This is a genomic window from Pedobacter africanus, assembly GCF_040548825.1.
GTDB lineage: Bacteria > Bacteroidota > Bacteroidia > Sphingobacteriales > Sphingobacteriaceae > Pedobacter > Pedobacter africanus_A.
In genome coordinates this window covers 1,729,900-1,787,570 of record NZ_JBEPSL010000001.1, presented here as the reverse complement: position 1 = coordinate 1,787,570, position 57,671 = coordinate 1,729,900, and the positions used below count along the sequence as shown (strand labels likewise).

The window sequence follows — 57,671 nt, the reverse complement described above, 5'->3', positions numbered from 1 at the left end:
ACGACGGGTCAATCTGTTGTTTTAATTATTGTAAACCGTAAAACATTAAAGAGTAATATGCAAATCACTTGTACACAAGTATGGAATAACTGTCTCCAAATTATTAAGGATAATATCCCGGCCCAGAGCTTCAAAACCTGGTTCGAACCGATATCAGCCCTTAAACTGGAAGAAAGGGTTTTAACTGTGCAGGTGCCAAGTTTATTCTTTTATGAGTGGCTGGAAGAGCATTACGTAGGCCTGCTGCGTAAAACAGTAAAGCAACAGTTAGGCGATGAAGGCAGATTGGAATACAATATAGTGGTAGACAAGTCGACAAATGGTGCCTTGCCTTATACGACGAATATGCCATCTAACGGAAACGGGTCGACCGGCAAGAAACAATCCATGCCGGTCCCGGTAAACATCAACAGGGACATCAAAAACCCTTTTGTAATCCCTGGTTTAAAAAAGATGAATGTGGACCCCCAGCTGAATCCGAGCTATACGTTTGAGGCCTATGTTGAGGGCGACTGCAATCGTTTGGCACGATCGGCCGGACACGCTGTAGCGGCAAAGCCAGGCGCTACCTCTTTTAATCCTCTGATGATTTATGGCGCTTCGGGTTTAGGTAAGACACATCTTGCGCAGGCTATAGGCAACGAGATCAGAAGAAATTTACCGGATAAGCTGGTGATTTACGTATCCTGCGAGAAGTTTTGTCAGCAGTTTGTGGAGTCACTAAAGAACAATACCATTAACGATTTTGTGAACTTTTACCAGGCCATGGACGTGATCATTATGGACGATGTGCACAATTTTGCAGGTAAAGAGAAGACACAGGACATCTTCTTTCATATTTTTAATCACCTGCACCAGTCGGGCAAGCAGATCATCATTACTTCTGATAAGGCGCCGAAAGACCTTTCGGGCTTAGAGGAAAGGTTACTGAGCCGTTTTAAATGGGGCTTATCTGCAGACCTACAGGTGCCGGAACTGGAGACCCGGATTGCTATTCTGAGAAAGAAAATGTATGCCGATGGAATTGACCTGCCAGATGAGGTGGTAGAGTATGTGGCGCACAATATAGACAACAATGTAAGGGAGCTGGAAGGGGCAATGGTTTCTTTGCTGGCACAGAGCACCATGAACAGAAAGGAGATAGATTTACAACTGGCTAAGTCTATGCTGAAGAACTTCATTAAAAACACAACTAAGGAGGTTTCTATCGACTACATTCAGAAGCTGGTCTGCGATTATTTTGAAGTGCCGGTGCATTTATTGAAAGCGCCTACCCGCAAACGTGAAGTGGTACAGGCCCGCCAGATTTCTATGTACCTGGCCAAGGGGATGACCAAGAGCTCGCTTAAAACTATCGGGGCATTTTTTGGTGGGAGAGACCATTCCACTGTAATCTATGCTTGCCAGACCGTTGAGGATTTGATCCAGACGGACAAAAAGTTCAGGGCTTATGTGAACGATATTGAGAAAAAATTAAAAATGAGCTAACCGCCACTGTTGGCGTAAATGCAACAGGATCAGGGAGATTCAAATGGTGTCCGTTTTACTTGAAAAAATCTTTCAAAAAAAGTTTGGACGATTAAAAATGAATATTACCTTTGCAGCGCAAAAAAGCCAATAATGGCCCGTTCGTCTAGGGGTTAGGACGCCAGATTTTCATTCTGGAAACAGGGGTTCGATTCCCCTACGGGCTACTGAAAACCCCACTTTGGTTAAATACCAGAGTGGGGTTTGTTTTTTATAATGGAGTGGAATTTAAAAGGAATCAGCTTCCACCTTTAACCCGGTTCTGGATATCTTCACTACCGGTTTTGCGTTCTTTTTTATTGATGTTCTGATTGCCGAAGCGCCAGGTAAACGACAGCATAGCCCTGCGGCTGTCGGGCCTTTTATCGGTATCCATATCTATGTTCTGAAAAAAAGTATGCTCCCGGTATCGGTTACTTTGAAAAATATCGTTTACCATCAGTTTGATACTGGCCTTATCATTCCATATTGTTTTTTGGATTCCCGTCGAAACCGCCCAGTTGGCTTTATAGCTGGAAATGCCATAAACGGAACCTGAGTAATAATATCCGCTGAGCTCAATACTGTAAGCTTTACCAGCTTTAAATGAGTTTTGCGAGTTAAAGCTATAACTGGTAATATTGTTGTTAAAGTCGCCGTTCTGGGTATTCCCACTATATTCATTTCTGAATAAATTGGCAAAATGGGTTCCGGACCACCAGTCGAAAAATGCAGTCGAGGCAGTAAAACTGATGCCATAGTTGATCAGCCGGCTCAGGTTTTGCGGCATTTCATAGGTGGTATTTATGTCGTCTATTTGTCCGCTAATCCAGGTAATCACATCGGCAGTCTGGTTGTAGCTTAACGCTGTGGTGTATTTACTTTTAAAGGTATGGCTTAGCTGAAAGGCATTGATCAGTTCCGGTTTCAGGAATGGGTTTCCCTGGTAGTACAAGAGGGGATCCCTGAAAACCCTGAAGGGATTCAGGTCACCATAATCGGGCCTTTCAATCCGCCTGCTGTAAGCTGCCTGCAGCTGGTGGTTTTCGCCAAATGGCTTATTGATGAACATGCTTGGAAAGAGCTGAAAATAATTGCGTTTGAGGAGTGAATCTGTGGTGATCTGATGCCCTTCGGTACGTGTATATTCACCTCTTAGCCCTGCCTGAATGCTAAACCCCTTAAAGTTTTTATTGAAATTAAGATAACCGGCATGAATCTGCTCATTGTACTTGAAATGATTACTGCCGTTTACATCGTACTCCCAGGTATTGTTTTTCAGGATGTCGTACCTCAGATTGTTGTCAGAACGGATAAGACTGCTTTTCAACCCCGTTTCAAGCTTTAGACTCTCGCTGATCGGGTCTGTATAATCTACCTTGGCCAGGTAAATGTCGGTTACGGCAGGTACATAGCCTTTTCTGCTGGTGGTGGTACCGGATTGTGCAGCATCTGAGGCCAGGGAGGTGGTATTCAGGTTTAATTTTGAAGTGAAACTGTTGCTCGCGAAATCGGCATCTGCACTAAGTTCACGACCTTCTTTTTTAAATTTATGCAGGTAGTTGAGGTTGTAGGTTAAGTTTTTCCAGTTTTGAAGGTCATAGTTCGTGGTAGTCATGCGGCTAAGCAGGGCGCCCGACTGATCAATAAGCCTGTTGCTGGTTTTACTGTCGTGCGTATACTTGCCGATGTTGCCATTAACCAGAAGTCCTAAGCTGTTGTGGCTGTTCAGTTCATAATCAATACCCGCTCTGAAATTATTGGTGTACAGGGGCTCATCTGTTTCTGTATGCTGAAAGGAACTGCGGTTTGGCTTGCCGGTAGCCACGCCGCTATCGTAAAAGCGTCTTATGAAATCCAGGTATTCGGTTTCGCCCCTGTAAGCGTAGTCATAGCTGCCATATATGTTTAAATGTTCGGTACGGTAGTTTAAATTAATACCGCTGCCGTAACGGGCATTTCTGCTTGCCCCGCCGTTTAAGGAAACTGTTCCATTGAAACCGGTAGCCATATTCTTTTTCATTTGTATGTTGATGATGCCGCCGTTTCCTGCTGCATCGTATTTTGCAGATGGATTGCTCATGATCTCGATTTTTGAAACTGAAGCCGAGTTTGTTCCTTTCAGCAGGGTGCTCAGTTCTTTGGGCGAGAGGTAAGTTGATTTTCCGTTGATCATAACCAATACCCCGGGCCGTCCTTTTAAGGAGATCTGTCCATCTTCAGACACTTTAATACCCGGCGCCTTTTCAAGCAGCTCCAGAGCGGTATTGCCCTCAGCGAGGATACTGTTCTCTATATTTAATACGGTACGGTCTATGCCTTGCTCAATCAAACGTTTTTGCGCCTTAATGGTAACGGAGTTTAAGAGTTTTGCATCTTCATACAAGGTAAGGATACCCAACTGGATACCCTGGTTTTGTTCAGATAAGGTAAAGGTTTCAGACTGATGTGCATTAAAACCCATGGTAGTGATTTTTACCTGGTATTTACCCGTAGCAACTGCAGTGAACTGAAAAACGCCCATAGTGTCACTCAAGGTGCCTTTTAAGGTTCTACCCTCCTGATCAAGCAGGGCAATAGAAGCAAAAGGGAGCGGCTGACCATCGGCTGAACTTACTTTTCCGGAAACCTTGCCTTTAGTTTGCTGTGAGAACAGAGGGTTGGCATCAAAAACTGAAAAGAGAAATAAAATAATAAAGTGCAAAAAAGGACCGGCAACTGGCTGTTGAACCGTTGGTTTTGTTTGTGTTTCCATAAAGTAATTGGTTAAGAAATAATCAGTTGTTTTACTTTTGGTTTAGTTTTTTTAGCTGATTTTCTCTTTTTGCCCCACCAGATATAAAATCCGGTAATGGGCAGACTGGCACAGATGAGACTGACAATAAAATAAGGAATCTTGGTATACATTCCTGCAAAATCACCCACATGCAAACCATAGTTTGAACGGTTGATCCACTCTGCAAGCTGCTCATCGCGTAAGCGTTTATTAGAGCCCGGAAGCACTTCCATCGTATATTGATCAAGATAAACATCGCGCCAGGTTCCTTTGTACATGTCTGTGCAGACATAAATGGGGTCAGAAGGTTTTTCCGGGAAATGTAATATGATTTCCTGATGGTTGTGTTCTGCCAGTTCGTAGACACCCTTATGCCATGCTTTGTCGAGTGTGGTAAGCAGATTCATTTTAACCAGTTTGGTGGTATCTGATAACGCCTTTATCCGCGGCTTTTTGGTATCTGCGCCTGCAAGCCAGTTTACCCCATTGTTAAACCAAGCAAAACTCATCATCAAAGCAGTTGCAGCGATCAGCAAGGCAAGCAACAGGGAATAAAAGCCGAGTACATTGTGAAGATCGTAATTGATGCGTTTGAATTTTGCCTTCCATCTGACGGTAAAGCTTTGCGCTCTCGTTTTTTTAGTCCATTTCTTTGGCCACCATAAGATCAAACCGCTGATGGTAATGAGAAAGAAAACAAGCGTGGTCCATCCTGTTATTGCGTGTCCGATCTCGCGCGGAAACCAGAAATAATAATGGCCATCTTTAATGAACTGGAAGATATCACTTTGAGGTACCGCTGCTACTACCTGAGCAGTATAAGGATTTACATAAACTGTGGAATCCATTTCGTGAATACTGAAATGCGCCGTCCTGTTTTCCCCTTTGTACCATACCGATTCGATCTCTCTTCCGGGAAAGGCCTTTTCTACAGATCTATACAATACAGAAGGTGGAAGAATCCTGCTACTGGTGTTGTTTTCTGCATGAAGCCATGGTGAACTTAAACTATTGATTTCCTGCTCAAATACCAGGATACAGCCGGTAATACCCAGAATAACAACTCCTATTCCGGAAACAATTCCGAGCCATAAATGGAACCAGGCGTTTATCTTTTTGAAAGTCATCGGATCTCAGTATGCTGCTTACTTTAATTTTTCTATCCTAAGGATGTAATCGATACCACCTACAAATTCGACACCTTTAGTTAGTTTATCGGTTGCAGGATCATATTGCCAGATATAGTCGCGATCTGCTGCATTTACTGCTATAAATGCCTTTCCGTCCTCCACAATCACACCGTTTACCATTCTTTCACCTTTATCTACGGGGAGATCCAGTTTTTTGATAAATGATCCGTTTCTGGCATCTACCACACAGAAATAATGATCAGCATCGATCGACTGGCCGGTTATACGTGACCGTATAATGGCTTTTCCATTACCGATGTACCACATTGCCGGGGCCATCTCATTATGGCTTGCCGCGGAAAAATTGAAATAGTAGGTGGGATCAATTGCGGTAGATCCGTTCTTTATCCTGTACATAACCGCAGGCGATTTGTAATCATATATATTTACAGGGTCGCTGATGAAATACAAATCGTTATTTTCATCAACAAAAGATGAAGGTGCATATACATTCGGTCCACCAAGACCAGTTGAACGTGTCTCTTCCAAAGATTTCTCTACGCTCATGGTTGTATAGTCGATCACTGCTACAAAAGACTTTGGATAAACCGGCATATTCGGATATTGTGTCCAGTCGGTCGAAGTGAATGTGTATCCAAGGAATAATTTACTGGCCCTGTATTCAGCAAAGCCGATATTGTAGGAGTCAAAACCATTTGCTATACTATTCAGGTTTAATTTTCCGCCCCTGACGGTCATTTTATCTACTTTGATGATGGCATATCTTGCTTCACCTTTGCCGTCACCGAAAATGACCAGTGTGTTGTTGTCCACCCAGGCATAAGAACTCCAGTTCAGGTAGGAGAAAGGGATCTCTTTATCAATGAGCAGTACCCCATTTTCTACATGGTATTTTCCAAGCCTGCCACTTCCTGAGTTCAGGTGATAATAAAACCCATCTCTCTGGATTACATCCTGAGCATATACTTTTCCTGTCATTTCTGCACCATTACCTTTAAGGCTGATTGTGCCACTGGTAAGGGAGGGGATACTGGAAATATAGTACGCCGTGTTTGGCCAGCTGCCAACACATAATATAGCTGAATATCGAGTTCCTTCTTCGATATTGCCAACGTTTCTTTTTTCACATCCGCTAATGGAAAACAGCAGTATTGTAATTGTCAATATTCTGGCAGCTAAGTTATATGGTCGTTTCATTGGTATATTATTTTGCATGTAATCTTGTTAATTATTGGATGAAGTATCTGAATTTAATTGAAAAGGACCTTCCCGGTTTTTGCAGTTTAAAATTGTCGTAGGACATGCGGTCTGTAAGGTTCCTGCATTCTGCAGAAATATTGTATTTACCTTTATTAAGGGAATAGCTTAAAGCTGCGTTATGAATAAATTGAGTTGGGATGTCAGATTTTCCATTGGGATTTCCTTTGCTTTCCCAGGTAAGGTAAAACCAGTTGATATACTGGGTAAACCAGTTGAACTGCAAACGGGTATCCTTTCCGAGCAGGTTGTCTTTTCCAATGGTAAAGTCTGCATTTCCAAATAACCAGGGCTGGTTTGGTATTTTATTTTTATAGCTGCCTTCTACATAATAAGATTCAGTTTGTCCGGTCTTTGTTGTGTTAATGGCATTCTGATAGGTCAGGTTGAATGTCACTGAAAGCAGTTGATCATAATTGTACCTTAATTCAGATTCGAAACCTGTGATGCGCACGCTGGATTGATTCTCATTTTTCAGTAAATTAGAGCGTACATCCGGTACAGGAAAAATAAAGTCTTTTGCATTGCGGTAAAAACCAGAGGCTTCTATAAAGAACGAATTTTTACTGACCTGGAAGCTATAAAATGCACCAAGGTTGATATTGTCACTGCTTTCAGGTTTTAAATCCGGGTTTCCCTGTAGGTTTAATCCATCCCCAAATACTTCTTCAGCTTCCTGCAGGCGATAGGCATGCTCGTAGGAGGCTTTGATACCTAATCCATTACTTAGCTTATACCTGGATGCAATTCCATAACCCATGTTATTTGCTAGAGTATCCTGCGCGGTTAATATCCTATTAACGTACTTGGTACGATTTAATCCCAGATTATAGTATTTGGCAAAAAAAGTATTGACCAGTTTACCTCCCATTAAATCCTGTTGGTAGGCGAGGCCTACAATCTGCTTATTGATCTTTCCTGGTAAGCTGTCGCGCTGCTCAGAATAGGCGTTGTAGTTTTCATTTTTAAGATGATCCAGTGTATAGTTCAGGCTAATTGAATGCCGGGGATTAATTACATAACCCATATTGGCCATTGCATAGGTTCTTGGTCTCCTGATGACACCTACGGTTGCAATGCTCCTTCCCATTTCCGTGTATCCGCTATCGTACCAGCTGCCATCCCATATATATTTTGCGAAAACGGTATCGGTGGTTCGGTAAGTATCTGCAGACCGTGCCGCAAAGGCGCTGAGGCTAAGTCCTTCCGTAAAAAGATTGTCTTTTTTATATCGTATGGTCGCACTTTTTGCATAGCTTGTTCTTTTTACCTTACCGTAAACAGTTTTCTGATCGAAACCTGTTTGCAGGTCCTGGCGGGTCTCATTATAACCGCCCCCTATAAACAGGACGTCTGCCCATTTTTTATTAGTGATACCAGCTTCCGCCTGGCCAAGAACAGAGAAATAGTTGTCATGAAATCGCTTTACATCTCCTGATGCGTATTCTTTCCCGAACAATTCTTCTTCCGGAATATAATTGCCGGGTTGTGGGCCACTGGCAAGTACATCCACACCTTTCATTTTATAATTATTTTTGGAAGAATTACGAAAGCCGCTTGCTTTTACTATGATGCCTGTTTTTTGATCTGTATATTGACCGGTTAAGGCAGATCTGTTCGTGTTGAAAGAACCATAGCTATGGCTTACATCCAGGTAATTATTTACTTTCTGACTGGTAACAACGTTTACCGCACCACCCATTGCATCTGCACCAAGTGTTACCGGAACAACTCCTTTATACACCTCCAACCGATCAGCAAGATTTACCGGGATGTTGTTCAGCGACATGGCGCTACCCATAACCTCCATGGGGATGCCGTCAATAAAAAACTTGACCTGTTTTCCCGATAAACCATTGATGGAGAATTTAAAATCAGAGCCCAGTCCACCTTGCTCACGAATTCTGACACCCGTACTCCGGTTCAGGATCTGGTTCAGGTCGGCGGTGGTATTGGCAAACTTTTTAACATCTATGGCGTTTACGGCAAAGCCTGATTCCCTTACTTCCTGGGTTTTAGTTTTACCGCTGATATCGACATTTTTGAGTTGCTGAGGATCTCTTTTTAACAGGAAATCCAGATTAACATGTTGATCAGCTGCTAGAGTCAGGGATCTGGACTCCCTGACATAGCCCAGATAAGACACCATGATACTGTAACTACCCGGTTTTATATTCTTTAGTTCGAAATATCCCCTGGCATCTGATGTAGCACCAATTTTGCTCCCCTTTAACAATACTGAAGCTCCGGCGATAGGTTCGTTCCCATCCTTTATGTAGCCTGATATATCTGATGTGGTTTGAGCGGTTGCGACTGATGAAACTGCGCAGAAGAAAAGAATGAGTAGAATTTTTCCGTAGGACATTTGTTTAATATTGTGCATTTATACCAGAGGTAGCACAACTGCCTGTTTACCGAAGGTGGAAAACAAAAAATATTAAACTATTGCTGTTTTAAGCCTGAAGATGATCGATCCGCATAATGAAATCTGTATTTCCGGATAGCTTTAGGCCTTTTTTCAGGGTTCCGGTCTTGATGTTGTAAATCCAGATGAAATTTCCCTCTGCAGATGAATTGACTGCAATATAAGCGATATCATTGTTAACGATAACACATTCCCGCCTGGTACCTTTGTCGAGGGGCAGATCCAGTTTTTTAGCTGTGCCATTTGTCAGGTTAACCAGGTAAAATTCAAAGTGGGCAGTGCTATAGTGGTCGCCCAAACCTTTATAGAGATCCTTTCTTTCGGCCCGGACAATAACCTGATCGTTGCCCAGGTACCACATGCCATAGGCGTGGTTATGTATGGATTGGGAAAGGTTCAGAAAGTAAGCCGGATCGGGCTGATCATCACCGGCATTTATGCGCATAATACCCGTCGGTAGTTCCGGACGGTTGCCCAGGGCAATTCCCGGACAGGTCATGAAATAATAATTTCCCTGCTTATCATTAAAAGAATAGGACTGTACAGTATTTATGCCACCCGGATAGGTTGAACGTATATCCTTGTCTGTTTTTACCCCAGTCATTAAAGGGAAATTCAGTTCGGTGACATATGTGGTATCGCTTGTTGTATAGTTGGTTGCGCTAAGCTGCTGATGATAGGTGTATCCTACAAATAGTCTATTTCTGCGGAGTTCAACAAAACCAACGGAGGTGTTATTGAAACGTCCGGAGGGGCGGGCGATGTCCATGTCGCCAACAGCTGTCTGCTGCATCTTATCCGTATTCAGCAGGGCATACTTTATTTTTGAAAAGTCAGGCACACTTAAGCCTGTTAGCAATAAGGTATCCCTGGTTTTCCAATAAAAATTTTCAATGGAAAAATCCTTTAATGGCAAGCTGCCCGTTTCATGTAACTGCCTGTTTTGTATTTGATATTTAACCAAGCGGGCATTTTTTCTGTCGAGGTGATAATAACAGCCATCTTTAACGATTGCCTCGCGGCTCATGCTGGCTGAGCTGACGTCGGCGCCATTTGTTTCAGGTTGCAATTCACCTTTTTCCAGGGTATTGGTTTCCAGGATATATTCTTTACCGTCCTTTGCCAGGATGTAAATACTGAATTTGTTGGTATCTGGATTCTGGGTTTGGATCGGTCCCCTGGTACAGGCCGTTAAAAAAAGCAAGAAAAGATATGGAGTATACTTAAATTTTAAACTCATTGCTGATCTGCTTTTGAAGTAATGGAGGGAGATCCATAATGTTCTTTTCATTTACGATAATGACCTTGTCATTTCCATCGGCACCTTTCAATATGATGTAGGTCTGACCGGCTTTAAAGTGTATTTCCTCATGAGTACCTTCAAATTTGAGGGTTATGTCTTCTTTTGGTTGAATAAGCAGGCTGCCTGATAGTTCTATGATGCCACCTACATTATCGATTCTTGCAGAAGTTCTGGGACCAACCGAAATGTGGTAAGCCCTGGCCTCTACTTGTCGCAGCTGCATTGAAGCGCTGTTATTGATACTGAGCAAAGGCGTATCTTTTTGATTTCCTGAAAAATAATATCCGGTGATGCCCATTAATGCAAGCACGATGGAGGCTGCAATGGCTCCCCACCAGAACGCGCCTTTTGTTGAGCGTGGGCTGCTGATGGCAGGAGGCAATTTATCTTCAGGAAGTATGTTTTCTATGCCTTTCCAGATCTGAGCTTTATGTGCTGCCTTATCTTCATTTAAAGGCAGCTGCAGTGTATCTTCACTTTCGGCAGAGAACAGCCAGGCTTCTACAGCATCCCTTTCTTCCTGGCTGCATGCATTGAGGTGATATTTCTCTATGAGTTCCTTGCTGATTTTCATTTTAGCACTTTAGGCGCTGCGTTAATCTGAATACAAACTTAGCTAAAATATAAGTAGCATAACAGGGAATCTACCGTAAGTAAGCCTGAAAAATTAATCGGAATAATTGGAGAGCTTGAGGCGCAGTACACTTAATGCCCTGGTAATGTGGTATTCGACAGCTCTTTCTGTAATGAGCAGGGCTGAGGCGATCTCTTTATTGCTCAATCCTTGTTCCCGGCTCATTTTATAAACGCGCCTGCACTGACAGGGAAGGGTGTCTACCAGTATATTGACCTTTTCTTTCAGGTTATTGAAGAGTACCCGTTCTTCGGTGCAATTGGATGAATGGCTGCAATCCTGATATTTTATACAGATGTGTTTTTGCTGATTTGTTTTGTTACGGATGTATTCAAAAGTTTTGAACTTGGCAGAACGGATCAGGTAGTTGTTTACATTTTCCAGTTCAAGTTGAAGCCTGCGTTCCCAAAGGGACTTAAAAATATCCTGAACCATTTCCCGGGCGGGTTCTATCTCGCGGATATTGTTATAGCATACTGCATAAACTTTCTCCCAATACAAATTATATATCGTTTCGAAAGTCTTTCTATCGATCAGTGTAGATTTGTTGGTAGTGCTTTTTCCTTCAGCCAAGATTTTAACCCTTAGTTTCCGGCAAATATAGTTTATTTAAAATAATTCTAAATAAAATGACTGCTTTTTTATTTTAATTTTAGCTTATGATATTTCAGAAGATCCATCCGCCCGCATATCTTAAAGCCTACATCAGGTATTACTGGGTATTGGAAAGTGATGTTTTGGAAACCCTGCCCAAAAATTTTGCTGCGATTGCAGATGGCAGCCCGGGGATTATTTTTCATCAGGCAGAAGGTGGAGCGTTTTACCAGCAAGGCAAAGTGCTTCCTGCTGTCTTTTTATATGGACAAACTACAAAATATACCGAGTTAAGTTCTACAGGTCGTTTCAGGAATATCGGGGTTTATTTTTACCCGCATGCCATTAAATCTGTATTTGGATTTAATGCGGCCGAGTTAACAGATTCCTGCATAGATGTTAACCTGATATCTTCTAAAGAATACAAAAGCCTTTCGGAACGTTTGTTTAATGCCTCGGGACTAAATGATCAGATTGATGTGTTGTCTGCTTATCTGTTTGCACAGGTGCAGCAAAATAATGCATCGGACGACAGGCTGATAAGTTATGCTATAACTAAAATGTTTGAGGCAAAAGGCAATGTTAACCTGAAACTGTTACAGGAGGATTTAAGGTTATCTGAAAGAAGTCTTGAACGCAGGTTTAAATATGATATTGGTATTTCACCCAAATTGTTGTCGAGGATATTTCGTTTCCAGTCGGCAATGAACCTGGTGAGAGACAAAAGTTTTTATAAACTTTCTGACATTGCCTATGAACATAACTATGCCGATCAGTCCCATTTTATCAGGTCATTTAAAGAATTTGCTGGGGTATCACCCAATCAGTTTCAAAAGCAGTCTAACGAACTCATAGAGAATTTTCCGGAAATAAGACCCTGATTGTCGGTTTTGTTCTATTTTAAAAATTGTAATCCCCGTAATCTTGTTTAAAATAAATAAGAAAAGATTATGATTGCAATAACAGGAGCAAATGGACATTTGGGCAAGGCCACGATAAAATGTCTGCTGAAAAAGACCGGTGGTGAAAATATCATCGCTATTGTAAGAGAGCCCTCAAAATTAAGTGAATTTGAGGATACGGGAATCACAATGAGAAAAGCTGATTACGAAGACATGGATTCTTTAAATGAAGCTTTAAAAGGCGTAGATACCTTACTGCAGATTTCTACCACAAGTATGGGCGAACGCGGGATTGGCCAGGAATTGAATGTAGTTGAGGCGGCAAAGCGCCAGGGCGTGGGTTATATTGTGTATACAAGTGGCTTAAAACCAGATAATGAAGCACATTTCCTGGCAGTACAGCAATGTTTAAGAACAGAGGAAGCCATCTTAAATTCGGGGATGAGCCATACTTTTTTAAGGAACAGCCTGTACATGGAAACGATTCCATTGTTTATGGGCAACGCAATAGAGGAGGGCGGTTTTTATCTTTCGGCAGGAAAAGGCAAAGTCAGTTTTGTGTCCCGTGAGGATATTGCCGAGGCACTTTGCACGGTACTTACCGGGGATGGGCATCGAAATAAGATTTATGAAATTACCGGATCGGATAGTTTTAGTTTTGATGATATCGCAGCGTTGCTCAGTGAGAACCAAGGTAAAAGAATTGCTTATGTGGATGTTCCTGGGGAAGTTCTGAAAGAAGAACTGCTAAAATCTGGGATGCCTGAAGAAGAGTCCGGTTGGTTTTTGAGCCTTACCGAAAGCATAAAACACAACGAGTTTGCGCATGTAGAGGATACACTTGAACGCTTAATTCAGCGGAAACCGCAGACTTTACAGGAGTACCTGAAGCGATAACCACCCGGTTATCGCTTTGCCCTTTCCAGAAAGCTTTTTGCTTTCAATTGTGCCTCTACTTCGGTAATGGCTTTCATGAGGTTATTGCTGGTATCGGTTAACTCAGTAAGGGCTTCAATCATGATTTGCCATACAGGCTGCATACGGAAGAGCAGTTTTTTTCCTTTTTCTGTCAACAGGATCAGGCGTTTGCGTTCATCCTGCTTGTCTTTTTTAGAGCGGATCAACTTCTCTTTTTCCAGTTCTTTCAATAAACTGATGGTCGAAGGGTGGGTATAGCCGATCTCGGCTGCAAGTTCTACCACGCTGAGCACCGGTTTAAAATGAAGCGTATAAATTACAGGGAACCATTTAGGCTCAAAATCAATATCATGGGCCTTGTAGAGTTCAAAGCCATCTTTTCTGAGCTGCTCGCTAAGTCGCTGTAGCCGTGTTGACAAGGCAAGAATGCCCGATTCGTCTATTACATTCATAAGTGAAGGTGGTAAAATATGTTATCGGCCATCATCCTTGGAAAATAGTGTGGCAGTGCATTCATCTCCATCCTGGTAAAACCATTTTTTTCATAAAAACGATGTGCAGCTTTTAGCAGGTCCACTGTGCCAAGATAGATATCGGTGATTCCGTTATCCTTACAAAATTGAATATAGGTATCCAGTAAACGCTGTGCAATGCCATACTCTTTTCCACGATATTCCTTTTTTACAAACATCTTCCGAAGGGCACTGGCCTGATGCCCGGTGTTGATCATGGCTATAGTGCCCACCAGTTCATTGTCATGTAATGCAGCCCAGAAATTTCCGCCGCCCTGATGATAATTTGTTTCAATATCCAGAAGGTCCGGCTGATCTTCCAGGGTTACAGGTACGTTAAACTCAATTTGCTGAATGGGTAGGATGAGGTTTACGATCTGCTTGCAATAATCGTTCTTAACCGGTTGAATAGTTATAGGTATACTCATGTTCGTTGTAATTTATGTACAAGTATACGTAGTTAACTACATTAATTGAATATGGAGATGTAATATTTATGTAATTATATATTCTCTTTTATAAAGGAAAGGGGATTATAGAAACGCAGGTTCAATTGTTTTTTATTCATGGTAAGCCAGCTGGCGCAACCGTAATCGTCAAAACTTTTACGGATTTCGAGGTGGAGGTGATGGTAATCACCCCCGTATTTTTTTGATTCGGCAGGCGTAAAAAGGCGTGCAATCTTTGTGTTTTGATCTACCTGCTGTCCATTGCTGACATACACCTCTTTTAAATGCTTGTAAGAAGTAAATATGGTTTTTCCATTTTTCAGCTTATGCCTGATCACTACGGTTCGTTGATTTTCACCAAGATGTACGGAACATACAATTCCTTTGGCCATTGGATAAATGCCCACATGTTTGCTTTTAGGTTTGGCGGGATTGATGTCGATAGCGGTATGGATATGGCCTTTTAAATAACTGTCGCGGTGGTCGCCAAAAATGCTGACCACTTTCATTTGCCGGATATCTTTACGGTTTGTCAGATCGAAGGGGAGGAGCCAGCTGTCGGCTATGGAAACCGGCAGTTCATCTGTATAATAAGGCTTCCATCTTTCCCGGTCGCGCTCAATGGTAATGGGCTCTGTCGGAATGAACCAAAGTAACAAAAGACCAAACAGCATTAATTTCATATCATAAATGTACTAAGTACATCAGCAAGCTAGCAAAATTTCCAGGGATATGAAAGCATGTATGAGCCAAAAAACACAATTTCATACAAATCATTGTCATGTAATAAAATGATTTATCTGTGTGTATATTTTTAAAATATGACAATAAAAAGAGTTAAATTGATAAAAACACATAATATATTCTAAGATTACGTGCAAAATTTAATTTTGTGTTGTACTTTTGCGGAAAATTTCAAAATAAATGACCCGAAAAAACAGTAATCCAGACAAAAATGTAGATGTTGTGTTAATTGGAGCAGGTATTATGAGTGCTACTTTAGGTATGCTGCTCAAAGAGCTTCAGCCAGATATCAGCATCGAAATTTTTGAAAGGCTTGACGTGGCAGCTGCTGAAAGTTCTGATGCATGGAATAATGCAGGAACCGGACATTCTGCCTTTTGTGAGTTAAATTACACGCCTCAGTTAGCCGATGGATCTGTTGATACAAAAAAAGCCATATCTATTGCTGAATCTTTCGAGGTATCGAAGCAGTTCTGGTCTTTCCTGGTAAAAAGCAAATTGGTGGATGCACCCGAAACCTTTATCAAGGCAATCCCGCACATGAGCTTTGTTTGGGGGAAAGATAATGTGGAATTTTTAAAAGAGAGGTATTCCAGATTACAGGAAAGTGACCTGTTTAAAGGGATGGTATATTCTGAAGATGCCGGACAGCTGGCTGATTGGATGCCTTTGGTGATGAAAGACCGAAACCCGGCTGATAAAGTAGCGGCTACCAGGATGGAACTGGGAACGGATGTCAATTTTGGTGCTTTAACCAGAATGATGTTCAATAAACTTCAATCAAGACCGGATGTAAAACTTCATTTTCATCATGATGTGAAAAAGCTGAAACAAAAGAACGGCTTATGGGAAGTAAAGGTTAAAGACGAAAGCACAGGACAGAAGAGAATAATAAAGGCTAAGTTTGTATTTATTGGTGCAGGTGGTGGTTCTTTACCACTATTGGAAAAAGCGGATATTCCTGAAGGAAGAGGTTTTGGTGGTTTCCCCGTAAGCGGGCAATGGTTGAAATGCGTAAATCCGGAAGTTATTGAGCAGCACAATGCAAAAGTCTACGGTAAAGCCTCCGTAGGCGCACCGCCAATGTCAGTGCCGCATTTGGATACCAGGATGATAGACGGTAAAAAAGCCTTGTTATTTGGTCCTTATGCAGGTTTTTCTACCAGGTTTTTGAAGCACGGTTCTTTACTCGACCTGCCTAAATCAATTAAAATAAACAACATCCGGCCAATGATATCGGCTGGCCTGGATAATTTGCCGCTTACAAAATATCTGATTGACCAGGTACGTCAGTCGCCCGAAGACCGTATGGCTGCGTTAAGAGAATACCTGCCAACTGCAAAGATGGAAGACTGGGAGCTGGAGACGGCCGGACAACGTGTACAGGTGATTAAAAAAGATGAAGAGCATGGCGGCATCCTTGAGTTTGGTACTGAGGTGGTTACAGCGGCAGACGGTTCAATAGCGGCCCTTTTAGGCGCATCGCCAGGCGCTTCTACTGCGGTTTCTATTATGATTACTTTAATGGAACGTTGTTTCAGCGATAAACTCAAGACCGCTGAATGGCAGCAAAAGCTCAAACAAATGATCCCTTCTTATGGACAGGCCTTAAATGGCAATCCGCAATTGACAGAGAATATCAGGACGCAGACCAGCCATGCTTTAGGCTTGTAGCGGTTAAAATACGGTATATGAAAAGGCCATTCTGAACGGAATGGCCTTTTTTCGTTTAAGCAGCTTTTATTTGTACATTTAAGGGAAGCCATTTTGTAGAAATCATTTGGTATAATAATTGAACAAAAGCACTTATACAAATTGCACAGAAATCAATTCGGAATTAACCTTTTAACAGATGAAAATACCTCGCTGGTCTAAAATCACACTCATCATATTTGCTTCAATTGTTGCTTTGGTTCTGGTTATATATATTGGATTGGCGGCTTATGTGCATTTCAATAAGAAAAAGCTGCTGGCAACCGTCACCGAAAAACTCAATAAAAACCTGAATGGTAAAATGACCATCGAAAGCATGGATCCAACTTTTTTAAAAGGCTTTCCAGGTGTTTCTTTGAGCTTGAGAAATGTGATTTTACGCGATAGCTTATGGCAAAATCACCAGCACAACCTTATAGAAGCCAAAGATTTTGATGTTGCTGTAAATATTATGGGCTTGTTGAAAGGTACAATAGACATTGAAAAATTAGGAATAAATAATGCCACCATTTATTTATACACCGATAGCAATGGTTATACCAACACCGCAGTGTTCAAAAAGAAAAAACAACAGGAGAAGGGTAAGGAAGGGGGATCATCTCCGGCAGAGATTGGAAAAATAACCTTAAACAATGTAAACTTTGTGGTTGACAACAAAAAAGGGCATAAATTATTTCAATTTGTAGTTGATGAGCTTAAAGCAAAAATGGATTACCATCTTTTAGGGGGATGGGAGGCAGATATAAAGCTAAAAACCCTGGCGAAAAGTCTGGCATTTAATACACGCAAGGGAAGTTTTATAAAGGATAAGTTATTGGAGGGGCCTTTTAAAGTAAGTTATAACGACGGAAACGGTATAGTAGAAGTGGCTCCAAATAAACTCAACATTGGAAGTAATGGCTTTATTATAGGCGCAAAGTTTGACACAGGTAAAGAAAATACGGAATTTACCATTAATATAGAAGCATCCGAAATACTATGGAGAAACGCATCGGGACTGCTGGCACCGAACATCAGTTCCAAGCTCAATATGTTTAATCTGGATAGGCCCATTCATGCCAAATGCCGGCTTAAAGGCAACATGGGGCCAGGCGGTGAACCTGAAATATATGTAGAAGCATTTATTAAGAACAACGTGCTTACCACACCTGGTGGTGTAATAGACAGCTGCAATTTCAATGGTGTTTTTACCAATAATCATTTAAATGGAGCGGGTTTTACCGATGCGAACTCAGTGATAAAATTGCATAACTTCAGCGGTACCTATAAACAGATCCCTTTTTCTATTGACACCGCCCTGATAGAAAACCTGGAACGGCCAATTGCCAGGGGCATCTTTAAATCCCGGTTTGACATTACAAAGTTAAACAACGCAATAGGCGCGGAAACTTTGAAGTTTACGAAAGGTACTGCAAATGTAAACCTGGCCTATGCCGCAGATATTGTAGATTTTAAACTGACAAAACCGCTGGTATCTGGCGATATCGATATTAAGGATGCGGATATCAGCTATGTACCCCGAAAGCTGAACTTTACGAATACAGCTATTTTGCTGAACTTTACGAATAACGATCTGTTCATTCAGAACATCCGCTTACAAAGCGGCAAAAGTGTTGTGTTTATGGATGGAACCATCCGTAACTTCTTAAATCTTTATTATACGGCGCCGGAAAAGATTTTATTGAATTGGAAAATCAGAAGCCCTCAAATTCATTTGGGAGAGTTTATGGGTTTTCTGGGCAGCAGAAAACCTGCGTCAAAGGCCAGAAAGAAAAACAATCATAAGACCAGTTTTTCGGAGGACCTTAACGAGGTGTTTGAGAAAAGCAATGTGAATATGCATTTGAGCGTAGACAAGGTTTATTACAACCGTTTTCTGGCTACCAACGCCACTGCAGAACTGCTGCTTTCCGAAGCAGGGATAGCGATTAAAAATGTAAGTGTAAAACATGCAGGCGGCGCGCTTAAATTAAATGGAAATATTACGCAAAGGGCTGGACTGAACAGGTTTACAGTAAATACAGTTTTAAGTAATGTAGATATCAAAAACTTCTTTTATTCTTTTAATAATTTTGGGTTGACCAGCCTGACTTCCAGGAACCTGAAAGGTTATCTGTTTGCTAAAACCAATATTTCTGGCGGTATAACTGATCAGGGTAAACTGGTGGCCAACTCTTTGAACGGAAGTGTGGCATTTGATCTGAAAAAAGGGGCTTTGCTGAATTTTGATCCGATCATTAGTGTTGGCAAATTTGCCTTTCCTTTCAGAGACCTGAACAACATTACTTTTACCAATTTGAATGGCAGATTTGATGTCCGTGGGCAAAATATAACGATCAATCCTATGCAGATCAATACCAGCTTGCTAAATATGGACGTGGCGGGGGTCTATTCCATGGGGAAAGGCACCAATATAGCGGTGGATGTACCTTTAAGAAATCCTAAAAAGGATGCAGACATTACAGATAAGGAAGAGAAAAAGGCCAGGAGAATGAAAGGGATTGTATTGCACCTGCTGGCAACAGATGGGGAGGACGGAAAGATTAAAATTAAGCTAAACCGGAATAGGGAACAGAGCAGGTAAACAGTTATATTTGATAATAATAATAACCCTTAACCCATCTTAAAACAAGAACATGAAACGTAATGCAACGGCCGTTTGGAATGGCACAATCAAAGAAGGTTCAGGTCACCTTACCACAGGAAGTAAAGTACTTGATCAGACCCAGTACTCGTTTAACAGCAGATTTGCTGATGGTATAGGCACCAACCCCGAAGAGCTGATGGCAGCGGCACATGCCGGCTGTTTTACCATGAAACTGAGTCTTGATTTAACAGAAGCCGGCTTTACCCCTGAAACATTAGAAACAACAGGTACTGTTACATTGGACAATGGCACCATTACCAGCTCTAACCTGGTATTGAAAGCCAGTATTCCGGGCATCAGTGATGCACAATTCCAGGAAATAGCAGCGGGAGCAAAAGCTACCTGTCCGGTTAGCCGGGCTTATAGTGTAGAGATTTCACTTGAGGCCACCCTGGTTTAGTCATAAATTATACAAAATCTATCAATTATCCTCCTGTTTATTTCATAGATAGGAGGATTTTTGCCTATTTTCGGGTTTTCATAACCGACTTAATAACCCGAACAAATAAATGAACAAGCCCATACTTGTTTTGAAATTAGGTACTGCTTCCATTACCACCACAAAAGGGGAGCTGGACGAACAGGTAATTGCAGATGTTACGCGACAGGTAGCTGAAATTGCAAAAGACTACAGATTGATAATAGTTTCTTCAGGAGCAGTAGCCTCAGGTAAGAAGTATATTAAAAACTATAAAGGCAAAATTGCCGAACGTAAAGCTGCTGCTTCAATAGGAAACCCCTTGCTCCTTGGTACCTACTCCAAACATTTTTTACCTTACAACATTTCCATTGCCCAAAGTCTTTGTGAGCGGCAGCATTTTTCTAACCGGAAACAATTTCTGCAGTTGAAAGAAACTTACGAGGAACTTTGGAAAAATGGCGTGATCCCCATTGCCAATGAAAATGATGTGGTCAGCAGCCTTGAATTGAAATTTTCTGACAACGACGAGCTGGCTACCTTATTGGGTGTAGGTTTTGGTGCGTCCGTTATTTTACTGGGAACTTCTGTGCCCGGCGTGCTGGATAGGGAAGGAAAGGTTATTAAGCGGATAGAAAGTATCAATAACGATATTTTTTCTCTGGCAGATAAGAATAAATCAGATTTAGGCCTCGGAGGCATGATCTCTAAGTTAACATTCGCTCATCTGGCAACGGTTATGGGGATCAAGGTTGTAATATTTGGTGTTCGCAGTACAAATGGTATTCTGAACGCAATTAAGGAAAGTACAGGTACCGTTTGTGTGCCTAAGGAAGGCAATGTACCGGCCAGGAACAAATGGCTGGCCAGCGGAAGCTTGGTAACAGGCAGGGTAAAGGTTGATGATGGTGCATGTGAAGCTATACGGAAACGCAAAAGCCTGCTGGCAGTTGGCGTGCTGGAGGTAACAGAGAAATTCAGTGACGGGGAGATCTTTGAAATTACCGATAAGGAACAGCATATTATTGCTGTTGCACGTGCCAAAACCTCCTCTGAAAAAATGATAGAAAATTTAAAACAACACAACCTCGAAATAGCGAATGCCAGCGACATCGTTATATTGTAAAAGGAACCATGCAAACGATTCAACAACAATTAAGCAATGCCCGGAAGGCACAACATAGCATATCTGCTTTAAGCTATAAAGCGAAACAGGTTCTGATTGAAGACCTGGCGACTTTAATCTCAGGCAGCCAGGCGCAAATCATTACGGAAAACCGGAAAGATCTGGAAAAGATGCCTGTTTCAGACCCAAAAAGAGATCGCTTGTTGTTAAATGAAACCAGGATTCAGGACCTCAGTAACAGCCTGAAAGATGTAGCCCTTCTTGAAGATCCGACCAACAGGATCCTTTCTGAACGGACACTTGCAAATGGTCTTTTTGTTCAGAAAAAAACTGTTCCCCTGGGCGTTGTTGGGGTGATATACGAATCAAGACCAAATGTGACGATAGACGTAGCAGCTTTGTGCATCAGATCGGGAAACGTTTGTTTGCTTCGTGGTGGACAGGATGCGTACCATACCAACTTATTTATTGTTTCTTTAATTCAGCAGGTCTTGGAGGCACACGGACTGGATAAGAATATAGTTCAGCAATTGCCGGCCGACAGGAAATATATTCTTGATATCCTTCAGGCAGAGAAATTTATTGATGTGATCATTCCCCGGGGATCGAATCAGCTGATTGAGTATGTAAGGAAGAATGCTTTGGTTCCTGTAATAGAAACCGGCGCAGGGGTTTGTCATACTTATGTGGAGCAGACCGCAAAACTTGATGAAGCTGCTGCTGTTGTTGTAAATGCAAAAGTTTCCAGACCATCTGTTTGTAATGCCCTGGATACAATTGTATTGGATAGTGCTATTGCAGCCCGGTTTTTAAACATTGCTGCACCTTTGTTATCGGCCTACCAGGTTGAGCTTTTTGCCGATCAGGCGTCTTATGACATGCTGAAACAATTGAATTATACACCGTTAAACCTGGCGGGCCCTGATGATTTTGGGAGGGAGTTTCTGGATTTTAAGTGTTCAGTAAAGGTAGTGGAGCACATAGACGAGGCATTGCAGCATATTGCCCAATTCTCCTCAAAACATTCTGAAGCAATTTTGACAGAAGATGAATCGAAAGCAGAAAGATTTCTCAACGAGGTGGATGCGGCGGCAGTCTATCTGAATGCATCAACCAGGTTCACCGATGGTCAGGTTTTTGGCTTGGGTGCCGAGATTGGAATTTCTACGCAAAAACTTCATGCCCGCGGACCTTTTGCCCTTGAAAAGCTGGTCACAGAAAAATGGATCGTCAGGGGCACGGGACAGATCCGTTAAGCTTCTTGTTTTCAATGGGATAAGCTGCGCTATAATTTCCCCTTTTTGGGAAAAAAAAGCGGCGCTAAATTGGATGTTTAAACATTAAAAACCTTTTATTGAGTTGGATTTAGGCCTTAATACTATGGCCTGACTTTTGAAAATACTTGTATTAGATCAACTGAAATATAAATTACAAGTACTTGAGATCAGACAGCCTACTTAGAATGCTTGAGGTAATAGATGACTATGCCATCCTTTTTTTGGACCGGCATGGTAATGTAGGAAACTGGAACAAGGAGGCTGAGAAAATCAAAGGGTATACAGAAGAGGAAATTGTAGGACGTAATTTCAGTGTTTTCTATAATGAAGAGAGCCGTAAAAACAAACTTCCCGAGTTACTTATTGAAGAAGCCAGAGCCAAGGGGCGTGCGCAGCATGAAGGCTGGCGTGTAAAAAAAGGAGGGAAGCTTTACTGGAGTTTCGTAACGCTGTCTGCCATTTACGATGACAACAATTCTGTGATCGGATTTTCGAAGTTTGTGAGAGACCTTACTGCCAAACACAGTCACGAAAAAACGACAGAAGAGTACGCCCGGGAACTTGAACTCAAGAACAAAGAGCTGGAACAATTTGTCTACATTGCTTCTCATGATTTGCAGGAACCATTGCTTACGGTAAAGAACTTTGTTGAACTGTTTAAGGACGAATACAAAGATGTTTTTGATGATAATGCGAAACTTTACCTTCAGTTTATAGACCGTTCGACCGAAAGAATGAGAAACCTGATCAAAGGTTTGCTCGATTATGCCAGACTGGGCGGACAACAGATAAAAACACTGATCGACTGCAACGCGCTGTTGCACAGTCTGGAGAATGATCTTTTTAGCAGCATTACCACTGCCCGTGCAACAATCCATTACGAGGACCTTCCGGTGGTTTATGGATACGAGACTGCTTTAAGGCAGCTTTTCCAGAACCTGCTGAGTAATTCATTGAAATTTAAACATCCCTATATTGACCCTGAGATTAGCATTTCAGTGGTAAACCGTGAAAATTTCTGGCATTTTGAGTTCAAGGACAATGGCATTGGTATAGAAGAGCGGTACCAGGAGAAAGTCTTTGTCATGTTCCAGCGCCTGCATAGTGCCTCTGATTACGAGGGCTACGGTATTGGTCTTTCACATTGCAAGAAAATTGTAGAGTTGCATGGCGGACAAATCTCCGTACATTCTGCGCTCGGAGAAGGAAGTACATTTAGGTTCACATTAAGAGTATAACTTTAGATTGATATATAGAGATGAAAAAGTATAAAGATCTCGATTGCGTATTACTTGTTGACGACGACATTTCAACGAATTTCATTCATCGGAGGATTGTTGAAAACACAAAAATTAATGTAGCTGTTAAAGAAATAACCTCTGCCAGAGAGGCATTGGATTATTTGACCTATTCCGGTAAATATGCGCATACAGAAGATGCGCCGAAGGCAGGCATCATCTTTCTGGACATCAATATGCCTGGTATGAATGGATGGGACTTTATGGCTGAGTATAAAAAACTGGACGAAAAGCATAAAGCCAGGATAGTAGTGGTTATGCTGACAACATCGCTTAACCCTGATGATGAACTGCATGCGGCAAAAGTAGAGGAAATAGCAACCTATTTGCATAAACCTCTGAATATGCAGGCTTTTTCTACTATCGCAGATAAGTATTTTGAAGAGATAAAAGAGAATTGATTTAGAGGTTGTTAAACCCCTAAATCAATCATTACTGCTTTAATTTTATGGCCAAGAACAGCATCTGTTTCTTTAAAAGCCTGTTTGTCTTTTAACGGAGCGTTTACACTGCAATAAAATTTAATCTTTGGCTCTGTACCCGAAGGCCTAGCAGACACAATGGTACCATCTTCAGTTATAAATTGCAAAACGTCAGATTTGGGCAATTCCAGCTTTGTTTTTGTGCCTGAACCTAAATCTGTTTCAACGCCCAATTCGTAATCCTTCAGGGTGCTGATCCTGGACCCACCCAAAGTCTCAGGCGGATTGTTTCTGAATTTCTCCATCATCGCCTTGATGTCTTCAGCACCTGTTTTCCCTTTTTTCGTAATAGAAACCAGCTCTTCTTTATACAAGCCGTATTCAACGTACATATTTAGCAATGCATCGTAAAGACTGCTGCCCTTATCTTTGTAAAAAGCCGTCATTTCTGCTATAAATGCACAGGAAACAACCGCGTCTTTATCCCTTACGAGGTCGCCGATTAAATAACCATAACTTTCTTCTCCTCCGCCTATGAAGGTCTTTTTACCTTCAAGATTGGTCATGATCTGTCCAATCCATTTGAAACCGGTAAGGGTATTGAAATAGGTTACTTTTTTAGCATCTGCAATGGCTTCTATTAAATTTGAGGTGACAATGGTTTTTACAATGTATTCGTTTCCGGTAAGCTTTCCTTTTTCCTGCCATGCCGTTAAGAGGTAGTTGATGAGGAGGCTTCCGGTTTGATTGCCATTCAGCAATACAAATTCGCCATCATTGTTTTTAACAGCAATGCCAACCCTGTCTGCATCTGGGTCTGTGGCCAATACCAGGTCGGCATCAATTTCTTTAGCTTTATTTAATGCTAGCGTAAGGGCTTCTTTTTCTTCGGGGTTAGGATAGACCACGGTAGGGAAGTTCCCATCCGGCTTACTTTGTTCCTCTACCACGGTTAAATTGGTAAAGCCAAATTGCTCGAGTGCTTTCGGCACCAGGGTAATTCCCGTTCCATGAATAGGGGAATATACGATCTTAAGGCCTTTTTGACGTGAAATTGCCTCAGGTGATACCGATAGCGCAGTTATCTTCTGGAGATACAGCTGATCTATATCTTCACCAATCAGTTCAATATTGGCATCAATCCGATCAAATTTCACCTCATTAATATCAGTTATTTTTGCGACTTCGTCCATTACCATTTTATCGTCCGGAGCAGTAAATTGCCCGCCATCCGCACCATAGGCTTTATATCCATTGTATTCTTTTGGATTGTGAGATGCTGTTAACATCACCCCACTGCGGCAGCCAAGCTGGCGTATAGCGAAGGAAAGTTCAGGGGTTGGTCTTAAGGCCGAAAAGAAATACACATGGATACCGTTGGCAGAAAATACATCTGCGGTGATTTTTGCAAAATAATCAGAGTTATTTCTGCTATCGTGTGCTATTGCAACCTTAATTTTATCTCCGGGATATTTTTTGTTCAGGTAATTGGCCAATCCCTGGGTGGCTGTTCCAATGGTGTATTTGTTTATCCTGTTTGATCCGGCGCCCATAATGCCTCTTAACCCGCCTGTACCAAACTCAAGGTCGCGATAAAAAGAATCTGTAAGTTCAGTATAGGCTTCTTTATTCAATAGCTGTTGTATTTCATCTTTGGTTATCTGATCATAATTTCCGTTGAGCCATTTGTTTACAGTGGCCAGGGTAGCTTGTTCTAATTGCATATTGCCTCGTAATTGTTGTTTATCCAAATTTTATTTTGCCTGTTTTGCTGTTTTTAAGCGCTATTTCTTTAAATTCACGCCCGATTACAAGTATAGAAACTTGCAGCAAATAAATATAGCTATTATGTAGCTTTTAACCATTAAAAATTAAATAAACCTAAAACGGAAAGCCAAGCTTTCGGACCATTAAAAAACAACAAAAACAAATTATGAAAGTATTAAAGTTTGGAGGTACTTCTGTAGGAAGCCCTGAGCGCATGAAAAAATTGCTGGATATCATTAATCCTGCAGAAGAACAAATTGTAGTGTTATCGGCCGTGTCCGGTACCACCAATAGTTTAGTAGAAATTTCAGCCAAACTTTTAAAGGAAGATAAACAGGAGGCGTTAACCCTGATTAACGCATTACATCAGAAATATAACGACTTTGTAGCAGAGCTTTTAACTGAAGGCGAATATCGTGAGCAAGGTCAGGAGGTGGTTGATTATCACTTTAAATTTTTAAATACACTGGCTAATGATATTTTCACTTCAGTAGAAGAGAAAGTTGTGCTGGCGCAGGGCGAATTGTTGTCGACAACCTTGTACCACATTTATTTAAAATCTATAGGTGTCCCTTCAGTATTGCTGCCGGCACTTGATTTTATGAAGATTGATGAAGACAATGAGCCTGATGTTCCTTTTTCAACCAAACACCTTAAACCTATACTGGAACAGCATAAGGGAAATAAACTATTCATTACCCAAGGCTTTATTTGCAGAAACAGCTTTGGTGAAGTAGATAATCTGCGCCGTGGGGGGAGTGATTATACTGCGTCTTTAATAGGTGCTGCTATTCTGGCAGAGGAAGTACAGATCTGGACCGATATTGATGGTATGCACAACAATGATCCAAGGATAGTTAAAGGTACAAAGCCGATTGCACATCTTTCATTCGACGAAGCAGCAGAGCTTGCTTATTTTGGTGCCAAGATACTGCACCCGCAATCTGTTTTTCCGGCTCAGAAGTATAAGATCCCGGTGCGTTTATTGAATACGATGGAGCCTAAAGCTGCAGGAACAGTAATTTCCACGGAAAGCGAAAAAGGAAAAATTAAATCTATCGCAGCTAAAGATGGAATTACCGCCATTAAAATCCAATCGAGCCGGATGTTACTGGCTTATGGCTTTTTAAGACGGGTATTTGAAATATTTGAAAGATATAAAACACCTATAGATATGATCACCACTTCTGAGGTAGCGGTTTCCCTGACAGTTGATTTTACCGATAACCTGGATAAAATCATTGAAGAACTGCATGCTTTTGGTACAGTAGAAGTGGACAACAACCAATCGATTGTTTGTGTGGTGGGCGATTTTAGTGCGGAAAAGCATGGCTATGCTGCCCGTGTACTTGATGCGATTAAACACATTCCGTTAAGGATGATCTCTTATGGGGGAAGTAACTACAACATCTCGTTGCTCATTAACACGGCCGATAAAACTGAAGCTTTAAAAAGCCTGCATAACAGATTATTTGAATAGGGAGTAGGATTACTTCCTTTTGATCCATACCAGGATCCCAATAAGAATAAAAATGAGTACGATGAAGAACCTGATTCTACGGTCGTACTCTTTTTTATTGATTTTATGATTTCTGAGGTCGATGTAATTGCCAACGTAAATCAGACCCAGGATAATTACAAAAATTATAACAAGATACTTAAACATTATGTTCTCTGATAAAGATATATCGCGCTTCGCAAACTTAGAAACCCCTTTCTATTATTACGACCTTAGCCTGTTGCAAAACACGTTAAAAACCTGCGCTGACGCTGCTAAGTTATACAATTTTCATGTGCATTATGCCATGAAAGCTAACTTCAATCCCGTTGTATTGCAAAAAATTAAAACAACAGGTTTTGGTGCCGACTGTGTAAGTGGAGGAGAGGTAAGTAAAGCCCTTGAATCTGGTTTTAACAAAAGCCAGATTGTATTTGCCGGCGTTGGAAAATCAGATAAAGAGATTAACCTGGCGCTGGATGAGGATATATTCTGCTTTAATGTAGAGTCTGTTCAGGAGCTGGAGGTGATCAATGAACTCGCCGCAAAAAAGGGTAAAAAGGCAAAAGTAGCAATCCGGATTAACCCTAATGTGGATGCACATACCCATCATAACATTACTACGGGGTTGGACGAAAATAAGTTTGGTGTAAACTCCTGGGACCTTCCTCAGTGTGCGGAAACCTTAAAGGCATCTGCAAACCTGGAATTTATAGGCATACATTTTCATATCGGATCGCAGATTACTAACCTTGATGTATATAAAAACCTGTGTGTACGTGTTAACGAATTTGGTTTGTGGTTTGAAGAGCGGGGTTTTACAGTCAAAGTGTTAAATGTTGGCGGTGGATTGGGAATTGATTATCACCATCCTGACCAGCAGGTTCCGGATTTTGGTAATTATTTTAAGATCTTTTCTGATTTTCTGGAAATCAGGATCGGACAGGAAGTACATTTTGAACTGGGAAGGGCCCTGGTGGGGCAGTCAGCATCGCTCATCAGCAGGGTATTGTATGTGAAAAATGGTAAAAAGAAGAATTTTGTAGTTCTGGATGCAGGAATGACTGAGTTGATGCGGCCAGCCTTGTACCAGGCTTATCATAAAATAGAAAACCTTAGCCGTGGTAAACAGGTGGCTTTAAAATACGATATTGTAGGGCCTATCTGTGAAAGCACGGATTGCTTTGGAAAAGAAGTAGAGCAGCCTGAAACCTTTAGAGGTGATCTGTACGCCATCAGAAGTGCCGGGGCCTATGGTGAAGTGATGGCTTCAAAATACAACCTTCGGGACGAGATCAAGTCTGTTTATAGCGAAGACTAGTTTATATTAAAATAAGCAGGTACAGATTGATACCTGCTTATTCTTCAAAAAAATCCAGTAAACCACCCAGGTAGTACTCATTTATACCTGCAGTAAACTCATCAAAGTCGGCATCCGGAATATTTGTCTGCACAAATTCCAGCGAAGTTCCTTTTTTGTCTGCATGTAATTTAATGGTAACAATCGAAGGCTCGCTGTCCTCCCCAAAATACCATTGCTGTACAATCTTTTTTCCATAATCAAATTCCAGGTTCTTCCCTACAATATCTCCATCCCAAAAGGAGAACTCGGTACCGGGCTCTTCTGTAAACTCAACCTCAGCGCCTGTCCACAACTGTATGCTCTGTGCTTTTGTTAGTGCCCAGTATACTTCTTCAGGAGGGGCTGGGATCTGATAATATTTTTTAAACGTCTTCATATTTATTTAAATGCATTTAAGCCTGTCACATCCATTCCCGTAATCAAAAGATGAATGTCGTGTGTACCTTCATAAGTGACTACCGATTCCAGGTTCATCATATGGCGCATAATGGAATACTCGCCGGTTATTCCCATGCCCCCGAGCATCTGCCGGGCATTGCGGGCAATATCCAGTGCAATTTCAACACTGTTTCTTTTTGCCATAGATATCTGTTCGGGAGTAGCCCTATTTTCACTTTTAAGAACCCCCAGGCGCCACACCAATAGCTGAGCCTTAGTGATTTCGGTAACCATTTCGGCCAGTTTCTTCTGCTGAAGCTGGAAAGCACCAATAGGTTTGCCAAACTGGATCCGCTCTTTGGAATAACGTAAGGCGGTATCGTAACAATCCATAGCTGCACCCAGCGCACCCCAGGCTATGCCATAACGCGCCTGATTTAAACAACCCAGCGGCCCTTTTAACCCGGTAATGTCAGGGAATATATTTTCTTTAGGAACTTTTACATTGTCAAAAACCAATTCTCCGGTTGCTGAAGCCCTTAAACTCCACTTGTTGTGTGTCTCGGGAGTAGTAAAACCCGCCATACCACGCTCTACAACCATCCCCCTGATCTTACCGGCTTCATCCTTGGCCCAAACCACAGCAATATCAGCAAAAGGGGCATTAGATATCCACATTTTTGCGCCGTTAAGCAGATAATGATCGCCTTTGTCTTTAATATTGGTTACCATTCCACCCGGATTGGATCCATGATCAGGTTCGGTCAAACCAAAACAGCCCATCAGTTCACCGGTCGCCAGTTTAGGTAAATATTTTTTGCGCTGCTCTTCTGTGCCGTAGGCATAGATAGGATACATAACCAGTGAGCCCTGTACAGAGGCGGTAGACCTGATACCGGAATCCCCACGTTCAATTTCCTGCATCAATATGCCGTAAGCAGTATAGTCTAAACCTGCACCACCATATTCAACCGGAATGGTAGGGCCAAAAGCACCTATTTCTCCCAGTCCTTTGATAATATGTTTCGGAAATTCTGCTCTCTGGGCATAATCCTCGATAATCGGGCTTACTTCTTTTTTTACCCAATCCCTTGCCGTTGAACGGATCAGCTTATGTTCTTCAGATAACAATTCATCCAGAAAATAATAATCAGGGGCTTCATAAAGGTCTTTTTTGGCAGATTTATTCATGGTTTACACTATATTTGATCCAGCAATATCGGCTGTCCTTCCAAAGGTAATAAATTCGGATTAGGGGCTGATTAAAACCTCGTAAAAAATAAATATTCAGAGATGCCCCAGGAACATAATTACCTTCAAACTGTCGCCTTAAAAGATGTTAAATGTTTTGCCCTACATGGTTATTATCCTGAAGAGCAGCTTACCGGGATTTATTTTACGGTAGACATTACAGTTGAATTTATTCCTTATGGCGATACCGAGAACCTGCAGCACACTGTTAATTATGAAGTTCTGAATACGATTATACTGGAAGAAATGGCCAGGACGCAAAAGATGCTGGAAACTGTGATCAGAAATATTATAGACCGGACAATAGCTGCTTATCCTTTTATTTTAACTGCTGTGGTTGGTATCAGGAAGTTGAATCCGCCAATGCCCGGGCAAATCGGCCATTCTTTTGTACAACTCAGTTATAAAGCTGCTTAGGGTTCAAGCTGTTCAAACGAAATCATACGCTCTTTTTCCTCTTTTGGAATGGGGAATGAACTTTTTGATGCATAATCGAACGCCACGCAGATAGTTTTACCTTTATTGCACACCTGCTCCTGACCATTTACCAGTTTAACCAGCAGGTACTCCAGATCGAAGCTGCTCTTGCCGATCCTGGAGGTACGTACGTACATACTGATCTTATCTTCTATAAAAACAGGTAAAATATAGTCTAATGTTGCCTGAGCAATGACTACTCCGGTTTTTTTCCAGTCCCATTGTATAGCGTGATTCCAATATTTTGCCCGGGCAATCTCCATATAGGTAAAGTACACTGCATTGTTTACATGGCCCATCATGTCGAAATCTGCAAACCGGGTTTCAATTACAGTTTTATACTTAAAACTGTCTAAAGTGCTTATTGAATCTGTCTTTTTGTCTTGATTTTTGTTTTTGTTGCGCCAAAATGTCTTGAATATCATAAAAAATGGGGTTGGTATGGGAGTTGAACAAAGGGTTAGTATACAAATTAGTAAAACATAAAAAACTTAAAATAGGAGAAAACAACAATGACACTAGTAAAATTCAACAACAGAACCAGGAACACTGCACCTTACTTTAACAATGTTTTCGATTCATTGTTTAGTGAAGCGCTAAATAAAAACTTAACTATAAATAAAGTGCCAGGCGTAAATATCTTAGAATCTGAAAGCGATTATAAAATTGAACTGGCTGCTCCAGGCCTTACAAAAGAAGATTTTCAAATTAACCTGAAAAAAGACACGCTTTCGGTTTGGGCTGAGAAAAAAACAACCGAAACTGAAGAGAAAAAAGATTACACCAGAAAAGAATTTGATTACTACTCTTTCGCCCGGTCATTTGTGTTGCCTGAAAGTGTGGATGCAGAGAAAATTAGTGCCGAGTATGTAAATGGCATCTTAAACATTACCATTGGTAAAAAAGATGAATCAAAATCGGCCGCTAAAGAAATAAAGGTTTCATAATTGGTTAGTTTGTTTTAAGGTGATAGGGGCCTGTCGGAAGACGGCCCTTATTTTTTTGCAAATTTATTTTACCAGCCGGTAGTCCTGTTTGGGGTTTTACGCTTCTTAAAGGTTAGGTATATAAACAGGTTTTGTATACTTTTATCTTAACTAAACACCATAAAATGACTAAAAGATTAAGTTCATTGTTTGCCTTTTGCCTGTTATTAACTTTTACAGCAATGGCGCAGAGGAAAGCAGAGTGGGTTCACCTGAAGGGGGAACTCAAAAATTTCAGTAACCAGGTGCAGATCGAAGACCTGTCTGAGTTCCAGTATTTATTGCCGCCCACAACAGACCGCCTCATTGTTCCGGATGCACAGCAACGCTTCGATATAAAATTTAAGCTGGCTGCACCGAATTATTTCAGACTGGGTCGGAATATCCTTTACCTGAGTCCGGGCGATGACATGGAAGTATCGGTTGATTATAGCAACAACACCATCTCAACCTTTAAGGGTAAAGGTGCTGCAGCAAACGAATATTTAAGAAATACACCTTTTCCTAAGGGAGGGTCATTTATTGAAGGTGGTAAAAACATAAAGGAAACACAGGAAGCTACCATTGCCACAGTTGAAGCACTTGCTACTGCAAGGACAAAAGAACTGGCCGCTACTAAAAACATATCTCCGGAATTCAGACGATTGGAGAATGCAAGGATTAATGCTGATCTGATCAACAGTCTTTATAGTGGTGAAAACTATGGCACTTATATGCTGAGGCTAAAGGACGAAAAAGCAAAAGCTTATACCGAATCGTATATGAAAGCCATAGCACCTAAAGTGGCATTATACAGCAAGAACTTTGTTGATGCCTCTTTAATGAAACTGGTGGTGTATCGCGACATTGCAGATGAACTGGTTAAACACGGCGGAAAAGCCGCCGACGTACAACAAATTAAAGATTGGTATAGTGCCTATTCGCTGGTAAGGGAAATGCAGAAGGGAAACGACAAATCAAAACTAAATGATTTTAAACCTAAGCTAGCTGCCATTAAAACCCCTGGTTATAGAATTGCTTCGACCCAAATGCTTTCCCAGTTAATGGCATTTGGAAAAGGGGATACCCCAATTGATTTTGTTGCAAAAGATATTGAGGGGAAAAGCGTAAGCTTAAGCAGTCTGAAGGGCAAAGTAATTTATATCGACCTCTGGGCCATTTGGTGCGGACCATGCATGGAAGAAATGCCCCATTTCGAAAAGCTAAAAGATAAATATAAAGACAATCCCGAAGTAGCTTTCGTTTCCTTATCCATTGATGATACAGAAGCTCCCTGGAAGGCCAGTGTGGTTGCACGTAAAGCGACGGGACTGCAATGGAACATCAACAGAAACAAATTGCAGCCCTATAACATTGTAGGTATCCCAAGGATCCTGCTAATAAGCAAAGATTTTAAAATGGCGGATATGAATGCAGCACTCCCTTCAGACGCAAAAGCAATAGCAGCCATCGATAAACTGCTGAATTAAAAATATTGAGGGAATAGGCCCGGGCCTATTCCTTTACTTCTTTCAGGTCGTTTTTATTCAGCCAGCCTTTGGTGGTTTGTCCATCTTTATTGGTATGGGTTACATAAATGAAACCATTTTGTTCATCTATTACATTAAATTTGGCGTTACTCCATAAACCCAATACACCATTTCTTGGAGCATCTCCACTTGCAGCTTCATAAAAATAGACTGTACCTTTGGGCAGCAAGTATTTTTTTCCGCCACTCTGGATCACTGTTTCCTTATTCTCTTTTGCCTGCGCCTCTGCCTGTGCACGTTTGGCCGAAGCAGCTATTTGTGCCTCGTATTCTTTTCTCAGGCTGTCGATCTCTGCTTTCTGAGCTACGGTATCAATGGCAATGGGCTGAACCTGAGCAGTGGTATCAGGCTGGTATATAGGTTCACGAGCGGTAGTATCTACAGGTGCAAGCACTGATGAATCTGCAGCAATTACTTTATTCAAATGTTCACCTTTGAGGAACAGTCCATATGCCGAAAGCATTCCCAGGATGACAATGGACAGGATCATGATGGCAAAAACAGATTTTGACAGCCTTACCTGGCCAGGAATGGTCTCAGCAGCTGAATTTTTCTGTGGGAATGCTGGAACTGGAGTTACCACCGCTTCAGCAGTTTTAACAGTTACGGAGGCCCGGTGCATGATTGCCTCCTGCAAAGCCTCTCCATTTGCATATCTTTTTTCAGGTGCTTTTTCCAGGCATTTCATTATCACCTGCAACAGCCAGGCCGGAACATCCATTTCTTTTTGCTTCTTTGCTTCATCCCAGCTCTGCGGCAGACGGTTCCTGCGCAAGACCAGTACATCGGGTACCTGGCTTTCCATATGCGCAAGCATTACCTGATTGCGTGTGCTCTCGTTTTTATTGATCAACGGAAATGGTACTGTACCTGCCAGCAATTCATATAGAATGATGCCATAACTGTATATGTCCGTCTGGAAGAACATTTCCCCATCATGTTGTTCCGGTGCCATAAACTCAACCGCACCTGCATGGCGGAGACTGGTCCTGCGCTGTTCATCAGACATTACAGCCAGACCAAAATCAAGCAACACGTAGTTACCGGTTTCTGTATTGAATTTCACGTTATTGCTTTTGATATCGCCATGTTTAATTCCAACACGATGACAGTGCGAAAGTGCATTTGCAAGCTGCTCAGCAAGCTTAATGGTCTCCTGAATGCTGAAAACAGGAGTATGTGGCGGCATCAAAAGTTTTTCAAGATCAGGCCCCTCGATATACTCCATTTCAATAAAAGGGAAGGAGCCGCTTTCGGTAAGCCCCGATCCCAATATTTTAACCACGTTGGGGTTTGGTACCTCGTTTACCTTTTTCAATTTCTCCACCTCATTCTTAAACCTGATGAAGTTTTTATCCTCTTCGCTTTCTGTATGAATTGGTGTAGGCATAATTTTTACCGCCGTAATGATGGTTCCAATTCTTTTCCCCTTATATACAGAACCCTGTCCGCCGGTACTCAAAGCACCCAGGTTTTCTAATCCTTCCGTTATTGTAAAAACTTTACTCATTTTTAATTATTGATTATAATCGGCCTCAAGATAACTAAATTCCAGCACTGCAAGTTCTCCAAGGATAATTTGGTCACCTTCCTGCAATACATGCCCCAGTTCCGCAACATTTAATTTTATGGGGTTGTGGTCTGTAACAGATCTGATTTTCACTTTATTCCTTGGCGGGATGCCGCCTTCATCTGCAAACAAAAGGAAGGAACCAGTATCTGCATCCCATTCAATATGGGCATGCTGCCGGCTGATAAATTTATTGGCTTCATTTGCACTTGCATCAGGAAAAGCGATCTGGTTAATCCTGAAAAAACCATCGCTTACCTGTACTTTATGCTCCCTTCCAATGTTGACCTTACCACCGTCTGCCGTAATTTTATAAATCCTCTTTTCAGATTCCCCGTTCAGCGTGCGGATATAGGCCGTATTGGATTTTGTAACCACGACATGTTCCGGCGTTTTAATGTGCAGGGCAACATTTAAGCCTGCAAATTTTATGGCATCCGGTGGTAGTTCTTCCATAAAAGTAACCTGCATGTTCCAACTTTCCGGCAGATCAATCGCAAAGTCATCTGCTATCCGTTGGATTTCATTTTTCAGACGAACTTCATCTTCAGCAAAAACTGCCGATTCGTACATGTATTGCTCTGCGGGCTGACAGGCAATAAAAAGGGCGAGCCCTTTAATATGCTTGCCTTCGCCGCCTTCCAGTTTTTGCAGCTCCTGTTTTATTGAAGCCAGCAACATTTCTCTTACCGCTTTAACATCCTGCGGAGGCTCCGGATTACGTTTGTTGAATAGGTTAAACATATTGTTTTTATTTTTTTAATTCCCTGGTTTCCTTTTTTACGTAGCCAAATTTTAACAATGCCGGCACAACGTGCTGTCCGGCCAGCTTTACAGCTTTACTTGAGCCCCTGGTTGATTCTATCCTGATACATACCACAATATGCCCCTTTCCATTCGCCTTAGGGGCAAAGAAAGTATACCATCCATCGTTTATCTGTTCATTTTTCCATATCCGTTCCGGGGTCCCTGTTTTACCTGCAACTTTTAATCCCAGTGTATAGGTTTTGTTTTCACTTTGTTTCAACATATATCCAGCAATCAGGTTCGCATAAAGCGGATCGTTTGCAATTTTAACAGCCGGATTAACTGAAGTTGCAGAATCACTGATTTTCAATACATATCGGTTGCCAACAAGCTTTCCTTTATTGGCCACGCCCGAAACCAGCCTGGCGACAGCTGCCGGGCTTGCGATCAGTTCTCCCTGTCCCCATGCCATACCTGAAATACCTTTTGCCCTTGTTCGTCGTATCCTTGCCGGATCATATTTAGGTTTGGTATTAAATTCTGTCTTTTGCCATAAAGCCCGCCACTTGTCTTCCTGTTTTATATTGGCAGTATCCCGGTCGTAATAGTATCCGCCAACGCCTCTTAAAAACATACCGGTTTTTAAGTACAAGGTAGCCATCTCGTCCTGCAGCTGCGCCTCGTTGGCCAATTTAATGAAGTACACGTTATTGGATTTAACCAAAGCGCGCTCCAGGTTGATCCGGCCTGTCTCATCGGGCTCAATACCCTTGGTGCGAATACGTTCGGCATAACTTACGGTAAATATCTTTTGGTCTGCAGCAGGTCCAAGCTTATTAAAAGCCGCCATCGCGGTTAACACTTTTGCTGTCGAACCCGGTGGGGTAGCAGTAGTAAAACCAAGGTCCGCAGTGGTATACCAGCCCGAGAGCTTATTTTGCGCTGAGGTGGACATATTTAACAGGTCCCAGTTTTTTACCGGCGGAAGCGGATACACCGCTGATGCCAGTACATCACCCGTTATATCTTCCATGATGACTACGGAAACCCTGCTTTTATTTACTGCCGTGTCCAACGAAATGGTGTTTTGAATAGTGGTCTGCAGCCCGGCGTCAACCGTCAACTTAATATTTCTGTTTCTTTTTTTAAACTGCTCAACATCAGTGCTGTTAATGCCGGCAAGTAAAAGTGGAACTAAAGACTTATAATCTCTTTTACTAACGGCCATTTCTTTTACTCCTCTTGGGAGAAACCTGTCTTCCTGATACTTACTGGCCTGGGTATTTAACGAAACTGCAGGTGTTTGAAAGCCCCTTAGTTCAGCTACATGTTCGTACTCTGCAAAATAACCATTGGTACTGCCGTTAAAAATGCCAGTGTTATTATCGCCTACCCAAAAAAACATTTGCTCTTCAAAAGGGTAGTAGCGGTCGACCCTTTTATGCTGGGCCGAGTCCAGGTTATAGGCAACACCTGATGCCTTTAATAGAGGCAGCTGCTTCCTGACATGTTCCGGCTTACTGGTGGCCAGAATGCGTCCGTTTCTGTCGTATAAATCGCCTGCCGCAAGTTTATTCATTAAAATAGCGATCCGTGGATTATAGCTGAACATCCGCGAGCCACTCCGGTCAGCCACAAGTGCGGGTTGCACTACCCATTTTTTATTGTGAACAATATAATTGGATACGGTGAGGGTAAGCAATAAAATGGCTATACTGGCAGCCAATAGTGCGGGTACCAGGTTGTTGTCCTGCTGTTTTGTGATATAAGCCATCTGTACCTCAGAGCCTCTGATCAGTGAAACAGAAAGTAAAAAGCCCGCTGCAAGCATATTGGCTACCAATGAAGAACCACCATAGCTGATGAAAGGCAAAGCCACGCCTGAAAGGGGTAGTGCCCCTGTAGATCCTCCGGCGATCAGCAGGAACTGTATAAATAAACTGATTCCAATTCCAGCGCATAGATAGAACAGGAAGGGAGTACCGGTTTGCCGGCCTATAATAATGGCCCGGTGCAAAAACACCAGGAACAATATAAATATCCCAATGATACCGGCCCAGCCAAATTCTTCACCGATGGCCGGCAATATCATATCCGTATGTGCTTCAGGAATAGTTTTGGCAAAACCTTCACCGATCCCCTGGCCGCTAATGCCGCCGCTTGCCATTGCCCAGATGCCATTGGCTACCTGATCGCCGCCATAAACCTCATTGTTCCAGGGGTCCTGCCAGATGGATTTTCTTTCGGCAAGCCTGTTTACAGGTCCCGGAATCAGTTTGTCCAGGTAAGGCACCTGATCGATCAGTAAAAATGCGGCCATAACCACGATAATCATTACTGCAGATTCGCTGGTTTTTTTGTTGATGATCATGAATAGCGCTATCAGCACAGCGGTTACCAATGTGGCTATCCAGATGTTCAGGAACCAGGCGCTAAAAACATAAACAATGATGGCAGTAAGCATCATCATAAAATCGCCTCTTGAGAAAGAGAACAGGATGATGAAGGTAAAACAAACCACCATGGCAGGGCCAAGATCACCGAGTACAAGGTACATCAATATCGCCATTACCATGGCAATCAGGGCAAATGAGAAAAAGAACCACCTTTTATGCCAGCTGCTATATTCAGTAATAAAACGTTCATTAGAGGCAAAGAAACCAGCCAGGAACAAAATGATGGTATATTTTACAATCTCACTGGGTTGTACACCGAACAGGTTTACCTTTACTCCGCTACCTTCGGGGCCCGTGCCAAATACGATGGTTAGCGCCAGCATGCACAATGCAGCAAGAGCCCACTGCCAGCCATTGGCCTTGCTGAAGGTATTATTCACCACAAACATCCGGTACCATCCCGAATCCACATTGAACTTGCGCAGCTTTACCGCAAGCATTAAACAGATTCCTGCAATGCCTAAACCAAAGAAGACAAGGCTATCCTTTGCCAGGAACCGGTCCCTCAAAGGATCCTGCAGGCTTAGCAAAGTGAGAAAAGAAAGGCCTGTCATGAGCATCACTACGGGCAAAATAAGCTGATCCGCTGCAGGATATTTGACACTCATTAAAAAATGGATCAAAAAGAAGCCGGCGAAGAAAGCGGCTGCAATGATCCAGTACCACTGGTTATAGACTTCAGGACTACGTACAATGAGCGACTTTTCTTTCTTAAGGATTTTGAAATCCCGGGTAGAGAATAGTTTGATGCTATGTTCCGATTGCCGAAAATTGAAACTGACATCTTTATCCAGTTCCGGAACACCTTGAGAACGACCAAATTGGAAACCAGGCTTTAAGGGTAGGACCCCATAGGATTTACCATCAGGGAGATGTGCAAATTTGTAGCTGCCGCTGGCATCAGTTCGGGTATATGCGGTAAAGTCATTTATTACGGTATCTTCTATTCCGGAAATGTCCTGGGGGAGTATCATTTTCAAACGCAATAATACCCCTGCTACAGGCCTATCTGCGGTATCGGTTATTTTCCCGCCGATGCTGTAATTTCCCCGGGCAAAATCCTGCTGTGCGGGAACTTGTCTCGGCTGGCGCCCTTCCTGCTTATAAGCCAGGGAATCGGAGCCTGTAAAACCAAGCAAAAGCCGGGAAGCGAGCACCCGTTCTTTAAAGTTCTTTCCACCCAGCGTATAGGCTTGGTCGGCAGATACAAAAAAATTGCGTTTATTCAGTTCACCGATATTGTCAATTGGCGCTTTATGCAGGGCGGTACTTTGATTTACCACCTTTTCAATCAGGTCTACATCTTTTTTATCCTCAAAATAATAGCCTTTCGTCAGTAAAGTTCTGATATGTTTCCCAGGGGCCTGATCATTAAGATTTATCATTGTGCCATCAGCCAGACGGGCATGCACCTCTCTAAAATTCTGCTGCTGGGCAAAAAACAAGATCACAAACAAAGCGGCCAGAACCAATGAGATGAGCAGTAAAAAAATACGCTCTGCTTTTCTGCCTTGATGGTTTACTGTTGTTACTGCCATGTTAAGGTCTAGCTGCTGGAGTTAAAGAATCTGTTTTCAGGAACTTTACATCTTTCAGTAAAACACCTTTTTTTTGTAATGCGTTTACCTCCTTAAAATTTTCAAAAGTGAAATTCTCAAATAGGGAACTTTTATTGGCAGGTGCTATAAAAAAGGGCTGCCCAGTGTAACCGCTGTCGCTTTTAAACACAATATTGCTTTCGGCTTTTAAATACAGGCTATCTCTGGTAATCTGAATAGGCTTACTGATCAATACAGGTGACTTAAATAAGGAATCATCAAGGATCAATATATTCCCTCTTAATTTATTTAAAGTGTCCTGCAATTGTTCTTCCTGAGTTTTTTGGATTGTCAAAGTTGAGTCCGGTATGTTTGCGGGTACATTGGCTGGTTCTCCGGAGAACCATTTCCAGTAGAGGTAAACTGCACTGAGTAGGATAATCAGCGCAACAAACAGCAACCATGGGTTAATGCCTTTTCCTTTCTGGCCGGCTACTGGAGCGACAACAGGAGGTTGGTCTGCTTTTTCAATATCAGACGCTACAACTGGAATTGACGCTGCAGGTGATACCAATGGTGTTTTCTTTTTACTGGGCCTTGATACCGGCTTTGCTGCTTCATGTGCGAAGGAAACATTGGTATTTTTAACCAATACGGCGGTGATGTTGTCGAGTCCGCCATTTCTGTTTGCAGCGTTGATCAATTCAATTCCTTGCAGTTCCAGATCAGTTTCTTTTAACAATATCGCAGTGAGTTCCTGTTTGTTTACCATATCCGACAGGCCATCGCTGCACAGCAGAATCAGATCGCCTGGCAAAAAGGGGGAGTGCCCCATTTCCATATAGTCTTCATGCAGGCCTATGTTGCCGGCAAAGCCAAGGGCTTTATTGATTTCGTTCCGTTTGGGATGCTGCATGGCCTGTTCTTCTGTTAAACGGCCTGAATCTTCCATAAAGCCTACAAAAGACTGATCCTTAGATATTTTTATCAATGAACCATCTCTTAGCAGGTACAGCCTGGTGTCGCCCACATGTGCATAATAGAACCGATTGTTTTTGATATCAACCAGAGCCAGGGTAAGTACACAGGCCATATCTTCATGCTCCTTATTTTGTTGCCTGCCTATGATGATCTGATCGTTCGCCTCAGCAAGCGCAGCCTGCATCAGCAAAGACAGGTCACCTTCCGGTTTATTGAGCAAACGCAACAATGTTTCCCTGGCTATGGCTGCAGCTACTTCGCCGCCACTATAACCGCCCACACCATCTATCACACAGGCCATCACAAAATCGGTCTCCGCTATTCTTTCTGCAATGAAGGTATCCTCATTGTTGCTGCGTACTTTTCCGGTATCGGTTATTCCAAAATAATTTTTATCCATTCTTGCTGGTCGAATTTTTAATGGCCACAAAATGGGCGATCAACAGGATCACACATATCATTAGTAACGCTATAGACGCGATCTGTGACATAAATCAGCTTTTAAATATATTAACACCAATAATTCCATTCAATATTATCCTTGAGTTTAAAGGAAGCTCTACCCATTGCGGATCATCAGCATTGCTTCTTTCTACCAGGGCTTCATTTAGAATAGTTTTCTCACCATAGGAAGACAAATAAAATTTATCTTCTGTTTTGTTGAACCGGATGCGCAGGTGAGGGGAGTTGACCCATTCTGAAGGTATTTTAAAGATGTTTGGATCTTCTTTTATTTCTTCATTACCCGAAACGGTAATCTCATTAAATTTCATCAGGTATTCCAGTTTCTGACCGGCATAGGCTTTATCCGGCAAGGTAGTTTCAAACCTGGCCAGTAATAAATTCCCATCTTCTGCCTCGGGTTTGGTTTCAAATTTAAGGTTGGCCAGGTAGGGAATTTCGTAATAACCTTCGCTATAGAATATGAAATCCTTTAAAATCTCATTGCTGATATCGAATGTTTGGGCAAGTCCGGTTTGTCTTGGTATGAAAGTTACCCTTAAATTTTCCTGTTTTTGTGCACCATCCGGCATCAGTTTGCCAATAAAGCCTTTATCACCTTGCTTATAGTCGGGATGGGAAACAAAGCGGAATACCCATTTACTGCTGGATGGTTCCACTCTTTTGCCTATAGCTGCGTGATCATTCAGTATCTCATAGAACTTCTTTACCGATTCCTGAGCAATTAATCCAAACAAGCCGTTCTTATTGTCCATAAACATCCGGTAATCTTCAGTATTGAGGCAGATGATGAATTCGTGATAAAAAACAACGCGTTCGGCAAAAGAAAGTTCCGTAATTGATTCTTTGAATTTATCAATGATGTACTTATATACGGTATCGGGCGTAAGTGGTTCCGATTTGGCGACGGGAGCCGAATTGCTGTCACTTAAAAACCAATCCTGTATACCAATCCGCTGCCAAAAAGAAGGTTTGTCTGTCATCTATTAAATACTTTTGGTTTCGTAAAATGTTATATAACGGTAAAGCTAGCTAATTCAATATGAATAAAAGATAAGAATTTAGCAACAATTTCGCCAGAATGGAGCCATAAAAAAGCCTCCGGCTGATTTACAACCGGAGGCTTTTTACTATATTTTAAAGATCCTAGGTATAACCCAGGATCTTTAAAACCTGTTTACTGTTCTGTTCTTCGCCAAAAACTTCAAAGTTGAAAGTCTCGTCGCGGTTGCGGCGGATAATGACATGCTTGGGGCTAGGAAGCAGGCAGTGGTGTATACCGCCATATCCGCTCAACACCTCCTGATATGCCCCTGTATTAAAGAAGCCAAGATATTGCACTTTCCTGGTTTTAGGCATAAATACACTGTTCATATGCGCCTCCTGGTTATAATAATCCTGTCCATCGCAGGTAATTCCGCCAAGGTTCACCCTTTCATATTCCGCATCCCAGTTGTTGATGGGTAACAGGATGTATTTTTGGTTCAAAGCCCATACATCCGGCAGATTGGTAATGAAAGAGCCGTCTAGCATCAGCCATTTCTCCCTGTCGTTTTGTTGTTTACGACCAAGTACTTTATATAGAATGCCAGAGGCCTCAGCAACTGTATATTTTCCAAACTCGGTAATGATATCTGGTTCAACTACGTCATGTTCTGCACAGATTTCTTTGATTCGTTTTACAATTTCGTTTACCATATATTCGTAATCGAAATCAAATACCAGTGAATCTTTAAAAGGCATTCCACCACCAATATCTAAGGTATCGAGCTCCGGATTGATTTTTTTGAATTTACAATACAGGGTTACATATTTCTCGAGCTCGTTCCAGTAATAAGGTGAGTCTGTAATACCAGAATTGATAAAGAAATGCAGCAGTTTAACCCTGAAATTAGGATTAGCGGAAATTTTGTTGTTGTAAAAATCAATCACATCTTCCATCCGTACGCCTAAACGAGAGGTATAGAACTGTGAATCCGGCTGTTCCTCTGCTGCAATCCGGATGCCCAGGTTACAAGGGGTGTCCATCTCCACTTCATCGTCAAAAAGATTAAATTCTTCCTTATTGTCCAGCACCGGAATGATGTTTTTATAACCATCGTGCAGCATATCAATAATGTATTGCTTATACTGATATGTTTTAAAACCATTGCAGATCACGGTAATATCTTTTGTCAGGGCACCTTTCTTTTCCAGGGCCTCAATCATCGGCATATCGAATGCGGAAGAAGTTTCCAGGTGGATACCATTTTTTAACGCTTCCTCTACAATATGTCTGAAATGCGAACTTTTAGTGCAATAGCAGTATTTATAGTCGCCCCGATAGTTATTTTTGATAATCGCTGTCTGGAACAACAACTTGGCCTGCTGAATTTTCTTACTGATCATAGGAAGGTAAGTGAAACGCAATGGTGTGCCATAGGTTTCAATCATCTCCATCAGATTGAGGTCTTGAAAATATAATTCGTCGTCTATTACGCTGTAACCTTCCTGTGGGAAACCAACACTTAGATCAAGAAATTCGGAGTAACTCTGCATTTTTTTATTTTTGAACTATTATTTATAAGGTGTGGCAAATTAAAATAAGTTAATTTTGGGCTCAAAGATAAACACTTTATAAAATACACCCGTATTTTTTTTATGACTAAGACTTTAAAAATTATAGAAGTAAAATCTGAGATAGGTGCCGGCACGCGGGGAGCGAGTTTGGGTGTGGATGCGATCAAGATTGCGGCACTTGATTTCGGGAGCAGATTTTTTAAAAAATACAAGACAGTAGAGGTTCCTAATGAGAACCATTTGTTACTTGAGAGTACCGGGAGCCCCTTTGCAAAGCGGATTTCCGGGATACTGACCATGGTGGAGCGGGTAAGTGATGAGGTAAGTGCTACCTTAAATAAAGGTGATTTTCCAATCGTTCTGGCGGGCGATCACAGTACAGCAGCCGGTACTATTGCCGGCATTAAAGCAGTAAATCCAAAAGCAAAATTAGGTGTAATATGGATTGATGCACATGCAGATTTACATTCGCCTTACACAACGCCTTCGGGAAATATGCACGGGATGCCCCTGGCGATGGCGCTTGATGAAGACAATCTGGACGCTAAGGTGAACAAACTGGACCAGGAAACGATAAACTACTGGTATCAGTTGAAAAACGTAGGTAAAATTGCGCCTAAAATTAGCTACCGGGACCTGGTACTGATTTCTGCCCGGGATATGGAACGCCCTGAAGAGCTGCTGCTGAAAAAAAACAAGGTTAAAATTGTGACTACAGCTGAACTGCGTAAAAGAGGGGTTGAACGTACAGTTATTGAAACGCTTAAGTACCTGGAGCATTGTGATCTGATCTATGTTTCCTTTGATGTGGATTCCCTTGACCCGACTGCATCGAGAGGTACAGGCACCCCGGTAGCCCAGGGCCTTACAGAGCGTGAAGCAGGGAACCTGATGTCGCGCCTTATTACCAATCAAAAGGTATGCTGCTTTGAAATTGTAGAGGTAAACCCAACCTTAGACCGTGAAAATCAAATGGCAGAACATGCTTTTGAAATTTTAATTAAAGCTACCAATGCTTTCAGAAATGAATAGTAGATTTGGGGATTATTAGCAATATGAATATCGAACAACAAATTGTTACTACTGTAATAGCGGCAGTAAAAGACTTATACAACCAGGATTTACCAGAAAACCAGTTAACCTTACAGGATACCAGACCGGAATTTGAAGGACAACTGACACTTGTGGTTTTTCCAATCGTACGTTTCTCTAAAAAATCGCCCGAAGTAACTGCCGCAGAACTGGGTGAATATCTGGTACAGCACTTGCAGGAGGTTACCGGCTTTAATGTGATCAAAGGTTTCTTAAACCTGAGCATTGCTGATGCCTATTGGTTAAACCTGTTCAATAACAAGTTACTGGAACCTTCATTTATGGCCATTAAACCAAATGGAAAGAAGGTAATGGTTGAATATTCATCGCCTAACACCAATAAACCTCTGCACCTGGGGCATGTAAGGAATAACTTATTGGGTTATTCTGTAGCAGAGCTTCTTAAGGCTGATGGTTATGAAGTGATCAAAGTGAACCTGGTAAACGACAGGGGGATTCACATTTGTAAATCTATGCTGGCCTGGCAAAAATGGGGCAATGGGGAAACACCGGAAAGCTCTTTAATGAAAGGGGATCACCTGGTAGGGAAGTATTATGTAATTTTCGATAAGGAATATAAAAAGGAAATTGATGCTTTAAAACTGGAAGGGCAAACCGAGGAAGAAGCCAAAAAGAATGCGCCTTTAATTAAGGAAGCACAGAAAATGTTGCAGGACTGGGAAGCGGGTGTGCCTGAAGTGATTGAACTCTGGAAAAAGATGAATGGCTGGGTTTACTCTGGTTTTGAAGTTTCTTATAAGAACCTCGGTGTTGATTTCGATAAATATTATTACGAAAGTAACACCTATCTATTGGGTAAAGGAACTGTTGATGAAGGCCTGGAAAAGGGCGTTTTCTTTAAAAAGCCTGATGGCTCGGTTTGGATTGACCTGACCGAAGATGGTTTGGATCAGAAACTGGTACTGCGTGCTGACGGGACTTCCGTTTATATTACCCAGGATTTGGGTACAGCCCAGATGAAATACGACGATTTTAAAATGGATGAATCCATCTATGTAGTAGGAAACGAACAGGATTATCATTTTAAAGTTCTGTTCCTGATTTTAGAAAAGCTGGGTAAAAGTTGGGCAAAAGGCCTGCACCATCTTTCATATGGCATGGTTGATTTGCCAAGTGGAAAGATGAAATCCAGAGAAGGGACAGTAGTTGACGCCGATGACCTGGTTGCTGAAATGATAGAAACAGCAAGGGCAAAGACGGAAATACTGGGTAAAGTGAACGATTTTGAAGAGGACGAAAGAAAGGCACTCTATTATAACATTGGCTTGGGGGCATTAAAATACTTCCTGTTAAAGGTAGAGCCGAAGAAAAGATTGTTGTTTGATCCTTCAGAATCTATTGACTTCCAGGGTAACACAGGGCCTTTTATACAATATACCCATGCGAGGATCAAATCTTTATTGGGGAAAGCAGGCTATGATTTCGCTGCAAAGGGTATTGATACCGCCACCATTACGGCTACAGAGCGCGATATGATCATGCTGTTGGCCAGGTATCCTGCCGAGATCTCATCTGCAGCTAAAACTTATAGTCCGGCTACTTTAGCCAATTATTTATACGAAGTAGCTAAGATGTTCAACAAGTTTTACCATGAAGTTCCGCCGATCATTAAAGAAGAAAACGAGGCTGTAAAGCTGCACCGCCTGAATTTAAGCTTCGTTACTGCCGACGTTTTGAAACGTGGTATGCGCATTTTAGGCATTACTGTTCCGGAAAGGATGTAGGCATAAGTATTTCTGAACGCAGATAAAAACAAAAGAGAAGCGCTAATCCTTCTCTTTTGTTTTTTCTACACCAGCCTTTGCCGGTACTGTCTGTTTTTTTCTGAACGAAGCAAAGGTCATCGGGCTTTTTGACGGTCTTTCATCACCAAGCAATACGCCCCACTGTTTAAAGCTATCTGTCCTGTCGAAAATCACCTTCAAAACGGCTATAATCGGCATAGAGAGGAACATTCCGGAGACACCGGCAATACTGCCGCCAATGATTACCCCCAGGATCGCAAACAAAGCATTGATCTTTACTTTTGAACCAACTATCCTGGGCATCAGTATATTGTTGTCCAGGAACTGAACAACCGCTATCACCCCTAAAACTGTAATGACCGGCCATAATTCCGTAGAAGAGGTCAGTGTAAGCAATACGCCAATGATATTTCCTATCAAGGCGCCAACATAGGGAATAAGGTTTAAAATAGCAAAAATAACACCAATGAGCAACGCATGCTTAATTCCAACAAGCAGCAGAATCCCGCCCAGGAGAATGGTCATGTAAGTAACCTGTATCAACAAGCCTATCAGGTAATTTTTAATGATAGCTTCCGTCTCATAGATGGCTTCTTTTACCTTTGGATGGTGCGCCGGTGTAAACCACATGAAAATGAAACGTAATAAAATATCTTTGTAAAAAAGCATCAGGTAGATATAAATGGGGAGAAGGCCAAGGAATACAAAAATGGAGCTTAGCGTTACAGCAGCTCCGCTTGCGGCCTTTCCTGCCATCGCCAGCAGATCATCGCTCTTTTCTGTAATGAACTTCATTTGTTCGGTTGTAGAAACATGACTGATGGTGCTAAACCATTCGCTGAGCGATTTTAAATGGGTGTTGACATTACTTTTTATCTGGGGGAAATCTGCAGCCAAAACCCCGATCTGAGCAGAGAAGAACCAGACGATTGCTCCCACAAAAATAACAACAAGCAAGATCGGAAGGATAATAGCGGCTATTTCCGGAAACTTATATTTCCTTAAGAAACGAAATACAGGGAGGAGGACGATACTAATGAAAAATGCCATAATGACTGGCATGATGATGTCTTTTCCTATGACCAGGATTGCGCCAACAAGGGCAATTCCAAGGAGTTCGATTGACCGTCGGACGGTTAGGGGCATGTCTTTCATTCGTAATTTGTTTGTTTTTCAAGAGGTAAACAGTAAAAGGTATCAAATGTTTGGCTAGTTTTGTGCCTTTAATCAAACATAATAAAGATTACCCATGATTACAAACGACACTATAGTTGCCTTATCTACACCGCCGGGAATGGGTGCTATAGGAGTAATCCGACTTTCAGGAAAAAATGCCATTGCCATTACCAACGCTGTTTTTAGTGGAAAGGATTTACTAACACAGGATTCTCATACCATACATTTTGGTTTAATTAAGGATGGTGAAACAATTATAGATGAGGTACTTGTGAGTTTATTTGTAGCGCCTAAATCTTATACCAAAGAGAATGTTGTAGAAATTTCCTGTCATGGTTCCAATTATATCATACAGCAGATCATTAACCTGCTGATCAGGAAAGGCGCTTCGGCGGCCAGGCCGGGTGAATTTACCTTAAGGGCTTTTTTAAATGGGGGATTGGACCTTTCTCAGGCTGAAGCTGTTGCTGATCTGATTTCTTCCGATTCGGCTGCTGCCCACAATGTGGCAATGAACCAGCTAAGGGGTGGCTTCAGTACTGAACTGAATGTGTTAAGGGAGCAGTTGATACATTTTGCATCGATGATAGAGCTGGAACTTGATTTTGCTGAAGAAGACGTAGAATTTGCCAACCGGGATCAACTGCAGGAGCTGATTGGAAAGATCACCCTGGTGCTGAACAAACTGATCCGCTCATTTGAATTGGGTAACGTAATTAAACAGGGGATCAATACGGTAATTGCGGGCCGGCCCAATGCCGGAAAATCCACCTTACTGAATGCCCTGCTGAATGAAGACAGGGCCATTGTAAGTGAAATTGCAGGTACAACAAGAGATACCATAGAAGAGGTGCTGAATATAAACGGCATCAATTTCAGACTGATCGATACGGCCGGAATCCGGGAAGCTACAGATACAATTGAGGCCATTGGTGTAGAGAAAACAATGCAGAAGATCAATCAATCGGCCTTATTGGTCTATCTGTTTGATGTCGTAAACCTTTCTGCATCAGAGATTGAAGAGGATATTTTGCGTTTGTATAAACCTGGTCTGGCATTTCTTGCCGTTGCAAATAAAATGGACCTTTCCTTCAGCGATCGCTTAAAGGAACTTAAATTACCTGCAGGTATTCAGTTCATCTCGATTTCTGCAAAACAAAACCAGCATATTGAAGAATTGAAACAACTCCTGTACAATACCGCGGTGGGAGATAAGCTTTCTGACAACCATACTATGGTAACCAATATCAGACATGTGGAAGCACTGGAAAAAACCCGGGCAGCTTTAAGTAATGTGGCTGAAGGATTGAACAATCCTGTGACTTCTGACTTCTTAGCTATGGATATTAAACAGGCACTCTACTATCTTGGGCTCATCACTGGGGTTGTGTCAACAGATGACCTGCTGGAAAATATCTTTAGTAAGTTCTGCATCGGCAAATAAAACTAACTTTATATTCATGAGAGTAATTTTATTAGGGCTGGCCTTATTTTTAAGTCCCAGCGCTTTATTTTCCCAGCTAAATACAACTGCCACTGAAGCGGTGGTGACCTATGGATTCCGGAATAACGGAAAGGAATCGAACAGTGAACAAAAGATGTTCGTGAAAGGTAACCAGGTACGTTTGGCCGCTCCGGGGCGACAATCAGAAATGCAGTATCTTCAAATGGCTCAAAAAGCGAGCTATCAGGTTCAGAATAGTAATGGGAGTGTTTATACGTTAAAAAAGAACTATGACGAATATGCAATGGCCGAATTGCTTCCTGGAGTTGATACCATCCTTGGCATTCCATGTAAAAAAGCCAAGGTTTTTATCCGTTCCAATACCATAGAGATCTGGTATACAAACAGCCTTAAAATCAAAGGAACACCTGCTATCTCCGTTGCACCGGGAATGGGTTTGGTATTAAAGACTATCCGTAATGGCAATGCGGAGACTTTTGCAAAGCATATTGACTATCGTCCGGTAACAAAAGAAGAACTTGCCTGGCCAACCAGCTGGGGCATTATATTAGATGAAGCGGCTTACCAGCGACAGGTTATAGAAAATCGTTATAACACGCTTACAATTTTTAATGATGAACAAATTAGCTTTGGCAATACCATAGAAAACCCAAAAGGAGAGCAGACTAATGTAACTTATCGTTTCTCCGGTGGAACTGTTATCCTAAAAAAAGTAAAATTACCTGAGACAAAGGCTGGCCAGCAATTGTTTGTGGAGTTGGTACAACGTTCTAATGGTGATGCTTATGACCGGACAGGTTCTGTATTCATGATTCCTGCAGATAAATCCATTTCTTATCTTAATGCCCTTCAGAACGGCATTAAGGTTTTGCCAGTTTATACTGGCCGGAACGGGAAAAAATACCAGGGCGTTACCGCTACAGATGACTATTTACCACCTTTGGAGCTGATGCGTTTTTTTACTTCTTTTGGAGTAGGGCATTTCAATGCCCAGGCAAAGATAAAGGGGTACAACTGGGCTGATTCAGTGGTGTATAAACAAGATATCACTGCGCTTCTGCCGCGTTTACAACAAGAAATATGGATAGGTGTTTTTATTGGAAATTACGATAAAGGCGGGCACAAAGCGAGTCTTTATCTCAAATACTATCCGGGATATGATGGGGAGAAGCAACAAAAAGAGAAAAAATGGTTAATGCCGGTTTTTAACACCACGAATTTAATGGAAATGTCTGGTCAGGAATACGGTACCATGTTCGACCAGGATTCACTCAGTGTAACCATTGATATACCAGAAGGTGTAAAAAACCTTAAACTAAGGTACCTGACCACAGGTCATGGCGGCTGGGGTGGTGGTGATGAGTTTGTACCTAAGCAGAATGAAATTTTTGTTGATGGTAAGCGGGTTTATCATTTTATACCCTGGCGGGAAGATTGTGCTACATACAGGTTCTTAAACCCGGCTTCCGGTAATTTTGGTAATGGCCTGTCTTCCTCTGATCTGAGTCGTTCCAACTGGTGCCCAGGTACAATTACCTTGCCTGTAGAAGTCCCGCTCCCGGACCTTAAACCGGGTAAGCATATACTACAGGTAGCTATACCTCTTGGTAAACCCGAGGGGGAAAGTTTTAGCGCCTGGAATGTATCGGGGACATTAATTGGAGATAAAGAATAATTTTAAGGTCAGGTTTATAATTACACCAACCAGTGCTGAGGAAGCAAAACTAACCAATGTTCCAACCAACACATACTCGGTTTTTAGTTGGGTATTTGCTTCTTTTTCGCTGAACCTTAAAATGGATTTGGCGGTCATTAAAAAACCAATTGCAGTATATTGTGACATGAGTACAAACGTCAGAATTAGTATTCTTTCGCAAATGCCAATCCATTTGCCTGCATTCGCCAACCCAAGTTCCTGTTCTTCAGAAGGCTGAATGGTTACTGGTTCGATAGTACTTTCTTCATCAACAATGTCTTTTGCTGGTGGAGATAGCTTTTCTTTTTCCCTGGCAAGCTGATCGCGCCACTTCTGCGTTGCTTTGCCTATAACAATACCCAATGGCCAGCTTACAAATAGATATCCCGTAGCAATTATCCAAAAGCCGGTAGTTTCTGTAATCAAATGTATAGAAGACATAACTTCTGACCATTTGTTTTCAACAGACAACCATAGCGCGAAAATTACAAAAAGATGGGCAAGCTGATCGGCAATAAAATAACTGAATTTATCTTTACCGGTTTTTGCTTTGACATAGTCAATCAGTAAATGTGTGATAAAAATGGTTAATGGGATCATCCAGTTGCTGTAAAGCCCTGAAAAAATATAAGCAACTATAGTAGTTAAAATTACATGCAAATAGAGTTTGCCTGATTTTCCTTTGTTTCTTTGCCTGTCGGCAACCCAACTTTTAGGTTGTAAGACAAAATCAGTCAGCAGATGGGCAATGATTAATCTCAGTAGCAGGTTTATTTCCATTATTTTTCTTGTACTAGGTATGTAATATACTTTATTGCTGACTCAATTTCTTTCCATCCTGCAGATTTTAATCTGCTGTTTACTGAAGGCTGGGAGAGGGAAAGTGTTTTTGCGGTTTCCTGTTGATTTTTGCCTTCCAGATGCATAAAAATTACTTCAGCCTGGGCCGTAGTCCATTTTTCTATATATTTATTGATAAAGCTGAGTATGATTTTGATACCTGCATTTTTCTCTTCTTCGGCGGTATGAATAGAAAGATATTCTTCATCTTTCATCTTATCAAAATTTCGTCCCGACAAATGAAATGCTTCTCCATCAGAGTTGAGTACATTTTTACCCTGGTAGGAAATAGCGCCTATCCCCACAGAGATGCGTGTCCCCAGATCTACGTTGTTCTTTTTCTCAGAATGCTGTTTGAACCAGCAAATCAGCTGAATACTTTTTATTAATGCTTCTGAAACATCGTTGAATAATATTTGATAACTGTCGCCCCTGAATATCTCTGCGTTCTCTTTTTCTGCTGTCCAGGTTTTAAGCAAAGCCTCTGTAGCCATAATTAGTTGCTGCCTTTTGGTCGCAGTAAGGCGGGTGAAATTAATGATGTCCCCGGTTATTACAGCTTGTGTTTTCATGTTATTTATTCAATGATTATAAATATAGATTTTTTATTCTATAAAACAAAATTATAGGTTATTTATTCTATATTTAATATTTATAGCATATTTACTCTATAAATAGAAGTAATGAAAAGTAAAGGATTTCTAAGTTAAAATATGGATTGATAGTTTTTTCAACAAAAAATAACACAATTAAATAAAATTTAACATCTATTTTCAATCAAGGTGCTTTTAATTTAAAATATTATCAATATTTTGCAGATGAATTTCAACCTTAAAAGCCGCTCTGTATAGGATAAAAAATGGACCACATTGACGAATATTCATTGCTGCAACTCGTATCTGCGGGAGATGAAGAAGCGTTTACTGTGTTATATGAGCGGTATCGTATTCGCATCTATCTGTTCATTAAAAAATACCTGAAATCAGCACAATTGTCTGATGATATTTGCCAGAACGTATTTTTAAAAATATGGGAACGGAAAGAGGAACTAAGTAGCATTCATACTTTTAATGCCTATGCATTTACCATTGCCAAAAGGCAGTGCCTGGATTTCTTAAAACGCGCAGCAATTGAACAAACTGCGATGAACCTGATCCTTCAGGCTTACCCCTTGCATAACAATCCGAGTGAAGATAACCATCAGTATAATGAATATCTTAGCTTTATTGATCAGACACTTCTAAAATTGCCGCCTCAGAGCCAGCAGATTTTTAAATTGTGCCGGCAGCAGTTTAAAAGTTATGATGAAGCAGCGGCGATACTGGGCATATCACGTCATGCCATAAAGAAACACATGGTGAGGTCTATGAAGGTATTGCGTGTTGCTGCAGAGACTGAACTGGGAATTTCTTTAAGTGTTTTAATTGGTTTTCTGACAAGGCTTTAACCTTAATGTTAAATTTTATTTTTTAACAGGGGTACCTTAGCCCTGTATGCTAATCGTCATACCACAAACAACAGAAATCATTGCCAGGTATGCGCGAACAGAATTCAGAACATAAGCGGAAATTAATTCAACGTTACGCAGAAAATGCAGCGTCTGAAAAAGAATTACAATCCCTGTTCGGGCTGATGGGCAGCGATGAAATGGACGTACTTATAGAAGAGGATATGGACCGGCGTATCGAACGTCTGACTACCAGGGATCAATCCAGCAAGATACGACGTCCGTGGCTTAAATATATAGCAGCCTCATTGATTTTAACAGGGTTTTCAGTATTTGCGGTATACCTCATTTCAAAAGATTCGGGCAAAAAAAACACTGTAAAAAACAATACCTCTATTTTACCCGGCAACAACCTTGCCTACCTGACATTAAGCTCAGGCAAACGAATTGCTTTAAATGATTTAAACAGGGGAGAAGTGCTGAGCGAATCTGGGGTGCAAATTGAAAAAACAGCTGAAGGGCAACTGGTGTATACCGTTTCAGACCAGCAGAACGATGATGAAAACCTGCGCTATAACACCATAGAGACCCCGAAGGGCGGACAATATCAGATTCTCCTTCCCGATGGCTCAAAGGTTTGGCTGAATGCCGCATCCTCATTAAAATATCCTTCATCTTTTATAAAGTCTAACCAACGTATGGTTTCCTTAAACGGGGAAGCTTATTTTGAAATATCAACAGACATAGCCCGGCCTTTTATAGTTCACAGTGCCAACCAGGAAGTTAAAGTACTGGGAACGCATTTCAATATCAATGCCTATACCGATGAACCCCAAACAACCACCACACTTATAGAAGGTGCTGTGAGCATTAGTCCGCTCATTAATGATGTAGCAGACTTTAGCGCTGAACGGCGGCTCAAACCCGGAGATCAGGCGTTGATAAATAACTCCGGAATCCGTATCAGACATGTGGACACCGAAGAAGCTATTGCCTGGAAGAATGGTCAGTTTGTCTTTTCGAGCGAAAGTATAACTGCGATTATGCGCAAAATTTCCAGATGGTACAATGTTGACATCAGCTATGAAGGAAATGTCTCTGCTTTAAAATTTACCGGAACATTATCACGTTACGCACAGGTTACGGAGGTATTGCAGATGCTGGAAATGACCAATAAAGTAAAATTTGAGGTTAAAGGCCGTGAAATAAAAATATCTCCCGGAAAAGGATAACAAACAATAGCTATACAAACCAGATAAACCAAACATGAAAGATTTTAAAAGAGACCCTTAACAGACTAAAAGAAGTACTGAAATAAAAATCAGGAGTGCGACCAACACTCCTGAAAAAGAGTTGAGGTACTATAAAAAATGTCGCGAAACAATTGTTTATGATAACCAAAACCAAACCAAATGTATAAAATTTCTACAAGGATTTTATTTAAACCTCATTGCTATAGAACGAAATTCCTGATGGTTATGAAATTAACTTCAGTATTATTAATGGCTGCAATACTTCAGGTGAGTGCAGCTACTTACGGGCAAAAAATAACACTTTCTGCAAGAAATATTGCACTTGAAAATGCAATCAAGAAGATCAGGCAGCAAAGTGGTTACAATTTTCTTTACGAGGATACTGATCTGGCTAATGCAAAAGCTGTAAACATAGATTTTTCTAATGTTTCCTTAAATGAGGCTTTAGAAAAACTTTTTGCCAATCAACAACTCAGTTATTCTATTAAAGACAAAACCGTTGTCATTAAGTCGAATCAGAGTAAACCCCTGATGGCCGGTGTTATGGCACTCGTTGACATCAGAGGAAAGGTACTCGACACTGAAGGGAAGCCGCTGCCAGGCGCCAATGTGCGGGTTAAAGATGGAACAAAAGGGGCTACTACCAATACAAACGGTGAATTTGAACTAAAGGGGATCGACCCGAAATCAACTTTAATTGTGTCCTATATCGGATATGTCAACAAAGAGATTGCTGTCGGTACCCAAACCCAATTCAATATCTACCTTGAGTCCGACCTATCTAAGCTGAATGAGGTGGTTGTAATCGGCTATGGAACTGTTAAACGTTCCGATCTTACAGGTTCTGTAGGCCAGGTAAATATCAGCGATTTCCAGCAGGCTCCCGTCAGGTCTTTTGATGAGGCACTTGCCGGACGTGTAGCGGGGCTACAGGTCACTTCATCCGAAGGGCAACCCGGTTCAGGGATAGACATCATCATCCGTGGTACCAATTCCATCACGCAAGACAATTCCCCACTGTATGTAATCGACGGTTTTCCAATCGATAACTTTGACAACAATGCAATTAACCCTGCCGAAATAGAATCGATAGATGTATTGAAAGATGCATCAGCTACCGCGATATATGGTGCAAGGGGAGCAAATGGCGTGATCATGATCACTACAAAACGAGGAAAAATAGGTCTTCCAACCATCAGGTACAACGGATCGTACGGCATACAGAACAATGTGCACCAGATTCCCTTAATGAGTCCGTACGAGTACCTGAAGCTGCAAAGCGAAATCAATGCAACCGACTTCAAAAATGCTTATCTGGGCCCAATCCCAGATCCGGTGGATCCGACAGACCCGCCAATAGGCTATAAATATACCCTGGAAGATTACAGAAACACACAAGGTATAGATTGGCAAAGTCAGTTGTTCAGAACTGCGCCAATGCTGAGCAATTCATTATCCGTGTCGGGTGGTACCGATAAAACCCGCTATTCGCTCTCAGGACAGCTCTTTTCACAGGATGGTACCATTATAAACTCCGGCTTCAGACGTCAGCAGGTTAAAATGACTTTAGACCAAACTGTAAACAGCAAACTTAAAGTAGGGGCAGACCTAACTTATACCAGTTCGAAAACCTTTGGTTCAGCTACATCTACAGCATCGGGTTCTTCAATGAATAACTTTCTTTACAGCGTATGGGGCTACCGACCGGTTACACCTATAGGAGTATTACCTGAAGAGGTAATTGAAGAGGACACCGACGAATATGTCTCGGCGGGTACGGATTATAGGTTCAATCCGATTATGACGGCAAAAAACCAATTGAGGCAAACATTTGCAAGAAATTTCATAGGAAACGGATATGCAGAATATGCTTTTATACCTGAATTGAGACTGAAGGTAACCGGTGGCTTAAACAGGGTTAACAGACGTGCGGAATCGTTTAACAATTCAAATACTTATAGCGGCAGTCCGTCTAACCCTTTTTCAAACGGGCCCAATGGAAGCATTGTCAACTATGAGACGACTACCTGGTCGAATGAGAATATATTAACCTATGACAAAAAGTTTGGGAAGAACCACAGGCTCACCGCTGTTGGGGCTTTTAGTTTAACCGGTAACAAGTATCTGTATTATGGTTTATCTGCAAACGCGCTTCCAAATGAAGCTCTGGGTTTGAGTGGTTTGTCATCCGGAACGCCACAACCTGTAACTTCCTATAGTTCGGAATGGTCTATGGTATCTGTACTTTCAAGGATCAATTACAGTTATAAAGGCAAGTATTTGCTGACGCTCTCGTACCGTAACGACGGTTCATCAAAATTTGCACCTGGAAATCAATGGAGTGATTTTCCTTCAGGCGCCGTAGCATGGAAACTGATTAATGAAAACTTTATGAAAAAGTTGTCTTTCCTTTCAGAAGCAAAGCTAAGAGCAAGCTTTGGGGCTACAGGAAATAACCGTGTTGGTGATGGCGACCGGTTTGCGCAGATGACCTATCCAATCGCCTCTTCATATTCGTTTAACAATACATTGGTGCCAGGTATACACATTACCAATGTGGGCAGTCCGGATTTAAGATGGGAAACAACAAAGCAGGTAGATGCAGGATTGGATCTTGGATTCTTTAAAGACAGGATAGCGCTGACGGTAGATTATTACCGTAAAAATACAACAGACCTGTTGCTGAATGCTCAACTACCTTATACCTCTGGTTATGGAACTGCCTTTAAAAACATTGGCGCAACCAGAAATGAAGGTTTTGAATTTTCATTAAATACTTCAAACATTCAAAATGATAATTTTTCCTGGACAACCAGTTTCAATATTGCTTTCAACAAAAACAAAGTGATGGAGTTGACTGAAAATCAGGAAAGTTTAACCAGCACCGTAAGCTGGGACAGCTTTTACAGTGCAGTTCCCTTGTATATTGCCAAACTTGGCCAACCGATCGGGCAGATTTATGGTTATATCTGGGACGGGGTTTATCAACTGGAGGATTTTACCCAGCCAACACCAACAACTTATTTGTTAAAACCTGAAATTACAACCAATGGCAATGCAAGAGCGTCTATACGGCCTGGTGACATCAAATACCGGGACATTAACGGAGATGGTGTAGTCAATGATTTTGACAGGACGATAATCGGAAGAGGATACCCTATCCATCAGGGCGGTATGACAAATAACTTCCGGTACAAAAATTTCGACCTGAGTGTGTTCTTTCAGTGGTCTTATGGGAACGACATCATCAATGCCAATAAGCTGGTGTTTGAGGCGGGAAATAAGGCTTTTTTAAACCAGTT

Annotated in this window: 45 protein-coding genes and 1 tRNA gene (1 of these 46 running past the window's edge); 23 read left to right on the top strand and 23 right to left on the bottom strand. The window is 41.7% G+C overall.

Annotated features, from left to right (window positions below; all coding sequences use genetic code 11):
- The first annotated feature begins 57 nt into the window (after positions 1-57).
- Both dnaA and ABIE26_RS07225 read left to right on the top strand, forming a co-directional pair.
- Entirely contained in the window at positions 58-1,488 is a 1,431-nt protein-coding gene (gene dnaA / locus ABIE26_RS07230; RefSeq protein WP_310138456.1) for a chromosomal replication initiator protein DnaA, read from the top strand.
- 134 nt (positions 1,489-1,622) lie between these two features.
- Positions 1,623-1,694, top strand: a tRNA-Glu gene (locus ABIE26_RS07225).
- 71 nt (positions 1,695-1,765) lie between these two features.
- Here ABIE26_RS07225 and ABIE26_RS07220 read toward each other — a convergent pair.
- From ABIE26_RS07220 to ABIE26_RS07190, 7 genes are all read right to left on the bottom strand, one after another.
- Complete coding sequence (locus ABIE26_RS07220; protein WP_310138458.1) at positions 1,766-4,261, bottom strand: outer membrane beta-barrel protein; 2,496 nt, start codon at positions 4,259-4,261, stop codon at positions 1,766-1,768.
- Between the two features lie 11 nt (positions 4,262-4,272).
- Positions 4,273-5,409, bottom strand: a complete 1,137-nt coding sequence (locus ABIE26_RS07215) for a PepSY-associated TM helix domain-containing protein (protein WP_310138460.1) — start codon at positions 5,407-5,409, stop codon at positions 4,273-4,275.
- Positions 5,410-5,427: 18 nt separating this feature from the next.
- The gene (locus ABIE26_RS07210) at positions 5,428-6,630 is read right to left on the bottom strand and encodes a DUF4374 domain-containing protein (protein WP_310138462.1); all 1,203 of its coding nucleotides are present in this window, start codon (positions 6,628-6,630) and stop codon (positions 5,428-5,430) included.
- A 31-nt stretch (positions 6,631-6,661) separates the two neighbouring features.
- Complete coding sequence (locus ABIE26_RS07205) at positions 6,662-9,055, bottom strand: TonB-dependent receptor (RefSeq protein WP_310138464.1); 2,394 nt, start codon at positions 9,053-9,055, stop codon at positions 6,662-6,664.
- 88 nt (positions 9,056-9,143) lie between these two features.
- Positions 9,144-10,355 carry a DUF4374 domain-containing protein gene (locus tag ABIE26_RS07200; RefSeq protein WP_310138465.1) on the bottom strand — a complete coding sequence of 404 codons (1,212 nt, stop codon included), beginning with the start codon at positions 10,353-10,355 and terminating at the stop codon, positions 9,144-9,146.
- Positions 10,339-10,992: a hypothetical protein gene (locus ABIE26_RS07195; RefSeq protein ID WP_310138466.1), complete on the bottom strand. Its 654-nt coding sequence runs from the start codon at positions 10,990-10,992 to the stop codon at positions 10,339-10,341. Before ABIE26_RS07195 ends, ABIE26_RS07200 begins: the two co-directional genes overlap by 17 nt.
- Before the next feature lie 93 nt (positions 10,993-11,085).
- Positions 11,086-11,625, bottom strand: a complete 540-nt coding sequence (locus ABIE26_RS07190; protein WP_310138469.1) for a sigma-70 family RNA polymerase sigma factor — start codon at positions 11,623-11,625, stop codon at positions 11,086-11,088.
- 86 nt (positions 11,626-11,711) lie between these two features.
- Between ABIE26_RS07190 and ABIE26_RS07185 the strand changes: the two genes are divergently transcribed.
- Both ABIE26_RS07185 and ABIE26_RS07180 read left to right on the top strand, forming a co-directional pair.
- Positions 11,712-12,527, top strand: a complete 816-nt coding sequence (locus ABIE26_RS07185) for a helix-turn-helix domain-containing protein (RefSeq protein WP_310138471.1) — start codon at positions 11,712-11,714, stop codon at positions 12,525-12,527.
- Between the two features lie 69 nt (positions 12,528-12,596).
- Positions 12,597-13,445 carry an SDR family oxidoreductase gene (locus ABIE26_RS07180; protein WP_310138473.1) on the top strand — a complete coding sequence of 283 codons (849 nt, stop codon included), beginning with the start codon at positions 12,597-12,599 and terminating at the stop codon, positions 13,443-13,445.
- Between the two features lie 8 nt (positions 13,446-13,453).
- Here ABIE26_RS07180 and ABIE26_RS07175 read toward each other — a convergent pair whose 3' ends face one another.
- The 3 genes from ABIE26_RS07175 to ABIE26_RS07165 all read right to left on the bottom strand — a co-directional run bounded on the left by ABIE26_RS07175 (position 13,454) and on the right by ABIE26_RS07165 (position 15,110).
- Positions 13,454-13,918 (bottom strand): MarR family winged helix-turn-helix transcriptional regulator, encoded by a 465-nt coding sequence (locus ABIE26_RS07175; RefSeq protein ID WP_310138475.1) that lies wholly within the window; start codon positions 13,916-13,918, stop codon positions 13,454-13,456.
- Positions 13,915-14,406: a GNAT family N-acetyltransferase gene (locus tag ABIE26_RS07170; RefSeq protein ID WP_310138477.1), complete on the bottom strand. Its 492-nt coding sequence runs from the start codon at positions 14,404-14,406 to the stop codon at positions 13,915-13,917. The genes ABIE26_RS07175 and ABIE26_RS07170 overlap by 4 nt, the downstream gene beginning before the upstream one ends.
- 74 nt (positions 14,407-14,480) lie before the next feature.
- Complete coding sequence (locus ABIE26_RS07165; RefSeq protein ID WP_310138479.1) at positions 14,481-15,110, bottom strand: M23 family metallopeptidase; 630 nt, start codon at positions 15,108-15,110, stop codon at positions 14,481-14,483.
- Between the two features lie 241 nt (positions 15,111-15,351).
- Between ABIE26_RS07165 and ABIE26_RS07160 the strand changes: the two genes are divergently transcribed.
- The 7 genes from ABIE26_RS07160 to ABIE26_RS07130 all read left to right on the top strand — a co-directional run bounded on the left by ABIE26_RS07160 (position 15,352) and on the right by ABIE26_RS07130 (position 24,051).
- Complete coding sequence (locus ABIE26_RS07160) at positions 15,352-16,845, top strand: malate:quinone oxidoreductase (RefSeq protein ID WP_310138480.1); 1,494 nt, start codon at positions 15,352-15,354, stop codon at positions 16,843-16,845.
- Positions 16,846-17,023: 178 nt separating this feature from the next.
- The gene (locus tag ABIE26_RS07155; protein WP_310138483.1) at positions 17,024-19,468 is read left to right on the top strand and encodes an AsmA family protein; all 2,445 of its coding nucleotides are present in this window, start codon (positions 17,024-17,026) and stop codon (positions 19,466-19,468) included.
- Positions 19,469-19,520: 52 nt separating this feature from the next.
- Entirely contained in the window at positions 19,521-19,931 is a 411-nt protein-coding gene (locus ABIE26_RS07150) for an OsmC family protein (protein ID WP_310138485.1), read from the top strand.
- A gap of 109 nt (positions 19,932-20,040) precedes the next feature.
- Positions 20,041-21,075, top strand: a complete 1,035-nt coding sequence (proB, locus tag ABIE26_RS07145) for a glutamate 5-kinase (RefSeq protein ID WP_310138487.1) — start codon at positions 20,041-20,043, stop codon at positions 21,073-21,075.
- Positions 21,069-22,331 (top strand): glutamate-5-semialdehyde dehydrogenase, encoded by a 1,263-nt coding sequence (locus ABIE26_RS07140; protein ID WP_310141482.1) that lies wholly within the window; start codon positions 21,069-21,071, stop codon positions 22,329-22,331. The genes proB and ABIE26_RS07140 overlap by 7 nt, the downstream gene beginning before the upstream one ends.
- 206 nt (positions 22,332-22,537) lie before the next feature.
- Positions 22,538-23,590, top strand: a complete 1,053-nt coding sequence (locus tag ABIE26_RS07135) for an ATP-binding protein (RefSeq protein ID WP_310138489.1) — start codon at positions 22,538-22,540, stop codon at positions 23,588-23,590.
- A 20-nt stretch (positions 23,591-23,610) separates the two neighbouring features.
- A complete protein-coding gene (locus ABIE26_RS07130; RefSeq protein WP_310138491.1) occupies positions 23,611-24,051 on the top strand; it encodes a response regulator in 441 nt (146 codons plus the stop codon).
- Between the two features lie 11 nt (positions 24,052-24,062).
- Here the strand turns inward: ABIE26_RS07130 and ABIE26_RS07125 are convergent, their stop codons facing one another.
- Positions 24,063-25,796, bottom strand: coding sequence for a phospho-sugar mutase (locus ABIE26_RS07125; protein WP_310138493.1), 1,734 nt, complete (start codon positions 25,794-25,796; stop codon positions 24,063-24,065).
- A 209-nt stretch (positions 25,797-26,005) separates the two neighbouring features.
- Between ABIE26_RS07125 and ABIE26_RS07120 the strand changes: the two genes are divergently transcribed.
- Together ABIE26_RS07120 and lysA are read left to right on the top strand one after the other, a co-directional pair.
- A complete protein-coding gene (locus tag ABIE26_RS07120) occupies positions 26,006-27,319 on the top strand; it encodes an aspartate kinase (RefSeq protein ID WP_310138495.1) in 1,314 nt (437 codons plus the stop codon).
- 187 nt (positions 27,320-27,506) lie between these two features.
- The gene (gene lysA, locus ABIE26_RS07115; protein ID WP_310138497.1) at positions 27,507-28,658 is read left to right on the top strand and encodes a diaminopimelate decarboxylase; all 1,152 of its coding nucleotides are present in this window, start codon (positions 27,507-27,509) and stop codon (positions 28,656-28,658) included.
- Between the two features lie 37 nt (positions 28,659-28,695).
- On the opposite strand, the gene ABIE26_RS07110 is transcribed toward lysA, so the two are convergent.
- Together ABIE26_RS07110 and ABIE26_RS07105 are read right to left on the bottom strand one after the other, a co-directional pair.
- Positions 28,696-29,076, bottom strand: coding sequence for an SRPBCC domain-containing protein (locus ABIE26_RS07110; protein ID WP_084240186.1), 381 nt, complete (start codon positions 29,074-29,076; stop codon positions 28,696-28,698).
- A 2-nt stretch (positions 29,077-29,078) separates the two neighbouring features.
- Positions 29,079-30,269: an acyl-CoA dehydrogenase family protein gene (locus tag ABIE26_RS07105; protein ID WP_310138500.1), complete on the bottom strand. Its 1,191-nt coding sequence runs from the start codon at positions 30,267-30,269 to the stop codon at positions 29,079-29,081.
- Between the two features lie 102 nt (positions 30,270-30,371).
- Between ABIE26_RS07105 and ABIE26_RS07100 the strand changes: the two genes are divergently transcribed.
- Entirely contained in the window at positions 30,372-30,746 is a 375-nt protein-coding gene (locus ABIE26_RS07100) for a dihydroneopterin aldolase (protein WP_310138502.1), read from the top strand.
- On the opposite strand, the gene ABIE26_RS07095 is transcribed toward ABIE26_RS07100, so the two are convergent.
- Complete coding sequence (locus ABIE26_RS07095) at positions 30,743-31,231, bottom strand: acyl-CoA thioesterase (RefSeq protein ID WP_310138504.1); 489 nt, start codon at positions 31,229-31,231, stop codon at positions 30,743-30,745. The two genes, ABIE26_RS07100 and ABIE26_RS07095, sit on opposite strands and share 4 nt — an antisense overlap.
- Positions 31,232-31,318: 87 nt before the next feature.
- Here ABIE26_RS07095 and ABIE26_RS07090 point away from each other — a divergent pair, with 87 nt between their 5' ends.
- Complete coding sequence (locus ABIE26_RS07090; RefSeq protein WP_084240190.1) at positions 31,319-31,753, top strand: Hsp20/alpha crystallin family protein; 435 nt, start codon at positions 31,319-31,321, stop codon at positions 31,751-31,753.
- A 164-nt stretch (positions 31,754-31,917) separates the two neighbouring features.
- A complete protein-coding gene (locus tag ABIE26_RS07085; protein ID WP_310138508.1) occupies positions 31,918-33,261 on the top strand; it encodes a TlpA family protein disulfide reductase in 1,344 nt (447 codons plus the stop codon).
- 25 nt (positions 33,262-33,286) lie between these two features.
- Here ABIE26_RS07085 and ABIE26_RS07080 read toward each other — a convergent pair whose 3' ends face one another.
- The 6 genes from ABIE26_RS07080 to ABIE26_RS07055 form a co-directional block, all read right to left on the bottom strand.
- Positions 33,287-34,831 carry a serine/threonine protein kinase gene (locus ABIE26_RS07080; RefSeq protein WP_310138511.1) on the bottom strand — a complete coding sequence of 515 codons (1,545 nt, stop codon included), beginning with the start codon at positions 34,829-34,831 and terminating at the stop codon, positions 33,287-33,289.
- A gap of 6 nt (positions 34,832-34,837) precedes the next feature.
- Entirely contained in the window at positions 34,838-35,635 is a 798-nt protein-coding gene (locus ABIE26_RS07075) for an FHA domain-containing protein (RefSeq protein ID WP_310138512.1), read from the bottom strand.
- Between the two features lie 7 nt (positions 35,636-35,642).
- Positions 35,643-39,632 (bottom strand): FtsW/RodA/SpoVE family cell cycle protein, encoded by a 3,990-nt coding sequence (locus ABIE26_RS07070; RefSeq protein WP_310138515.1) that lies wholly within the window; start codon positions 39,630-39,632, stop codon positions 35,643-35,645.
- 1 nt (position 39,633) lies between these two features.
- Positions 39,634-41,013, bottom strand: coding sequence for a PP2C family protein-serine/threonine phosphatase (locus ABIE26_RS07065; RefSeq protein WP_310138517.1), 1,380 nt, complete (start codon positions 41,011-41,013; stop codon positions 39,634-39,636).
- Between the two features lie 94 nt (positions 41,014-41,107).
- A complete protein-coding gene (locus ABIE26_RS07060) occupies positions 41,108-42,058 on the bottom strand; it encodes a hypothetical protein (RefSeq protein ID WP_310138518.1) in 951 nt (316 codons plus the stop codon).
- A gap of 163 nt (positions 42,059-42,221) precedes the next feature.
- On the bottom strand, positions 42,222-43,613 hold the full coding sequence (locus ABIE26_RS07055) for an arginine decarboxylase (RefSeq protein ID WP_008246064.1): 1,392 nt from the start codon (positions 43,611-43,613) through the stop codon (positions 42,222-42,224).
- Between the two features lie 102 nt (positions 43,614-43,715).
- Between ABIE26_RS07055 and ABIE26_RS07050 the strand changes: the two genes are divergently transcribed.
- Positions 43,716-44,666 carry an arginase gene (locus tag ABIE26_RS07050; protein ID WP_310138524.1) on the top strand — a complete coding sequence of 317 codons (951 nt, stop codon included), beginning with the start codon at positions 43,716-43,718 and terminating at the stop codon, positions 44,664-44,666.
- 23 nt (positions 44,667-44,689) lie between these two features.
- Positions 44,690-46,471, top strand: a complete 1,782-nt coding sequence (gene argS / locus ABIE26_RS07045) for an arginine--tRNA ligase (protein WP_310138525.1) — start codon at positions 44,690-44,692, stop codon at positions 46,469-46,471.
- A 42-nt stretch (positions 46,472-46,513) separates the two neighbouring features.
- Here argS and ABIE26_RS07040 read toward each other — a convergent pair whose 3' ends face one another.
- Positions 46,514-47,647, bottom strand: a complete 1,134-nt coding sequence (locus ABIE26_RS07040) for an AI-2E family transporter (RefSeq protein ID WP_310138528.1) — start codon at positions 47,645-47,647, stop codon at positions 46,514-46,516.
- Positions 47,648-47,741: 94 nt separating this feature from the next.
- Here ABIE26_RS07040 and mnmE point away from each other — a divergent pair, with 94 nt between their 5' ends.
- Together mnmE and ABIE26_RS07030 are read left to right on the top strand one after the other, a co-directional pair.
- Complete coding sequence (gene mnmE / locus ABIE26_RS07035) at positions 47,742-49,112, top strand: tRNA uridine-5-carboxymethylaminomethyl(34) synthesis GTPase MnmE (protein WP_310138530.1); 1,371 nt, start codon at positions 47,742-47,744, stop codon at positions 49,110-49,112.
- Between the two features lie 16 nt (positions 49,113-49,128).
- On the top strand, positions 49,129-50,808 hold the full coding sequence (locus ABIE26_RS07030) for a PNGase F N-terminal domain-containing protein (protein ID WP_310138532.1): 1,680 nt from the start codon (positions 49,129-49,131) through the stop codon (positions 50,806-50,808).
- Here the strand turns inward: ABIE26_RS07030 and ABIE26_RS07025 are convergent.
- Both ABIE26_RS07025 and ABIE26_RS07020 read right to left on the bottom strand, forming a co-directional pair.
- Positions 50,788-51,609, bottom strand: coding sequence for a DUF3307 domain-containing protein (locus ABIE26_RS07025; RefSeq protein ID WP_310138535.1), 822 nt, complete (start codon positions 51,607-51,609; stop codon positions 50,788-50,790). The genes ABIE26_RS07030 and ABIE26_RS07025 overlap by 21 nt on opposite strands.
- Positions 51,609-52,241 carry a hypothetical protein gene (locus ABIE26_RS07020; RefSeq protein ID WP_310138538.1) on the bottom strand — a complete coding sequence of 211 codons (633 nt, stop codon included), beginning with the start codon at positions 52,239-52,241 and terminating at the stop codon, positions 51,609-51,611. The genes ABIE26_RS07025 and ABIE26_RS07020 overlap by 1 nt, the downstream gene beginning before the upstream one ends.
- A 287-nt stretch (positions 52,242-52,528) precedes the next feature.
- Here ABIE26_RS07020 and ABIE26_RS07015 point away from each other — a divergent pair, with 287 nt between their 5' ends.
- The 3 genes from ABIE26_RS07015 to ABIE26_RS07005 all read left to right on the top strand — a co-directional run.
- Entirely contained in the window at positions 52,529-53,116 is a 588-nt protein-coding gene (locus tag ABIE26_RS07015; protein ID WP_310138540.1) for an RNA polymerase sigma factor, read from the top strand.
- An 89-nt stretch (positions 53,117-53,205) separates the two neighbouring features.
- The gene (locus ABIE26_RS07010) at positions 53,206-54,348 is read left to right on the top strand and encodes a FecR family protein (protein WP_310138543.1); all 1,143 of its coding nucleotides are present in this window, start codon (positions 53,206-53,208) and stop codon (positions 54,346-54,348) included.
- 270 nt (positions 54,349-54,618) lie between these two features.
- Positions 54,619-57,671 carry the 5' portion of a TonB-dependent receptor gene (locus ABIE26_RS07005; protein WP_310138544.1) on the top strand. The gene runs 346 nt beyond the window's last position, so 3,053 of the gene's 3,399 nt are visible here — the first part of the coding sequence; its start codon is at positions 54,619-54,621; the stop codon falls past the right edge of the window.

Coding starts and splice junctions, on each gene's coding strand:
- dnaA (WP_310138456.1), top strand. CDS start 58: ATGCAAATCACTTGTACACAAGTATGGAATAACTGTCTCCAAATTATT.
- ABIE26_RS07220 (WP_310138458.1), bottom strand. CDS start 4,261: ATGGAAACACAAACAAAACCAACGGTTCAACAGCCAGTTGCCGGTCCT.
- ABIE26_RS07215 (WP_310138460.1), bottom strand. CDS start 5,409: ATGACTTTCAAAAAGATAAACGCCTGGTTCCATTTATGGCTCGGAATT.
- ABIE26_RS07210 (WP_310138462.1), bottom strand. CDS start 6,630: ATGAAACGACCATATAACTTAGCTGCCAGAATATTGACAATTACAATA.
- ABIE26_RS07205 (WP_310138464.1), bottom strand. CDS start 9,055: ATGTCCTACGGAAAAATTCTACTCATTCTTTTCTTCTGCGCAGTTTCA.
- ABIE26_RS07200 (WP_310138465.1), bottom strand. CDS start 10,355: ATGAGTTTAAAATTTAAGTATACTCCATATCTTTTCTTGCTTTTTTTA.
- ABIE26_RS07195 (WP_310138466.1), bottom strand. CDS start 10,992: ATGAAAATCAGCAAGGAACTCATAGAGAAATATCACCTCAATGCATGC.
- ABIE26_RS07185 (WP_310138471.1), top strand. CDS start 11,712: ATGATATTTCAGAAGATCCATCCGCCCGCATATCTTAAAGCCTACATC.
- ABIE26_RS07180 (WP_310138473.1), top strand. CDS start 12,597: ATGATTGCAATAACAGGAGCAAATGGACATTTGGGCAAGGCCACGATA.
- ABIE26_RS07175 (WP_310138475.1), bottom strand. CDS start 13,918: ATGAATGTAATAGACGAATCGGGCATTCTTGCCTTGTCAACACGGCTA.
- ABIE26_RS07170 (WP_310138477.1), bottom strand. CDS start 14,406: ATGAGTATACCTATAACTATTCAACCGGTTAAGAACGATTATTGCAAG.
- ABIE26_RS07165 (WP_310138479.1), bottom strand. CDS start 15,110: ATGAAATTAATGCTGTTTGGTCTTTTGTTACTTTGGTTCATTCCGACA.
- ABIE26_RS07160 (WP_310138480.1), top strand. CDS start 15,352: ATGACCCGAAAAAACAGTAATCCAGACAAAAATGTAGATGTTGTGTTA.
- ABIE26_RS07155 (WP_310138483.1), top strand. CDS start 17,024: ATGAAAATACCTCGCTGGTCTAAAATCACACTCATCATATTTGCTTCA.
- ABIE26_RS07150 (WP_310138485.1), top strand. CDS start 19,521: ATGAAACGTAATGCAACGGCCGTTTGGAATGGCACAATCAAAGAAGGT.
- proB (WP_310138487.1), top strand. CDS start 20,041: ATGAACAAGCCCATACTTGTTTTGAAATTAGGTACTGCTTCCATTACC.
- ABIE26_RS07135 (WP_310138489.1), top strand. CDS start 22,538: ATGCTTGAGGTAATAGATGACTATGCCATCCTTTTTTTGGACCGGCAT.
- ABIE26_RS07130 (WP_310138491.1), top strand. CDS start 23,611: ATGAAAAAGTATAAAGATCTCGATTGCGTATTACTTGTTGACGACGAC.
- ABIE26_RS07125 (WP_310138493.1), bottom strand. CDS start 25,796: ATGCAATTAGAACAAGCTACCCTGGCCACTGTAAACAAATGGCTCAAC.
- ABIE26_RS07120 (WP_310138495.1), top strand. CDS start 26,006: ATGAAAGTATTAAAGTTTGGAGGTACTTCTGTAGGAAGCCCTGAGCGC.
- lysA (WP_310138497.1), top strand. CDS start 27,507: ATGTTCTCTGATAAAGATATATCGCGCTTCGCAAACTTAGAAACCCCT.
- ABIE26_RS07110 (WP_084240186.1), bottom strand. CDS start 29,076: ATGAAGACGTTTAAAAAATATTATCAGATCCCAGCCCCTCCTGAAGAA.
- ABIE26_RS07105 (WP_310138500.1), bottom strand. CDS start 30,269: ATGAATAAATCTGCCAAAAAAGACCTTTATGAAGCCCCTGATTATTAT.
- ABIE26_RS07100 (WP_310138502.1), top strand. CDS start 30,372: ATGCCCCAGGAACATAATTACCTTCAAACTGTCGCCTTAAAAGATGTT.
- ABIE26_RS07095 (WP_310138504.1), bottom strand. CDS start 31,231: ATGATATTCAAGACATTTTGGCGCAACAAAAACAAAAATCAAGACAAA.
- ABIE26_RS07090 (WP_084240190.1), top strand. CDS start 31,319: ATGACACTAGTAAAATTCAACAACAGAACCAGGAACACTGCACCTTAC.
- ABIE26_RS07085 (WP_310138508.1), top strand. CDS start 31,918: ATGACTAAAAGATTAAGTTCATTGTTTGCCTTTTGCCTGTTATTAACT.
- ABIE26_RS07080 (WP_310138511.1), bottom strand. CDS start 34,831: ATGAGTAAAGTTTTTACAATAACGGAAGGATTAGAAAACCTGGGTGCT.
- ABIE26_RS07075 (WP_310138512.1), bottom strand. CDS start 35,635: ATGTTTAACCTATTCAACAAACGTAATCCGGAGCCTCCGCAGGATGTT.
- ABIE26_RS07070 (WP_310138515.1), bottom strand. CDS start 39,632: ATGGCAGTAACAACAGTAAACCATCAAGGCAGAAAAGCAGAGCGTATT.
- ABIE26_RS07065 (WP_310138517.1), bottom strand. CDS start 41,013: ATGGATAAAAATTATTTTGGAATAACCGATACCGGAAAAGTACGCAGC.
- ABIE26_RS07060 (WP_310138518.1), bottom strand. CDS start 42,058: ATGACAGACAAACCTTCTTTTTGGCAGCGGATTGGTATACAGGATTGG.
- ABIE26_RS07055 (WP_008246064.1), bottom strand. CDS start 43,613: ATGCAGAGTTACTCCGAATTTCTTGATCTAAGTGTTGGTTTCCCACAG.
- ABIE26_RS07050 (WP_310138524.1), top strand. CDS start 43,716: ATGACTAAGACTTTAAAAATTATAGAAGTAAAATCTGAGATAGGTGCC.
- argS (WP_310138525.1), top strand. CDS start 44,690: ATGAATATCGAACAACAAATTGTTACTACTGTAATAGCGGCAGTAAAA.
- ABIE26_RS07040 (WP_310138528.1), bottom strand. CDS start 47,647: ATGAAAGACATGCCCCTAACCGTCCGACGGTCAATCGAACTCCTTGGA.
- mnmE (WP_310138530.1), top strand. CDS start 47,742: ATGATTACAAACGACACTATAGTTGCCTTATCTACACCGCCGGGAATG.
- ABIE26_RS07030 (WP_310138532.1), top strand. CDS start 49,129: ATGAGAGTAATTTTATTAGGGCTGGCCTTATTTTTAAGTCCCAGCGCT.
- ABIE26_RS07025 (WP_310138535.1), bottom strand. CDS start 51,609: ATGGAAATAAACCTGCTACTGAGATTAATCATTGCCCATCTGCTGACT.
- ABIE26_RS07020 (WP_310138538.1), bottom strand. CDS start 52,241: ATGAAAACACAAGCTGTAATAACCGGGGACATCATTAATTTCACCCGC.
- ABIE26_RS07015 (WP_310138540.1), top strand. CDS start 52,529: ATGGACCACATTGACGAATATTCATTGCTGCAACTCGTATCTGCGGGA.
- ABIE26_RS07010 (WP_310138543.1), top strand. CDS start 53,206: ATGCGCGAACAGAATTCAGAACATAAGCGGAAATTAATTCAACGTTAC.